Here is a 56,484-nt window from a genome sequence, read left to right as displayed (position 1 = left end):
GTTCCGGGCGAATCTGACGATAAGTAAGGTTGCTCCCGAGCTTCGACGCCCGGCCTTGGCCGGGCGTTTTCGTTTGCGGTCGAGGAGCCGGCAGGCACCCGCGAACGATGTGAAGAAGTCCCGGCGTGACCAAGTTGTAGCAAATGGCCATTATTTGGCAGTAGGCTAGTCGGGATTCAGAAGGAGTATTGATGAGTAAAGTGAATGTGCTGGTCGTGGATGACGCCCCGTTTATCCGTGACCTGGTCCGCAAGTGCCTGCGCAATGCCTTCCCGGGCATGGCCATCGACGACGCCATCAATGGTCGCAAGGCCGTGGCCATGCTGGGCAAGGAAGCCTTCGACCTGGTCCTGTGTGACTGGGAAATGCCGGAAATGTCCGGCCTGGAATTGCTCACCTGGTGCCGTCAGCAGCCAGCGCTGAAGAACCTGCAGTTCATCATGGTGACCAGCCGTGGCGACAAGGAAAACGTCATTCAGGCGATCCAGGCGGGCGTTTCCGACTTTGTTGGCAAGCCGTTCACCAATGAACAACTGCTGACCAAGGTGAAAAAAGCGCTGACCAAGATCGGTAAGCTCGACAGCCTGATGGCCATCGGCCAGGCGCGGGCCAACCCGGCATTCGCCAACGATTCTTTGAGTGCCCTGACAGGTGGCAAGCCAGAGGCAGCCAAGGTGACGGCCCCCCCATCGGCGCCAGTGGCTGCCAAGCCATTGGTCACTGCACCTACGCCTCCAGCCCCCGCGCCGACGGGGCGGGGCCAAGGCCAGTTGCGCCTGGCCAGCGGCATGCAACCGTGCGTGATCAAGGCGCTGAGCCTGAAAGAGGCGCTGTTGGTGGTACGCCGCAACGAAGCGCTGCCGCAGGTGCTGGAGGGCGCCGTGCTGGACCTGGAGCAGGGCGAGAACGCCGAAGTCGCCCGCCTGAACGGCTACCTGCACGCCGTTGCCGCATTGGAGCCCAAGCCCGACAGCGACTGGCTGCAGTTGACCTTCAAGTTTGTTGACCAGGACGCCCAGAAGCTTGATTACCTGTCGCGCCTGATTGCCCGCGGCACCGCGCAGAAACACTTCACACCCGGCGCCTGAGCCCGGCAATTCATGCGGCGAAGCTGAAATCCTGGGGCTGCTGCCGCAGCCCTATCGCGACACAAGGCCGCTCCAAAAGCCCGCGCAGCCCTGAGCCATCCGACCAACTGCAATACCTGCCTCAAAACGCGCTGCTAGGCTTCGACAGATCATAACTGTCAAAAAGCCACTATCATGCCCGCCCGCCTGCTGCTGTTCTGTGCATTGCTCATGGCCTCGGCGTCGAGCCTGGGTGTGACGCTCTATAAAATCACCGACGATTTCGGTGTCGTGTCCTATACCGACCGGCCAGGCCCTGGCGCCAAACCCTTGGTGCTGCGCGAGCCCATGGTCGAAACGCTCGAAGGCCAAGTGCTGCTGAACGCGAAAACCTTCGACGGCGGCGTGAGCTTTTCGGCACGCAACGAGCTGCATGTGCCGGTAGAGGTCGAATTACGCCTGGACAACCTGGTGAACGCCCAAGGCGGCGATGCCCCGCGTATCGTGCGCCGGCTGCTGCCGCCGCGCACCACGCAAATGCTCAGCGTGCTCAGGGGGCGCCCCGGGCTGCTGCTGAACTACCGCTCGACCCTGCTCCAGGCCATGGGGGACCCTGGCAAGCGGCCTCAGGGCTTCCGGTATGCGTTCCCCTGGGTCGGCGGGCCGTTCCGCGTCACCCAAGGCCCCAACGGCCGTGTCAGCCATTTTGGGCCCAAAGGGCGCTACGCCATGGATTTCGCCATGCCTGAAGGCACTACCATCATCGCGGCGCGGGAAGGCGTGGTGGTGAAGACGCAGAACAGCCAGAGCGGGCGCGAGCCCAACCCCTCGGGCAACTTTGTCAGGATCCTGCACCCGGACGGCACCATGGGCGTTTATCTGCACCTGATGCGTGGTTCGGTGGTGGTGGCGGAGGGGCAGCGGGTACGCCAGGGGCAGATGCTGGCCAAGTCGGGCAATACTGGCAACAGCACAGGCCCGCACCTGCATTTTGTGGTGCAGCGCAATGTGGGGTTGGCGCTGGAGTCGATACCTTACCGGTTCGACCGGCCGATCAGCGGGTTGCCCGACTTTACTGCGGGTAACCCTTGAGATTTTTGGGGCCGCTTTGCGGCCCTTTCGCGGCACAAGGCCGCTCCTACAGGATTACGCGAACCCCTGTAGGAGCGGCCTTGTGCCGCGATGGGCTGCGCAGCAGCCCCGTACTCCTCAATCGAGCTTGAGCACCTTGGCCAGCACGATCTTGGGCCCTTTCATCTTCTTGATGATGATGCGCAGCCCTTCGACCTCCAGCACTTCCTCTTCTTCCGGTACGCGCTTGAGCGTCTCGTAGATCAGCCCCGCCAAGGTTTCCGCCTCGATGTGATCGAGGTCGATGCCCAGCAGGCGCTCCACCTTGAACAGCGGGGTGTCACCGCGTACCAGCAGCTTGCCTGGCTGGTACGCAAGGATGCCGCGCTCGGTCTTGCGGTGTTCGTCCTGGATATCGCCCACCAGCACTTCCAGCACGTCTTCCATGGTCAGGTAGCCGATTACCTTGCCGTCGGCTTCCTCCACCAGCACGAAGTGCGCGCCGCCCTTGCGGAACTGCTCCAGCAGTTGCGACAGCGGCATGTGCCGCGATACGCGCTCCAGCGGCCGGGCAAGGTCGTCCAGGTCGATGGTCTCGGGCAAGTGCTCCAGTTCGGCAAGCTCCAGCAGCAGGTCCTTGATGTGCAGCAGCCCGGTGAACTCTTCACGCTCGGCGTCATACACCGGGTAGCGGCTGAATTTGTGGCGACGTATCAAAGCCAGGATCTGCTTCAGCGGTGCATTGGCATCGATGCTGACCATGTCTTCACGCGAGTTGGCCCAGTCGACCACTTCCAGCTCGCCCATTTCCACGGCCGAGGCGAGCACACGCATGCCTTGGTCGCTCGGGTCCTGGCCACGGCTGGAGTGCAGGATCAGCTTCAGCTCTTCACGGCTGTAGTGGTGTTCGTGGTGCGGGCCCGGTTCGCCCTGGCCGGCAATGCGCAGGATGGTGTTGGCGCTGGCATTGAGCAGGTAGATGGCCGGGTACATCGCCCAGTAGAACAGGTACAGCGGCACGGCCGTCCACAGCGACAGCAGCTCGGGCTTGCGGATGGCCCAGGATTTGGGCGCCAGCTCACCGACCACAATGTGCAGGTAGGAAATGACAAAGAATGCGACGAAGAACGACACGCCCTTGATCAGTTCGGGCGAGTCGACACCGAAGTACGCGAGCAGCGGCTCGAGCAAGTGGGCAAAGGCCGGTTCGCCGACCCAGCCCAGGCCCAGGGAGGCGAGGGTGATGCCCAGCTGGCACGCTGACAGGTAGGCGTCGAGCTGGTTGTGGACCTTGCGCAGGATATTGCCGCGCCAGCCATGCTGTTCGGCGATGGACTCCACGCGCGTGGCGCGCAGCTTGACCATGGCGAACTCGGCGGCAACGAAGAAGCCGTTGAGCAGCACCAGCAGCAAGGCAAAGATGATCATGCCGAAATCGGCGAATAACGAGGTGAGGCTGATACCAGGGGAAGGGTCCATGATGGAGTTTTTACGGGGTCCGTCTTGAGATTGGGAGAAAAAAAGTGCCAGCTCTTGCTGGCACAGGGGATCCAATGTAGCGGCTGGGGCCGTAAAAGCAAAGGGTGGCTGGCTTATTGCGGTCCGTGTGGAAGCGGGCCTGCCCGCGAAGGGCTGCGCAGCCGCGCCGATCTCAAGCCTTTTCGTTGACCAGTTGTGCCGGCGCAAAGTGACAGGTAAAGGTGCTGCCGTGGCCCGGCACGCTGCTGATGTCCAGTTTGCCGCGGTGGCGCATCAGCACATGCTTGACGATCGCCAGCCCCAGCCCTGTGCCACCGGTATTCGATGCACGGCTGGAGTCCACCCGGTAGAAGCGTTCGGTCAGGCGGGGCAAATGCTTGGCGTCGATGCCCACCCCCGAGTCCTGCACCGACAAGTGGGCACCCTGGGCATCGGCCCACCAGCGGATGCGGATGTTGCCCTCGTCCTGGGTGTACTTGACCGCGTTGAACACCAGGTTGGAAAAGGCACTGCGCAGCTCTGACTCGCTGCCCTTCAGCTTCACACCGGGCGCGGCTTCGAGGGTGATGCGCTGGTTACGTGGCCCAGACAGGGCCTGAGCGTCGTTCTTGATCGCGGCGAGCAGGGCTTCGACCGCCACCGGCTGGTTGTCCGACGGGTAATCGGTGGCTTCCAGCTTGGCCAGCAGCAACAGGTCGTTGAGCAGCGTCTGCATGCGCGAGCCTTGCTGGCTCATCTGCTGCAGGGCGCGGCCCCAGCGCGGGTTCACATCCTCTACGTTGTCCAGCAGGGTTTCCAGATACCCCGTGATCACCGTCAGTGGCGTGCGCAATTCGTGCGACACGTTGGCGACGAAGTCCTTGCGCATCTGTTCCAGCTGGTGAATGCGCGTGACATCGCGCACCAGCATCAGGTGTTCGTTGTTGCCGTAGCGGGTGATGTGCAACTGCAGGCGCATCCGGTCGTTGATGGGCGAGGGTATTTCCAGCGGTTCGAGGTAGTTCTCCGTCTCGAAGTACTCCTTGAAGCGCGGATGGCGCACCAGGTTGGTTACCTGCTGGCCACCGTCCTGCGGGGTCTTGAACCCCAGCAGGGTTTCGGCGGCACGGTTCCACCACTCCAGGTTGCCGTCGCTGTCGAGCATGATCACCGCGTCGCGCAGCGCGGCGGTGGACTCCTGCACCCGGTCGATCACTGCCTGCAGGCGGCCACGCACGCGCTGGTCGCGGCGCTGCAGGTGGTAGATGCTGTCGAACACCTCGCCCCATAGGCCGTAACCATCGGGCGGTGCTTCATCGGGTTGGTGGTTGCGCAGCCAGTCGTGCAGGCGCAGCAGCTGCTTGAGGGTCCAGCCCAGGTAAAGCGCCAGGCCAATGGCCAGGCTCCAGCCATAGTAGCCGCTGACCAGCCCGCCAATCAGGCAGACGGTAATCAGCAACAACAGATGGCGAATCAGGGTCGCGTGCCAGTTCTGGTTCAATTGACGGTCCTTGTACAACGACGTGCAGCTTGGCGCTTTTGAACTCGATCAGCTCTTGGTCGAGAAGCGGTAGCCAGTGCCCCGCACGGTTTGTACCAGATTTTCGTAGGCCTCACCCAGCGCCTTGCGCAGACGACGGATGTGTACGTCGACGGTGCGTTCTTCGACATAGACGTTGCCGCCCCACACCTGGTCCAGCAGCTGGCCACGGGTGTAGGCGCGCTCCTGGTGGGTCATGAAGAACTGCAGCAGGCGGTATTCGGTGGGGCCCATCTCGGCGGGCTTGCCGTCGATGGTGACGCGGTGGCTGATCGGGTCGAGCAGCAGGCCGCCGACTTCGATCGGTGCTTCGCTGTCGCTCGGGCCGGTGCGACGCAGCACGGCTTTCAGGCGCGCTACCAGTTCGCGCGGCGAGAACGGCTTGGTGATGTAGTCGTCAGCGCCCACTTCAAGGCCCTGGATCTTGTTGTCCTCTTCACCCTTGGCGGTAAGCATGATGATCGGGATGTCGCCGGTCAGCTCATCGCGCTTGAGGCGGCGGGCCAGCTCGATGCCAGAGGTGCCGGGCAACATCCAGTCGAGCAGGATCAGGTCCGGTTTGCGGTCGACGATGATCGCGTGGGCCTGTTGGGAGTTTTCCGCTTCCAGGCAGTCATAGCCGGCCATTTCCAGGGCAACGGCGATCATCTCGCGAATGGGTGCTTCGTCGTCGACGATCAGAATGTTCCTGCCAACCATGCTCAAAACCTCTCCTGGATTCGGTGTCTTGGCCCGCATTAGATAACGGAATTATTGCAGCTGTGTGACAGGGTGTTGGCCGTTATGGCGACATTGCGTGACTGAACTAGGCTTGAAAGGGCCGCTGCGGCGGCAACCCGAACCTAATTCCCCCAGAAACAATGGTGAATCCAATGACACGACAAACGCTGAGCTGGATGGCCCTTTTCACTGCGCTGGCGCTCCCGGGGGTGGCGTCGGCCCACCATGCCATGGAGAAGGACGGCATGTGGGTCGATCATGCCGGCATGACGCTGTACACCTTTGACAAGGATGCGGGCGGCAAGTCGATGTGCAATGACGCGTGCGCCAAAAACTGGCCACCGTTGCTGGTCAAGAAAGAAGACGAAGCACCGAAGGACAAATGGACCCACGTAACGCGTGACGATGGTGCAATGCAGTGGGCCTACGACGGCAAGCCGCTGTATACCTTCATCAAGGACACGAAGGCCGGTGACAAGACCGGTGATGGCGTGAAAGACGTCTGGCATATCGCCAAGCCTTGATATTGCCGGGGCCGCTGTGCGGCCCATGGCCGGCAAGCCAGCTCCCCCGGTTTTTGTGCAGCCTCGCAGGCAGCGCTGTACCTGTGGGGGCTGGCTTGCCGGCGATAGGGCCATCAGCCTTGACGCAGTGTGTAGTCCAGCACTACCCCGATGAACACCAGCAACCCCGCCCAGTGGTTGTGCAAAAACGCTTTGAAGCACGACTCGCGGTCCAGCTTGCGCGTCGACCAGTACTCCCACGCAAAGCACGCCGCCGCACCCAGCAACCCCAGGTGGAACCAGCCCCCCAGTTCGAAGCGGCTACCCGCAAGCAACAGGCAACCTAGCGACAGCATCTGCAAGGTGAGGATGATCGCCCGGTCGGCTTCGCCGAACAGGATCGCGGTCGACTTTACGCCAATCTTCAGGTCGTCATCGCGGTCGACCATGGCGTAATAGGTGTCGTAACCCACCGTCCACAGCAGGTTGGCGATGTACAGCAGCCAGGCGCTGGCCGGCAACTCGCTCCCTGCGGCGGTGAAGGCCATGGGAATGCCCCAGGAATACGCCGCGCCCAGCACCACCTGCGGGTAATAGGTGTAGCGCTTCATGAATGGGTAGCAGGACGCCAGCGCCACCGCGCCAAACGACAGCCACACCGTGCGGCTGTTGGTGCATAGCACCAGCAGGAAGCTTACCCCGACCAGGATCGCAAACAGGGCCAGCGCCTCGCGCGGCTTGACCCGGCCGCTGGCCAGCGGCCGGTCGGCGGTGCGTTTGACGTGGCCGTCCACCTTGCGGTCGGCAAAGTCGTTGATGCAGCAGCCCGCGGCCCGCATCAGCACTACGCCAAGGCCGAAGATCAGCACGTTGGCCAGGGTGGGAGCACCGTTGCCGGCAATCCACACCGCCGACAGGGTCGGCCACAGCAGCAGGTAGATACCGATCGGCCGGTCCATGCGGCTGAGCTGGACGAAGTCCCAGGCCCGTGGGTGCAGGCGGTTCAGTGACTTCAGCAGTTGCATGTACATCAGCGGTTTTCCTCCCTGGCCGCTTGCCACAAGGCCGGCAGGAACACTTCTGCCACCAGCAGGTCCAGGCCGTCTCGTTCAAAGCGCGAGCGGCGCCCCCAAAGTGCTGCATGGGCGGCGTCGGCCGGCAGCCACGCCTGTGGGTAGCTGCACACTTCGATCGGGTGGCGGATGAACGCCTGGTCGCAGAACAGCAGCTCGCCCAGCGAGCGGCTGCCGAGGGTTTCCAGGTCCAGCCCGCCGCGCTCCAGGGCGCTGCGGCTGGCGACACTGCGGGCGAACACCCAAGGCTGGCCATGGCCGCGCAGGTACACCTCGCGCACCCAGCCTTCGGCGCCGGCGGCAATGCCCAGCGCTTGGCATTCATCGTCGCGCAGCGGTTGCCAGCCCTCGAACAGCGGGGTGACGGAGAAGTGATCAAAGGACAGGTGGGTCAGGCGGCGGGTCAGCGAACCCTCGTCGAACAACCAGTCAAGGGTAGGCTGGTCGAAGTCGGTCGCCAGCTGTGAATACGGCAGCCACGCGACAGCGGCTGCTTGCGGGGATTCGTACGACACGTCGGTCTGCTTGTTACAACCAATGAGGCGGCGAGCTTAGCATGATTGCCCCGACTGCTTGCATAATGGCTGAAGCAGGGCCAAAGACCCGCCAGATAAAGCCTGAGTTCTAACGAGGAAAAAGACCTGATGAAAAAGTGGCAATGTATTGTCTGTGGCCTGGTCTACGACGAAGCCGAAGGCTGGCCCGACGACGGCATCGCCCCCGGCACCCGTTGGGAAGATGTGCCTGAAGACTGGCTGTGCCCCGACTGTGGCGTGGGCAAAAGCGACTTTGAAATGATCTCCATCGGCTAATCGAGGAAAGCACGACATGACGTCCCCTGTGGTAATCATCGGCACCGGCCTGGCGGGCTACAACCTGGCCCGTGAATTTCGCAAGCTCGATGCGCAGACGCCGCTGCTGCTGATCACCGCCGACGATGGTCGCTCCTACTCCAAGCCCATGCTCTCCATGGGCTTTGCCAAGCAGAAAGACGCCGACGGCCTGTGCATGGCCGAGCCGGGTGCCATGGCCGAGCAACTGAATGCCGAGGTTCGTACCCATACCCGCATCAGCGGCATCGACCCAGGCCACAAGCGCCTGTGGATCGGCGAAGAGGCTGTGGAGTACCGCGACCTGGTGCTGGCCTGGGGGGCGCAGACCGTGCAGGTGCCGATAGAAGGCGATGGCAGCCATCTGGTGTTCCCGATCAACGACCTGGAAGACTACGCACGCTTCCGTACCGCCGCCGTCGGCAAACAACGTGTGCTGATCCTCGGTGCCGGCCTGATCGGCTGCGAATTCGCCAACGACATGAGCTTAGGGGGCTTCCAGGTCGACGTGGTGGCGCCGTGCGAACAGATCATGCCGACCCTGCTGCACCCGGCCGCTGCGGCGGCGGTGCAGGGCGGGCTCGAAGGCCTGGGTGTACGCTTCCACCTGGGGCCCGTGCTGACCCGCTTGCACCAGGTGGACCACGGCCTGGAAGCGCACCTGTCGGATGGCAGCGTGATTGCCTGCGACCTGGTCGTTTCGGCCATTGGCTTGCGCCCCCGCATTGACCTGGCCGCCGCGGCAGGCTTGCAGACCCATCGTGGCGTCAGCGTAGACCGCGAATTACGTACATCCCACGCCAACATCTTCGCCCTTGGCGATTGTGCCGAGGTCGATGGCATCAACCTGCTCTACGTGATGCCGCTGATGAGCTGTGCCCGGGCGCTGGCGCAAACCCTGGCCGGCAAGCCGACAGCGGTGGCCTACGGGCCGATGCCTATCACCGTCAAGACCCCGGCCTGCCCTTTGGTGGTATCGCCGCCGCCCTTGGGGCACGATGGTACTTGGCAGGTGGAGGGGCAGGGCAGTGACCTCAAGGTGCTCTGCCACGGGGCTGACGGCGAATTGCTGGGTTATGCCCTGACCGGGACAGCCGTCATGGACAAGCTGGCACTGAATCGCCAGTTGCCACCGGTAATGGCGTAAATAGAGGGCGTTCTGTCGGATTTATCCTGTTGTTGCCTGCACAATGGCCGGCCTGATACTGGCGCGGCCCCTGAGCACGTGCCATTCTCACTTCCGTCTGCCGCAGATTAGAGCCTGCGGTGCCTTGAGCGCTGCTCCCAAAGGCAGCACGGCATAACAACAAGAATTCCGTCAAAGAGGCTTCACTATGCGCAAACCAGAACTCGCCGCCGTCATCGCCGATAAGGCTGATCTGACCAAGGAAAAGGCCAATCAGGTGTTGAACGCGATTCTCGACAGCATCACCGGTGCCCTGGACAAGGACACGGTGACCCTGGTCGGTTTCGGCACCTTCGAAAAACGTCATCGCGGCGCGCGTACCGGCAAAAACCCGCAAACCGGTGAGCCGGTCAAGATCAAAGCCAGTAACACCGTGGCCTTCAAGCCAGGCAAGAACCTCAAGGACAGCGTCAATCCACCGGCCGCGCCAGCCAAGGCCGCCAAGAAAAAGTAAGCTTGCGCTGACGAATCGTTGATCCCGAACGGGCGCCTTCATGGCGCCCGTTGTGCTTTACACGCAGTAACTGCTGTGAACTTGCATAAAATGGTCGTTAAGAGGATAAAGTGCGAAACTTAGTCACTTTTCAATCGAGGCGTGTCGATGAAGTTCCGCTTTCTTCTCTGGGCCATGGGGCTTTTGATGGCCAGGGCCAGCCGTAACAACCCGGCATTCCAGCAGCAGCTCAAGGGCAAGGACCTGGTGTTCCAGATGCAGACCTTGGACGGCAAGGTTGCCCGGCACTTCGTCGTCAACAACGAGCGCATCAGCAGCAAGGGCGGCGCACATCCGCAGCCGGCATTCGCCATCGCCTTCAAGGACGCTGCCTACGGCTACGCCACGATGCAGGCAGGCAACAAGCAGTTGGCGTTCATGCAGGGGATTCAGGACAAGAACATCCAGATCAAGGGCAACCCGGCGCTGGTGATGTGGTTCCAAGGCTTGATGAAATACCTGAAACCGAAGAAGAAAGGCTGAAATTGCCGGGGCCGCAAAGCGGCCCTCGCGATATCAGTGCGGTGCTTGAAACTGCGAAGCCAGCTCGCGCAGCAGGTTCTCGGCCTCGAGTACCTTGTTCACCACATCCTCGGCCTTGTCCCGGGTAATCCCCAGGCGCTCCAGCAACTCGTCAGGAATCTCTTCCTGCGGCCCGGAGCCAATCCCTCGTGTACGCAACAGGCGGGTCGCCAGGCACACCAGGTTGGGGAACGCCGAATACTCGCCGTCGTACGCCGGGTCGTGCTGGAAGCGCAGCGCGGTCGACAGCTCTTCGGGCATGTCCCACAGCTTCATCAGCCAGGCACCGATCTGTTCGCGGCTGATGCCTAGCAGGTGCTGTTCCACATAGGTGTGGTTCAGGTGCGGGTTCACCTCCAGGTGGCGGCAAATCAGCGAGAAGTGCGGCGGGAACACGTGCGCCAGCAGCAGGTAACCGAAGTTGTGCAGCAGCCCGGCCAGGTAGGTCAGCCCGGCTTCGGGACGTTCTGCCCGAGGCATGGCGCGGGTCAGGCCTTCGATGATCGCGGCAGTGTAGATCGACTGCTGCCAGTAGGGTGTGGCCTGTTGCGGCTGGTCTTTTGGCAGGCTCAAGGTCTTGCCCAGGGCCAGGCCCAAGGCCAGGTTGATCACCAGGTCGAAACCCAGCACGCGCACGATGGCGTCTTCCACCGAGCGGATCTTGCCCGGCGAAGCGTAGTAGGGCGACGCCGCCCAGCTGACTACCTGCGCCGCCAGCGCCGGGTCGGTTTCGACCACGCCGGTGATGTCATCGATGCTCGCGTTGGGGTCTACCCGCAGCTTGATGATCTTCTGCGCGGTATCGGCCAGCGGCGGAATCTCGATGGTTTCTTCCAGACGCTTCTGGATGCGTCGGGCGGTGAACGCCTGAACGGCATTGGTGATTTCCAGGGTGTCGTCATGGGGGCGGTCGAGGTTGGGGCTGATGGCCTCGACCTCCTGGCCGAAGCTGCTGGCGCTGGCCTTGGCCAGCATGCGCTTGAAGTGGGCGTGCTCAATCTCTAGCAGCAGGCCGACTTCGCCAGACTGGATGTACACAGTCTCGGCGTCGAGCAGGCTCTTTTCGTACTGGCACGGTGAGCTGGTCAGCGCAGGAATGGCGGGCAGGGCCTTCAGCTGGTGCTTGTCGAGCATTTGCTTGAGGCGCGGCACCGACACGGCGGTGAGCTTGCGCCCGGTCAGCTCGGCCAGGCGGTTGAGGTCCAGCAGTTGGCTCTGCGGGAACAGCACCATGAGTGCGCCGACCTCGTCGTCGAGAAGCACCGCCTGCACCCGGGAGGCCGCAGGCAGGTGCGGGTGTTCGACCACCTCACGGTAGACGACGCCGACCTTGTCGAGCAGCAGCCTGATAACAGAGGGGGCGTGTGGGGTTGCGGTGTCCAGGGCAACTTCAGTCATGGTCCGTATCCACTGATTCTTTTAAACGCGAAGTATAACCAGCCTGCGAGCAAATCTGGATCCATTCTGGGACTAGCGTCACACTTGGCCATATTGCTGGCCATGGCGCAGCCAGCGGTCGAGCAGCGGGCTGACATGGTCCGGCCAGCGGGCCACCAGGGCCTGGGCGGCATCGCGCACAGCCGGTAACAGGTCGGCATCGCGCATCAGGTCGGCGACCTTGAATTGCAGCAGGCCGGTTTGGCGTGTACCCAGCATTTCGCCGGGGCCACGCAGTTCGAGGTCTTTCTCGGCAATGATGAAGCCGTCGTTGGTCTCGCGCATGATCCCTAAGCGTTCGCGGCCAATCTGCGACAGTGGCGGGTGGTACAACAGCACGCAATGGCTGACGGCACTGCCCCGGCCAACCCGGCCGCGCAGCTGGTGCAACTGGGCCAGGCCCAGACGTTCTGGGTTTTCGATGATCATCAGGCTGGCGTTGGGGACGTCCACGCCGACTTCGATGACCGTGGTCGCGACCAGCAGCTGCAATTCGCCGGCCTTGAACTGGGCCATGATTTCGGCTTTTTCCGCAGGCTTCATGCGGCCGTGGATCAGGCCCACACGCAATTCGCCCAAGGCGCTGCCGAGTTCTTCATAGGTGCTTTCGGCGGCCTGGCAGGTCAGCTCTTCGGATTCTTCGATCAGGGTGCACACCCAGTAGGCCTGACGCCCCTCGGCGCAGGCGGCGCGAACCCGTTCGACCACCTCAAAGCGGCGGCTGTCGGCTACCAGCACGGTGTTTACCGGCGTGCGTCCAGGGGGTAATTCGTCGAGCACCGAGGTGTCCAGGTCGGCGTAGGCGCTCATGGCCAAGGTGCGCGGAATAGGGGTGGCGGTCATGATCAGCTGGTGCGGGCACAATTCGCCTGCCACGCCTTTCTTGCGCAGGGCCAGGCGTTGCTGCACGCCAAAACGGTGCTGCTCGTCGATGATCGCCAGGGCCAGATGCTTGAACTTCACTTCTTCCTGGAACAGCGCGTGGGTGCCGACCACCATGGGCGCACCGTTGGCGATCTGCTCCAGGGCGCTGGCCCGGGCCTTGCCTTTGAGCTTGCCGGCCAGCCAGGCCACTTCGATGCCCAGCGGTTCGAGCCAGCGCTTGAAGGTGATGAAGTGCTGTTCGGCGAGGATCTCGGTGGGCGCCATCAGTGCCACCTGATAGCCCGCTTCCAGCCCTTGCAGTGCTGCCAGGGCGGCAACCACGGTCTTGCCGGCACCGACATCGCCCTGTACCAGGCGCATCATTGGCTCGTGCTGGCTGAGGTCGTAGGCAATTTCGTTGGCCACGCGCTGCTGTGCGCCGGTAGGCTGAAAGCCCAGGTTTGCCAGGTACTGCGCCTGCAGGCGCGTGGCCTTGGGCAGCACCGGCGCCCGCAGGCTGCGCAGGCTCTCGCGCAGGCGTTGCTGCGACAACTGGTGGGTCAGCAGCTCTTCAAAGGCCAGGCGGTGCTGGGCCCAGTGCTGGCCTTCGGCAAGTTCATCAAGGTCGGCGTCGGCCGGCGGGTTGTGCAGGTAACGGATGGCATCGTCCAGCGGCGCCAATTGGTAGTCCCGGGCCAGCTCGTCAGGCAGCCAGTCGGGCAGGCTGCGCGGGCCAAGCAGGCCCAGGCTCTGCTGGCACAACAGGCGCAGGCGTTGCTGGGTGAGGCCTTCGGTGGACGGGTAGATCGGCGTCAGGGTCTGTTCCACCGGTGGCGGCGGCTCGTCACCATTCAGTGCGCGGTACTCCGGGTGGTAGATTTCCAGGCCCGAGGCACCGGGGCGGGCTTCGCCGTAGCAGCGCAGGTGGGTGCCACGTTTCAGGCCTTCCTTCTGCGCGTTGCTGAAGTGGTAGAAGCGCAGGCTCAGCACGCCGGTGCCGTCACCCAGGCGCACCACCAGGCTGCGTCGCTTGCCCATGGTCACGTCGGCGCCGCTGACCACGCCCTCGATCACGGCATCCTGCCCTGGGCGCAATTGGCCGATCGGCACCACACGGGTGCGGTCCTGGTAGCGCAGGGGCAGGTGGAACAGCACATCCTGCAGGTTCTCCAGGCCGACCTTGGCGAGTTTTTCCGCCATGGCCTCGCCAACGCCCTTGAGTACCGTGACCGGGACCTTCGACAGCTCACTCATGACTCAGGCCGTTTGTTCCGCAGGGGCTTTGGCGACCGAGCACAGGCGGATCGAGTCGGCGAGGATCTCGATGGCCTTTGGCCGCGGGAAGCTGGCGCGCCAGGCGATGGCCACGGTACGGAACGGTGCCGGTGCCGTCAGTGGGCGAACTTCGATGACCCCAGGTGCATAGTGGTGGCTGTGCACCGCCGACAGCGGCAGGATCGACACGCCAAGGCCCGACGCCACCATGTGGCGGATGGTTTCCAGCGAGCTGGACTCGACGGTGGTGTGCCTGGCGCCTTCGCCCCCCTTGTTCAGGGTAGGGCAGGCTTCCAGTACCTGGTCGCGGAAGCAGTGGCCCTCACCAAGCAACAGCAGGCTCTTGTCGTTGAGCATGGCGGTGTCGATGGTCTTTTTCGCCGTCCATGGGTGGTCGGCGGGCATCAGGGCGCAGAACGGCTCATCGTACAGCGGCAGGGTCAGCACATCGGCTTCGTTGAACGGCAGGGCGATGATCACCGCGTCCAGCTCGCCGTTACGCAGCTTTTCACGCAGTACGTGGGTGAAGTTTTCTTCGATGTACAGCGGCATCTGCGGCGCTACGCGATGCAGTTGCGGAATCAGGTGCGGGAACAGGTACGGGCCGACGGTATAGATGGCACCGACCTTGAGCGGGGCAGTCAGCTGGTTCTTGCCGGCCTGGGCCAGCTCGCGGATGCCCTGGGCCTGCTCCAGTACCTTCTGTGCCTGGGCGACAATGCTCTCGCCGACGGGGGTCAGGCGTACCGCGCTTTTGCTGCGCTCGAAGATCAGAACGCCAAGCTCATCCTCGAGCTTCTTCACACCGACCGACAGGGTCGGCTGGCTCACATGGCAGCGTTCGGCGGCATGGCCGAAATGCTGTTCCTGGGCGAGTGTGACGATGTAGCGTAATTCTGTGAGGGTCATAACGTGCGTCCATGAAGTTGCGGGCCCAGCATAGCGGCTGCAATCGATAGACGCACGTTATCAGACTTGCCGATTTGTGACAGAAGCAAAAGTCTTAGCGGCGGTCCAGCGAGTAGACGAACGGTGCCACGACTTCGATCGTGCCATTGTTCAGCAACTCGGGTGGCGGCTTGGGTACCGTGCCGGCCCGACGGATCATTTCAAGGGTTGCCCGGTCCAGTGCGGCACTGCCCGACCCACCTGCCATGGAGTACGACACGACCTTGCCTTCGGCGTCGACCACGAAGCGCAGGCGGTTGATGCCTTGCAAGCCGCGACGGCGCGCGTCTTCCGGGTAGCGCTTGTACTTGGCCAGGTGGCGCAGCAGGTCGCTCTGCCAGGTTGGCAAGGCGTTGCTGTTGGACGCAATGCTCGGCGCCGGTGCCGCGGACTTCTGCGGTGGCGTATTGCTGGGCGGTGCGTCTACCGTTTGCTCGGTAGGTGGCGCTTCCTTAGGCGGCTCAGGCTTTTTCTCGGGCTTCGGCGGCTGGGGCTTGGCCTTCGGCTTGGGCGGCTTGGGGATGGCGATCTTGGGCTTGGGTGCTTCCGCCAGCTTGGGCAACGGCGGTTCTTCGACCGGTGCCGGTGGCTGCGGAGCCGCTTTCGGTGGTGGTGGTGGCGCAGGCTCCGGTAACGGTGCCAGCTCCACCATCATCGCTGCCGGGGGCAGCTCGATGGCCTGAGGCACCGACCAGTTGAGCGTCAGCAGCACGGCGACCACGTGCACGCCCAGCACGATCGCCAGGCTGCCACCGTAGCGCGCCATGTTTGAGCGCGTTTTCGTCATTTCTTGGCTGCCGTCTCGAGACCTACCAGACCGACCTTGAGGTAGCCGGCCGCCCGCATGTTGTTCATCACTTCCATCAGGTCGCCGTAATCCACGCCTTTGTCAGCCTGGAAGAAGATGGTGGTTTCCTTGTCACCCTTGGTCTTGGCGTCGAGCATCGGGCCAAGCTGGTCGGGCGCCGCAACCTGATCGTCGCCGACGTACAGCTTCTGGTCGGCCTTGACGCTGACGAACACCGGTTTCTCGGGCCTGGGCGCCGGCTTGGCGGTTGAAGCCGGCAGGTCGACCTTGATGTCGACCGTGGCCAAGGGGGCAGCGACCATGAAGATGATCAGCAGCACCAACATCACGTCGATGAACGGCGTAACGTTGATTTCGTGGTTTTCGGCGAGGTCGTCGCCACCTTCGTTGAGATGCAGGCCCATGGCTTACCCCACTTTCACCATGTGCGGGGCGGCGCGCTCGCTGCCCTGGTGGTCCAGGTCACGGCTGACCAGCAGCAGTACCTGAGCGGAGGCGTCGGACACCTGGGCCTTGTAGCCAGCGATGGAGCGGGCGAAGACGTTGTAGATGACCACAGCCGGGATTGCAGCGACCAGGCCCAGGGCGGTGGCCAGCAGGGCTTCGGCGATACCTGGGGCAACCACCGCCAGGTTGGTGGTCTGGGTCTTGGCGATGCCGATGAAGCTGTTCATGATGCCCCACACGGTACCGAACAGACCGACGAAAGGCGCGGTGGAGCCGATGGTGGCGAGCACGCCGGTGCCGCTGCTCATGGTGCGGCCGCTGGCGTGCACCAGGCGCTCCAGACGGAAGCTGACGCGTTCCTTGATACCTTCTTTTTCGCGGGCGTTGGCCGACAGGCGCATCTCTTCGAGGGCATCGTGGACCAGGGTATGGGCCAGGGTACCTTCCTTGTTGGAGACTTCGCTCGCGTCTTTCAGGGTGGTGGATTTCTTCAGCTGGGCGATTTCGCCACGCAGGCGACGTTTGGCGCCCATCAGCTCGAAGCCTTTGGCGATCCAGATGGTCCAGGTAATGATGGAGGCGATGGCCAGGCCGATCATGACGATCTTGACCACGATATCGGCGTTTTTGTACATGCCCCATGGGGACAGGTCGTGGGCCATGCCCAGCGAGGTGTCTTCAACCAGGGCCTCAACGTTCGGGTCTACCGCAGCCGGTGAAGCAGCAGCGTTGGCAGCAGGAGCCTGCGCATCGGCAGCCGGGGCAGCAGCAGGTGCGGCCGGGGCAGTGGCAGCAGCAGGCGCGGCGGCGTTGGCGGTTGGCTCATCGGCCATGGCCACCGGGGCCAGCACCAGGCTGAGTGTCAGCGCGGCGATGGCGCGCCAGGCGCGCGACGGGGTTGGCGAAGCGGAAGGTTGAATACGTGTCATGCTGGCCGGACCTGATGAAGAAATAAAGTGAGCGTTCTCCAAGGCCTCGAGGTAGGCCGAGAACAAATTGGCGGCCATTATTGCAAGTAATTCTTGTTAACAAAAGTAATCTTGTTGCTTTTTTCGCCTATGGTCTAGCCATCCATCGTGTAGCGTGGGTGGGCTGATCAATTGGTCTAGGGAGTTCAGAGATGTCAGACCTTTCCGTGATGGTGGTGGGTTGTGGTGATGTAGGTGGGCGTCTGGCCCTGCAAATGCTGGGTAAAGGCTGGCAGGTAAGCGGCTTGCGCCGCGCTGTCGGGCAGCTGCCTGCGGGCGTTCAACCGGTTGCCGCGGACCTGGCCGAACCGTCGATCCCGCAAGCCTGGCCACAGGGCACGCTGGATTATCTGGTGTACTGCGTGGCGGCCAGCCAGCACGACGAGGCCGGTTACCAGGCGGCTTATGTGGATGGCTTGCGCCATGTGCTGGCCTGGCTGGCCGAGCGAGGCCAGCGCCCCCGTCGCCTGTTGTTCGTCTCCAGCAGCAGCGTGTATGCGCAGAAGGACGGCGAGTGGGTCGAGGAAGGCGCAGCCACAGAGCCCGAAGGTTATTCCGGGCGTGTGATGCTGGAGGCTGAACGGCTGGCGCTGGCCAGTGGTATCCCGGCGAGCGTGGTGCGCCTGACCGGCATCTATGGCCCAGGCCGCGAGTGGCTGTTGAGCCAGGTGCGCCAGGGTTACCGTGTGGCCGAAGAGCCGCCGCTGTATGGCAACCGCATTCATGCCGAAGATGCCGCCAGCCTGTTGGCGTTTCTGCTGCAGGCCGATGCGGATGGCAAGGTGCTGGACGACTACTACATTGGCGTTGATGACGACCCGGCGCCCCTGGCCGACGTGGTGGCCTGGCTGCGGGCATACATGGGGGTTACCGAGTGGTCCGATGAGCAGCGGGTACGGCGTACTGGCAGCAAGCGCTGCAGCAACGCCCGGGCCCGGGCGCTGGGCTGGGCACCGGAGTACCCAAGCTACAAGGAAGGGTATGCAGCCATCCTGAAAGGAGGGCGTTGAATTTACCGGCCTCTTCGCGGGTAAACCCGCTCCCACAGGGGTATCACAAGGCCTGAAGACAGTGATTACCCGCTAAGAGGCCAGTGCATTCAGTGCAAATGCAGCAGGATTCAGTTCTGCTCCAGCACCCACTGGCGCTTGCCCGCCGCCAGCTCCGGCATTTCATCCGGTTGCGCACGGTTCACTGCCTGGAAAATCTCCAGCTTGTCGCCAGTTCGCTTGATGATGAACGGTGCACCACGCTGGTTACGCTCCAGCCACAGGCTGTCATTGCTGCCGCCCATGGTCGCGCAGTCACCTGCCAGGCACAGGGCAAAACGGTCCGGCCCCGGCAGGCCGGTGACGTTGCCGGTGTCGCTGAAGCGCACGCTGGCACCTTTGCCCTCACCTTCGACCACCTTCCAGTTGCCGCCCAGGTAGGCCTGGTACAGCGCTTTCTCGAAGCTGCTGCCCAGCGGCGCATTGGCAGTTGCCGGCGCCTTGGCACGCACGAAGGTCTGCTTGGCGCCACGCTGGTCGACGGCTTGCAGCTCGTCACCGTCGAGCGACAGCTGCTCGGTCTGGCCGCCCTCGAAGCTGGCCTGCCATTGCTTTTCGTTGCTGCTCAGCTGGCCGTCAGCGGCCTCGAAGCCATTGCTGTAGCTGGCCTGCTGGCTGGCAACGTCGAGCTTCCATTCGAACACGGGGCCGTGTTCATTCAGCGCTTGGCGCAGGCTGCCGCCCTTGACCGCTGCAGTGATGGCCTCCTGGTTGATCCAGGTGCCGTTGAAATCTTCGGGTTTGTGGCTGGCGCAGCCGCCCAGTAGCAGGGCTGCCAGCGCGATGGGCAGTGCTTGACGCATGACGGGGTAACCTTGCAAAAGGAGGAGTGACGGGCAGGGCGCCCGTCACCGGGGCATCACTCGATGACCAGGATGGCGTCCATTTCGACCTGGGCACCTTTCGGCAGCGCGGCAACGCCGATGGCGGCACGGGCCGGGTAGGGTTGCTCGAAGTAGCGGCCCATCACCTCGTTGACCTTGGCGAAGTGGCTCAGGTCGGTGAGGAAGATGTTCAGCTTGACGATGTCCTTGAACGAACCGCCAGCGGCTTCAGCCACGGACTTGAGGTTCTCGAATACCTGCACGGTCTGGGCTTCAAAGCCTTCGACCAGTTCCATGGTCTTCGGGTCCAGCGGGATCTGGCCCGACATGTACACCGTGTTGCCGGCCTTGATCGCCTGCGAGTAGGTGCCGATGGCGGCAGGGGCCTTGTCGCTCGTGATGACGGTCTTGCTCATGATGACTCCTTGCGGTTGGCGGACTACGTACGCATGCGGGTGATGCGGACCACGCCGGTCAGGGTACGCAGCTTCTTGATCACACGCGCCAGGTGCACACGGTCGTGCACGCTGACCACCAGTTGGACCACGCTGATGCGGCCATCGCGTTCGTCCATGCTGATCTTCTCGATGTTGCCGTCGGCGGCGTTGACGCTGCTGGCCAGCAGGGCAATAAGGCCGCGCTGGTGCTCCAGTTCGACACGCAGTTCGACATTGAACTCACCGGTGATGTCCTTGGCCCAGGAAAGCTGCACGCATTTTTCCGGGTTGTGGCGGATTTCACTGATGTTGCGGCAATTTTCCAGGTGCACGACCATGCCCTTGCCGGCCGACAGGTGGCCGACGATCGGGTCGCCAGGGATTGGCGTGCAGCATTTGGCGTAGCTCAGCACCAGGCCTTCGGTGCCACGGATCGCCAACGGGCCTTCCGGCGCAGGCAACTGCTCGCCGTCAGCCGACAGCAGGCGGCGTGCGACCACGTAGGCCATGCGGTTGCCCAGGCCGATGTCTTCGAGCAGGTCTTCGATCAGTTCCAGGCGGTACTCGGCGAGAATCGCCTGGATGCGCTCCTGGGGGATTTTATCCAGGCTGCTGTCAAAGCCGGTGAGTACCTTGTTCAGCAGGCGTTCGCCCAGGCTGATGGACTCGGAGCGGCGCTGTTGCTTCAGGGCGTGACGGATGTGCGTACGCGCCTTGCCGGTCACCACGAAGTTGAGCCAGGCCGGGTTCGGCCGAGCGCCGGGGGCGCTGACGATTTCCACCGTCGAGCCGCTTTGCAGCGGTTCGGACAGCGGCGCCAGGCGGCGGTTGATGCGGCAGGCGATGCAGCTGTTGCCGACGTCGGTGTGTACCGCGTAGGCGAAGTCCACCGCCGTGGAGCCTTTGGGCAGCTCCATGATGCGGCCTTTGGGCGTGAACACGTAGACCTCGTCCGGGAACAGGTCGATCTTCACGCTCTCGATGAATTCCAGTGAGTTGCCGGCACGTTGCTGCAACTCGAGGATACCCTTGACCCACTGCCGCGCGCGGGCATGGCTGCCCTTGGGCTGCTCGTCGTCGTTGGACTTGTACAGCCAGTGCGCGGCGATGCCGTTGTTGGCCATCTCTTCCATTTCGCGGGTGCGGATCTGGATTTCGATGGGCACGCCGTGCATGCCGAACAACGTGGTGTGCAACGACTGGTAGCCGTTGGCCTTGGGGATCGCGATGTAATCCTTGAAGCGACCAGGCAGCGGCTTGTACAGGTTATGCACGGCGCCGAGCACGCGGTAGCAGGTGTCGACCTTGTCGACGATGATGCGGAAGGCATACACGTCCATGATCTCGTTGAAGGCACGGCGCTTGCCGCGCATCTTCTTGTAGATGCCATAGAGGTGTTTCTGCCGGCCGCTGACCTCGCCTTCGATGCCGTCGGCAGCCAGGCAGTTGGCCAGCGAGTGTTCGATCTTGGCGACGATCTCTTTACGGTTGCCGCGTGCGCTTTTCACCGCCCGGTGAATCAGCGACGAGCGCATTGGGTGCATGGCCTTGAAACCCAGGTCCTCGAACTCCACGCGCACGGTGTGCATCCCCAGGCGATTGGCGATAGGGGCGTAGATTTCGAGGGTTTCCTTGGCAATGCGCCGGCGTTTTTCGCCGGACAGCACTTCCAGGGTGCGCATGTTGTGCAGGCGGTCGGCCAGCTTGACCAGAATCACGCGAATGTCGCGGGCCATGGCCATGGCCATTTTCTGGAAGTTTTCGGCCTGCGCCTCGGCCTTGGTCTCGAAGTTCATCTGGGTCAGCTTGCTGACCCCATCGACCAGTTCGGCCACCGTCTCGCCAAACTGCTGGCTGAGGGCTTCCTTGGCGATACCGGTGTCTTCGATCACGTCGTGCAGCATGGCCGCCATCAGGCTTTGATGGTCCATGTGCATGTCGGCGAGGATGCTGGCCACGGCCAGCGGGTGTGTCACGTAGGGCTCGCCGCTGCGGCGGCGCTGCCCATCGTGGGCCTGTTCGGCGTAGAAATAGGCGCGCCGGACCAGGTTGACCTGTTCGGGGCCAAGGTAGGTCGACAGCCGTTCGGCCAAGGCTTCTATACCCGGCATGGGTTGACCTCCTGCGGAGGAAGAGGGCCTTGCGCCGTGCGACGTCGACCTGGCATCAATCAGACAGCCTCGTTGTTCTCGTCCTCGAAGGCGGCGAAGACCGGATCCTCGGTGACGATCTCTTCAGCGGCGATGAACTCGTTGGTGACGATGCCTTCGGCGATTTCACGCAGGGCAACAACGGTCGGCTTGTCGTTTTCCCACGCTACGCGTGGTTCTTTGCCGCCGGTCGCCAGCTGGCGAGCGCGCTTGGTCGAGAGCATGACCAGCTCGAAGCGGTTATCCACGTGTTCCAGGCAGTCTTCAACAGTTACGCGGGCCATGGTCTTCCTCAGTAGCAAATGCGGTGGGCGTGCAGCCCAGTAATGGGCAGGCGGACTCGATAGTATAAAAATTCACCAGCCAATAGGGAAGCGCTGTTTTGCCGGGCGGTCACCTTGAAGCACTGTGTTTGCTTCTTCGCGGGTAAACCTGCTTCCACAGGCACCGCCTACCCTGTGGGAGCAGGTTTTGCCGCGAAAGTGCCGGACCAGACAGCCGCAATACTTGAGCCCGACGATAACCTCAGAGCATCGCGCCACGCAACCGCGGCGTCAGCTCTTCGAACAAGGTCTGCACCGAGCGCAGCGCCCGGCAATCCGGCCGGGTCAGTAGCCAAAGCTGAGTGTCGCAACCCGGTAGCGGTCCGCTCAGCGCTTCAACGCCGGGCAGGGCGTGCACCATGTAATCCGGCAGCGCCGCCACGCCCAGGCCGGCGGTTACCAGCTGGGCGATGGTCGACATCCCGCTGCACTGGTAGCGCGGGCTCAACCCAGGGTGCTGCTGGTTGCGCCAGACCACCGTGGGGTGGTCCTGCATCGAGTCGTCGGGGGCGATCCATGGCACGCTGACGGCCGATTCTGCCAGGCGCTCGCGCCACTGCGGCTGGCCGCAAACCACATAGGATGTTGACCCCAGGTTGCGACCTACCAGGTGCTCCGGTGGTGTATTGGTCAGGCGCAGGGCAATGTCGGCGTCACGCCGGCTGAGGTTGGCGAAGGTATTCGAGGTGCCCATCTCCAGCGACAGGGCCGGGTAGTTGGGCATGAACTCGGCCAGCGCCGGCAGCAGCAGGCTATGCATCACCGCCTCGGTGCAGGTCACCCGCACCGTGCCGCTGACCACCTGCTCGCCACTGGTCATGGCAATGCGTGCCGCCTCCAGCGCCTGCTCGGCGCGCTCGGCCTGCTCGGCCAGTGCCTGCGCGGTGTCGGTCGGCAGGTAGCCCTTGCGGCTCTTGACGAACAAGGCGGTGCCCAGCGCCGACTCCAGCCGGCGGATCGAGCGGAACACCGTCGAAACGTCGACTTTGAGGAGCTCGGCGGCCTTGGCCAGCGAGCGGCCACGCTCCAGTGCCAGGACCAGGGAGAGGTCGGCGTGGGTGATCTGATATTGCATTGGTGCACGCTCTGCTTGCCGAATTGCCAATGTCTGTTGCGTCGGGGCCATTTTATAGTGAAACCGCCCCCCGGAATCAATGCGTCCGGTCGGGTAACCAATCCCCACGATGGGAAAGTGAAAAAAACAACAGCTGCAACCATCGTCGCCCGTGAGGCGCCAGCCGTATCCCCACATCGCCGCAGCACATCAAAGGATGTACACCATGACGTCGGTAACCCCGTGCGCCAGTTCTTCCAGCGAGATGAATGACTTCCTCCAGGCCCATCCGGACACACAGTACGTCGACCTGCTGATCTCCGACATGAATGGCGTGGTACGTGGCAAGCGCATCGAGCGGGCCAGCCTGCACAAGGTGTACGAGAAAGGCATCAACCTGCCGGCTTCGCTGTTCGCCCTGGACATCAACGGTTCCACGGTCGAAAGCACCGGCCTTGGCCTGGACATTGGCGATGCCGACCGCATCTGCTTCCCGATCCCCGGCACACTGTCGGACGAGCCATGGCAGAAACGCCCCACCGCCCAGCTGCTGATGACCATGCACGAGATCGAAGGCGCGCCGTTCTTTGCCGACCCGCGTGAAGTGCTGCGTCAGGTGGTGAGCAAGTTCGACGACCTGGGCCTTACGATTTGTGCTGCGTTCGAGCTGGAGTTCTACCTGATTGATCAGGACAACCTCAACGGCCGCCCGCAGCCGCCGCGCTCGCCCATTTCCGGCAAGCGTCCGCAGTCGACCCAGGTGTACCTGATCGACGACCTCGACGAATACGCCGACTGCCTGCAGGACATGCTCGAAGCGGCCAAGGAGCAGGGCCTGCCTGCCGATGCCATCGTCAAGGAAAGCGCCCCGGCGCAGTTCGAGGTCAACCTGCACCACGTGGCTGACCCGCTGAAGGCCTGCGACTACGCGATCCTGCTCAAGCGGCTGATCAAGAACGTGGCCTACGACCATGAAATGGACACCACCTTCATGGCCAAGCCCTACCCGGGCCAGGCAGGCAACGGCCTGCACGTGCATATTTCGTTGCTGGACAAGAAAACCGGCAAGAACATCTTCTCAAGCGATGACCCGCTGCAAAGCGACACGTTGCGCCACGCCATTGGTGGTGTGCTGGAGACGATGCCGGCATCGATGGCCTTCCTCTGCCCGAACATCAACTCCTACCGCCGCTTCGGTGCGCAGTTCTATGTGCCCAATGCGCCGAGCTGGGGCCTGGACAACCGCACCGTGGCCGTGCGCGTACCTACCGACAGCAGCGACAACGTGCGCCTGGAACACCGCGTGGCCGGCGCCGACGCCAACCCGTACCTGATGCTTGCGGCAGTCCTTGCCGGCGTGCACCACGGCCTGACCAACAAGGTCGAGCCGGATGCGCCGATCGAAGGCAACTCCTACGAGCAACTGGAACAGAGCCTGCCGAACAACCTGCGTGATGCCCTGCGCGCGCTGGACGACAGCGAAGTCCTCAACCAATACATCAGCCCGGACTACATCGATATCTTCGTGGCCTGCAAGGAAAGCGAACTGGCCGAGTTCGAAGTGTCGATCTCCGACCTTGAGTACAACTGGTACCTGCACACGGTGTAAGCCCATGAGCGCAAATGCGGTCCCCCTGATCGGTGTCAGCGCCTGCCGCCAGCAGGTGGGGAAGAACTCGTCGCATACAGTAGGCGACAAGTATGTCGAGGCGGCCGGCTTTGCCGGTTTGCCGCTGATCTTGCCGGCCCGTGACGGCGGCAGTGACACGCAGGCGCTGCTGGCCCGTCTGCACGGCATTGTTTTTACCGGCTCGCCTTCAAATATCGAACCGCATCATTACAATGGCGCCCCTAGCGCGGCGGGTACCCGGCACGATCTGGCGCGCGATCGCCTGACCCTGCCGCTGCTGCAGGCGGCAATTGCCGCTGGTGTGCCGGTGTTCTGCATCTGCCGTGGTTATCAGGAACTGAATGTGGCGTTGGGTGGCAGCCTGCACCAGCGCGTGCAGGAATTGCCCGGTTACCTTGACCACCGCGAACCTGAGGACGCACCCCTGGAGGTGCAATACGGCGCTCGTCACCTTGTCGGCATCGAGCCAGGCGGGTTGTTCGAGGGCCTGGGGCTGGCTGAGCAGTTCGAGGTCAACTCGCTGCACAGTCAAGGTATCGAACGCCTGGCGCCCGGCCTGCGTGTCGAGGCGCGGGCCCCGGATGGCCTGATCGAAGCGGTGTCCATGCCCGCAGCGCCGGGCTTTGTGCTCGGCGTGCAGTGGCACCCGGAATGGCGCTTCACCGAAAACCCGGTTTCGCTGCGCCTGTTTCAGGCGTTTCGCGAGGCCTGCATTGCCTACGCAGCACGGGAGGGCGCACGGCAGGAAACAGTCTGACGTCAGCCGAAGGTCTCGGATGACCGGTCCCCGGCAGCAAGCTTTCAATGAGTGAAAGCAGGCCTTGTGCGCAAGGCCTGCGAAAACAATTCCAAAATTTACGGCAAATACTCATGAGCAATTATACAGAAGCCGGCCGCCCACCCGATGTGACGGCCGACGCAGGCAACACCCAGCGCGGCAAGGGCTTGGCCAAAGGCCGCTTGGGCCTGCTGGCCAGCGTGGTGCTGGGCATTTCCACCATCGCCCCGGTCTACACCCTGACGGGCGCCCTCGGCCCGACCGTGCGCGAGGTGGGTGCCCACCTGCCAGCGGTGTTCATCGTCGGCTTCCTGCCGATGCTGCTGGTGGCCCTGGGCTACCGCGAGCTGAACTCGGCAGAGCCGGACAGCGGTACTTCGTTTACCTGGTCGGCGCGTGCCTTTGGCCCGATGATCGGGTGGATCGGCGGCTGGGGGCTGGTGGTCGCCACCACCATCGTGCTGTCGAACCTGGCGGGTGTAGCCGTCGACTTCTTCTACCTGTTCCTTGGCCAGATCACCGGCAAGCATGAGCTGGCAGCATTGGCCGACAATCTGTTGATCAACATCAGCACCTGTTGCGTGTTCATCGGCCTGGCCGTGTGGATCTGCTGTCGTGGCATCGCCACCACCATGACCGTGCAGTACGGCCTGGTGGCCCTGCAGTTGCTGGTGCTGATCGGCTTTGCCTTCGCCGCCTTCGGCGGCACCACTGCGCCGCCACCGCTGGCGTTCGATTTCGCCTGGTTCAACCCGTTCGGTGTCGAGTCGTTCTCGGCCTTTGCTGCCGGGCTGTCGCTGTCTATCTTCATTTTCTGGGGCTGGGACACGTGCCTGACCGTCAGCGAAGAGTCGGTGGGCAGCGAAGAGGTGCCGGGCAAGGCTGCCACCTGGACCGTTATGTTGATCCTCGGGCTGTACCTGTTCACCGCTATCGCCACTCTGCAGTTTGCCGGTATCAGCGAAACCGGGCTGGGCCTTAACAACCCACGCATCCAGGAGAACGTCTTCGCCCACCTGGCCGGCCCGGTCATGGGGCCGCTGGCGATCCTGATGTCCATCGCCGTGCTGGCCAGCACCGCGGCGTCGCTGCAGTCCACCTTCGTGGCGCCGGCGCGGACTCTGTTGGCCATGGGTTACTACGGTGCGGTACCGCAGAAGTTTGCCAGCGTCTGCCCGCGTTCGCAGACCCCACGCTACGCCACCATTTGCGCTGGCCTGGCAGCAGGCCTGTTCTACGTGACCATGCGTACCCTGAGCGAGAACGTGCTGGCGGATACCATCACCGCGTTGGGCATGATGATCTGCTTCTACTATTCCCTGACCGCGTTCGCCTGCGTCTGGTATTTCCGCGACAGCCTGTTTGACAGCCTGCGCCACTTCATCATGCGCGGCCTGTGCCCGTTGACAGGTGGGGTGATCTTGTCGGTGATTTTCGCGCGCACCGCCATCGACAGCGCCTCGCCGGACTTCGGCAGTGGCTCGCATGTGGGCGGGCTGGGGCTGGTGTTCGTGATTGCCGCGATCATCTCGGTGCTCGGCATCGGGCTGATGATGCTGTCGCGCATGCGCGCGCCGGCTTACTTCCTGGGGGCTACCCTGCGTCAGCAGGCTACCCTGCCGCTGCAGGAATGACTGGAAGGGGCTGCTCTGCAGCCCATTCGCGGGACAAGCCCGCTCCCACAAATACTGCGCCGACATTGAAGGCAGCGGTTGTCCTGTGGGAGCGGGCTTGTCCCGCGAATGGGCCGCAAAGCGGCCCCATCGTTTTCAGCCAACCAACTGTTTCAGCAAGGCCCCGTGGCGCTGCTGCTGTTTCTTCAGCACCAGGCGATTAGAACGGAACACCGACTTCAAATCTTCCAGCGCGACGTCGAAATCATCGTTGATGATCACGTAGTCATACTCGTCGTAGTGCACCATCTCGCTCACCGCTTCCTTCATGCGCCCAGCGATGATCTCTTCGCTGTCCTGCCCACGGCCGTCCAGGCGCTGACGAAGGGCTTCCTGGCTTGGCGGCAGGATGAACACCGACAATGCCTGCGGCATCAACTTGCGCACCTGCTGGGCGCCTTGCCAGTCGATTTCCAGGATCAGGTCATAGCCCTGGTCCAGGGTGTGCTGCAGTGCACTGCGCGAGGTGCCATAGAAGTTGCCGAACACTTCTGCATGCTCCAGGAAGTCGCCTTGCTGGATCAGCGCCTTGAACTCCTCATGGACAACGAAGTGGTAGTTCACTCCGTGCTCCTCGCCCGGGCGCATGGCGCGAGTGGTGTGCGAGACCGAGACGCGGATTTGCTGGTCGTCCTTGGTCAGGGCCGTTACCAGGCTGGTCTTGCCGGCGCCCGAAGGGGCCGAAACGATGTAGAGGGTGCCGCTGCTGTGGTTCATGGTCGGGGTGGCCTTACTCGATGTTCTGTACTTGTTCACGCATCTGTTCGATCAATACCTTCAGGTTGACCGCCGCTTGCGTACTGCGTGGGTCGAAGGCCTTGGAGCCGAGGGTGTTGGCTTCGCGGTTGAGTTCCTGCATCAGGAAGTCCAGGCGCCGGCCGGCGGCGCCGCCACCCTTGAGCACCCGACGCACTTCGGTGACGTGGGTGCTGAGGCGGTCGAGCTCCTCGGCCACGTCGCTCTTCTGGGCCAGCAGCACCATCTCCTGCTCCAGGCGCTGCGGGTCGAGTTCGGCCTGCATGTCGCCGAAACGGTCGAGAATCTTCTGCCGCTGCGCCGCCAGCATCTGCGGCACCAGGGCGCGCAGGGTGGTGACTTCGCTGGTCATGTTGTCCAGGCGCTCGTTGATCAGCCGGGCCAGTTCCTGGCCTTCGCGCTGGCGGCCAGCCTTGAGTTCGGCCAGGGCTTCGTCGAACAGTGCCATGGCCTCGGCGTTCAGCGCCTGTGGGTCGCTGGTGTCTGCCACCAGCACGCCTGGCCACGACAGCACTTCCAGCGGGTTCAGCGGTGCCGGCTGCTTGATCAGGCCGGCCACTTCCTCGGCGGCGGCGACAAGCTGTGCGGCGCGCTCGCGGTCTACCTTCAGCGGCTTGCCGTTGCTGTCTTCATTGAGGCGCAGGGTGCATTCCACCTTGCCCCGTGAAAGGCCCTGGCGCAGGCCTTCGCGCACGGCGCCTTCGAGGTCGCGCAGGGCCTCGGGCAAGCGCAGGTGGGGTTCCAGGTAACGGTGGTTGACCGAGCGCAGCTCCCAGATCAGGGTGCCTTGGCTGCCGGCGCGCTCGACACGAGCAAAAGCGGTCATGCTGTGCACCATGGGGAGTACCTCGCGTAGATGTATGAACGGTGGGAGCCTCTCGGCTGCAAGGCGCAGGATTGTAGCGCAGTGGGGCCTCGGCGCCCAATCCACCCATGTTACAGAGGGGTGGCCACGGCAGTCGGAAAAGGCGACGGGCTGTGTCGGGCGCGACAATAGGCATGTCTTCCCCGCGCTGCGGGCTCTATAATGCTCGGCAGATTCAAAGTCCCAGTACAGGTATCCCAGATGAAACGTCCAAGTGGTCGCGCCGCCGATCAGCTCCGCTCGATCCGCATCACCCGCAACTACACCAAGCACGCCGAAGGGTCGGTACTGGTCGAGTTCGGTGACACCAAGGTCATTTGCACGGTCAGCGTGGAAAACGGTGTGCCGCGCTTCCTCAAAGGCCAGGGCCAAGGCTGGCTCACCGCAGAGTACGGCATGCTGCCGCGTTCCACCGGCGAGCGTAACCAGCGCGAAGCCAGCCGTGGCAAGCAGGGTGGCCGCACCCTGGAAATCCAGCGCCTGATCGGCCGTTCGCTGCGCGCTGCGCTGGACATGAGCAAGCTGGGTGACATCACCCTGTATGTCGACTGCGACGTGATCCAGGCCGATGGCGGCACCCGTACCGCGTCCATCACCGGTGCCATGGTCGCCCTGTGCGACGCCCTGGCGGTAATCAAGAAGCGCGGTGGCCTTAAGGGCGGCAACCCGCTCAAGCACATGATTGCTGCCGTGTCGGTAGGCATGTACCAGGGCCAAGCCGTGCTCGACCTGGATTACCCGGAAGACTCCGCTGCCGAAACTGACCTGAACGTGGTGATGACCAGCGCCGGTGGCTTCATCGAAGTGCAGGGCACCGCTGAAGGCGCGCCGTTCCAGCCGGAAGACTTCAACGCCATGCTGGCGCTGGCCCAGAAGGGCATGAACGATATCTTCGAGCTGCAGCAGGCGGCTCTGGCTGACTGACTGTTTGGGGCCGCTGCGCGGCCCATTCGCGGGACAAGCCCGCTCCCACAAGATTTGTACAGCTTTCCAGCCATGCATGAATCCTGTGGGAGCGGGCTTGCCCCGCAAATGGGCTGCGCAGCAGCCCTAGCACGCTGCCACAAGATTTGTACAGCTTCCAGCCATACCTGAATCCTGTGGGAGCGGGCTTGTCCCGCGAATGGGCTGCGCAGCAGCCCTGGCACTCAGATGGTCAACGTCCAGTCATAATCCACGATAAGCGGCGCATGCTGGGAGAAGCGCGGCTGACGCGGCAGGCGGGCGTTGCGCACGAAGCGGCGCAGGCCCGGCGTGAGGATCTGGTAGTCGAACCGATAGCCCAGGTTGAGCATCTCGGCCTGCTCGTTGTCTGGCCACCAGCTGTACTGGTCACCTTCACGGCTGACTTCACGCAGGGCATCGACGTAACCCATCTCGCCGGTGATCGCATCCATCCAGGCGCGTTCCGGCGCCAGGAAGCCCGGCGACTGCTGGCTGTCACGCCAGTTTTTGATGTCGAGCTTCTGCTGCGCCACGTAGAACGAGCCGCAATAGATGTATTCGCGACGCTTGCGACGCTGTTTGTCCAGGTACTTGGCGAAGTCGTCCATCAACTTGAACTTCTGGTTCAAGTCTTCGTCGCCGTTCATGCCCGAAGGCAGCAGCAGGCTGGCAATACTGACTTTGTCGAAATCTGCTTGCAGGTAACGCCCGTAGCGGTCCGCTGTCTCGAAGCCCAGGCCGGTGATGACTGCCTTGGGCTGCATGCGCGAGTAAAGGGCCACACCACCTTGGGCAGGCACCTCCGCGTCGCAGGCATAAAGGAAATAGCCATCGAGCTGGAAAGCTGGGTCATCGAGTTCAAAGGCCGAGGCGCGGGTATCCTGAAGGCAGATGACGTCGGCATTCTGGGCTTGTAGCCAGCTGAGCAAACCACGCTCGGCCGCAGCCTGAATGCCATTAACGTTCACACTGATGATCCGCATAAATGGCCCCAAAAATCTCGTGCGTGTATGATACCCGAGCTCAACCCATTTAGCTAAATCCGTGGTGTCCGGGACTATTCATGCAGCCGTATCAGCGCGACTTTATCCGTTTTGCCATCGATCGCGGGGTACTGCGTTTCGGTGAATTCACCCTGAAATCGGGGCGTACCAGCCCGTATTTCTTCAATGCCGGCCTGTTCAACACCGGTTCTGCATTGGCCGAGCTGGGGCGGTGCTATGCCGCAGCCATCGTCGACAGCAAGATCCCGTTCGATGTGCTGTTCGGCCCGGCCTACAAGGGTATCCCTTTGGCGGCGACCACCGCCGTGGCCCTTGCCGATCAGCATCAGCTCGATGTGCCATGGTGCTTCAACCGCAAGGAAGCCAAGGACCACGGCGAAGGCGGCAGCCTGGTTGGTGCGCCGCTGGCCGGTGATGTGCTGATCATCGACGACGTGATCACCGCCGGTACCGCCATCCGCGAGGTCATGCAGATCATCAACGCCCAGCAGGCCAAGGCCGCTGGCGTGCTGATCGCGCTGAACCGCGAAGAGCGTGGCAATGGCGAACTGTCGGCGATCCAGGAAGTGGAACGCGACTTCGGTATCCCGGTGGTCAGCATCGTTTCGCTGACCCAGGTGCTAGAGTTCCTGGCCGATGACCCGCAGCTCAAGCAGCATCTGCCGGCTGTCGAGGCTTACCGGGCGCAGTACGGGATCTGATCCTGGCCTGGAAATGAAAAAGGCGACCTTCACATGAAGGTCGCCTTTTTTGTGTCACCTGTTCCGGCCCTTTCGCGGGTGAACCCGCTCCCACAGGATCTCCACAGCCCTCAAAGGCGGTGCTATCCCTTGTGGGAGCGGGTTTACCCGCGAAGAGGCCGGTGCAGGCTAGCCAATCACTCAGCGCGGCTTGCGGTTGGTAATGAGGGTACCCACGCCGCTGTCGGTGAAGATTTCCAGCAGCACCGCGTTCGGTACGCGGCCGTCGATGATGTGCGAGCTGTTCACGCCACCCTGCACCGCATCCAGCGCGCACTTGATCTTCGGCAGCATGCCGCCGTAGATGGTGCCGTCGGCGATCAGTTCGTTGACCTGCTCGGTGGTCAGGCCGGTCAGTACCTGGCCCTGTTTGTCCATCAGGCCGGCGATGTTGGTCAGCAGCATCAGCTTCTCGGCCTTCAGCGCCTCGGCTACCTTGCCAGCCACCAGGTCGGCGTTGATGTTGTACGACTCACCGTTGGCGCCCACGCCGATCGGCGCGATCACCGGGATGAAGTCACCCTTCACCAGCATGTTCAGCAGGTCGGTGTTCACGCTTACCACTTCGCCCACGTGGCCGATGTCGATGATTTCCGGGGTGGTCATCTCGGGCGTCTGGCGGCTGACGGTCAGCTTGCGGGCGCGGATCAGTTCCGCGTCCTTGCCGGTCAGGCCGATGGCGCTGCCGCCGTGGCGGTTGATCAGGTTGACGATGTCCTTGTTGACCTGGCCACCCAGCACCATCTCCACCACGTCCATGGTCGCCGAGTCGGTGACGCGCATGCCGTCGATGAAGTGGCTTTCGATCGACAGGCGCTTGAGCAGGTCGCCGATCTGCGGGCCACCACCGTGGACCACCACCGGGTTGATGCCCACAGCCTTCATCAGCACGATGTCACGGGCGAAGCCTGTTTTCAGCTCCTCGCTTTCCATCGCGTTGCCGCCGTACTTGATCACCAGGGTCTTGCCGACAAAGCGGCGGATGTAAGGCAGTGCTTCGGACAAAACCTCGGCTACATGGGAAGCGGCATCGCGATCGAGGGTCATGCAGGGCTCCTGTAAGGAACAGATAGTCGGTCAGAACGGCAGTTGCAGCTCAGGCTCAACCCGCAGCAACTGGGTACGGAATACATCCTTGATACGTTGCAATTCGGCGTCGCTGTCGGCCTCGAAGCGCAGCACCAGCACCGGGGTGGTGTTGGAGGCGCGGACCAGGCCCCAGCCGTGGGTATAGTCAACCCGCACACCATCGATGGTGGTCAGGCTGGCTTCGCCCCAATCGGCGTCGCGTTGCAGTGCATCAATGATGCTGAATTTACCCTCGTCGGTCACATCAATATTGATTTCCGGCGTGGAAATATCGTTAGGGAAGGCGGCAAACAGGTTTTCGGCGCTCTGTCCGGCCTTGCTGAGGATCTCCAGCAGGCGCGCGGCGCTGTAGATGCCGTCGTCAAAACCGTACCAGCGTTCCTTGATGAAGATGTGACCGCTCATTTCGCCGGCCAGCAGCGAGCCGGTCTGTTTCATCTTCTTCTTGATCAACGAATGGCCGGTCTTCCACATCAGTGCGCGGCCGCCAAGCTGTTCGATCAGCGGGGTCAGGCGACGGGTGCATTTGACGTCGAAGATGATTTCGGCGCCGGGGTTGCGCGCCAGCACGTCCTGGGCAAACAGCATCAGCAGGCGGTCCGGGTAGACGATGCTGCCGGTGTTGGTCACCACGCCGACGCGGTCGCCGTCACCGTCGAAGGCCAGGCCGATGTCGGCGCCGGTTTCCTTGACCTTGGCGATCAGGTCTTCGAGGTTTTCCGGCTTGCCCGGGTCCGGGTGGTGGTTGGGGAAGTTGCCGTCGACCTCGCAGAACAACGGGATCACTTCGCAGCCCAGGGCTTCGATCAGCTGCGGTGCGACCACGCCGGCGGCGCCGTTGCCACAGTCCACCACCACTTTGAGCTTCCTGGCCAGCTTCACGTCGCTGACGATTTGCTGGAAATAGCGGTCCAGGATCTCAACCTTTTCCACGCGGCCTTCGGCCAGGGTCAGGTCGTTGGTTTTCAGGCGGGTCAGCAGGGCCTGGATCTGTTCGTTGGCCAGGGTGTCGCCGGCGATGACGATCTTGAAACCGTTGTAGTCCGACGGGTTGTGGCTGCCGGTCAGCATCACGCCCGACTTGCCGGCCAGCACATTGGCCGCGTAGTACAGCGCCGGGGTGGGCACCAGGCCGATGTCGCTGACCTGGCACCCGGCATCGACCAGGCCTTTGATCAGCTGTTCGACCAGCATCGGGCCCGACAGGCGGCCATCGCGGCCTACCGAAACCTGCGGTTCGCCCTGGGCCAGGCTTTGCGCGCCGATGGCGCGGCCGATCCAGTAGGCGGTTTCGGCGTGAAGGGTTTTGCCGACCACGCCACGAATGTCATAGGCGCGGAAAATGCTGTCTGGTAGCGCGGCGGGGACCAGGTGGGCCATGTCGTTCATCTCTGGTAGCTCCAATAATCAAAGGTCTGGGCAGGCGCAAACTGACGCTTGGACGGTGCTTTCGCCAGAGAGTTCGCCATCCTTGGCCTGAACGGTCATCTGCCGGCTCAGTGGCTGCCGGAGTGACCAAAGCCACCAGCGCCACGCTGGCTTTCATCGAACGCTTCGACGATGTCGAAATGGGCCTGCACCACCGGCACCAACACCAGCTGGGCGATACGTTCGCCAACGGCGATGGTGAACGGCGTGTTGCCACGGTTCCAGCACGACACCATCAGCTCGCCCTGGTAGTCCGAGTCGATCAGGCCGACCAGGTTGCCCAGCACGATGCCGTGCTTATGGCCCAGGCCCGAGCGCGGCAGGATTACCGCGGCCAGCCCCGGGTCGCCAATGTAGATCGACAGGCCGGTAGGAATCAGCAGGGTCTGGCCTGGCTCGAGGACGGTGTCCTCCTTGAGCAGGGCGCGCAGGTCCAGGCCGGCGGAGCCGGGGGTGGCGTAGGTCGGCAGCGGGAATTCGCTGCCCAGGCGTGGGTCGAGAATCTTGGCTTGAAGAGCGTGCATGTAACTTATTGAACCTGGTTGAGCCGATCGGCGATGAAGGCGACCAGTTGCCGGGCGATCTTGCCTTTGCTGGTCTGCGCGAAGAGGGTCTGGTGCTGCTGGCGGTCGATCACGGTCAAGGCGTTTTCTTCGCTGTTGAAGCCGATGCTGGGGTTGGCCACATCATTGGCGACGATCAGGTCGAGGTTCTTGTCCTTGAGCTTGCGCGTGGCGTAATCGAGCAGGTGTTCGGTTTCGGCGGCGAAGCCGACGCTGAACGGGCGGTCGCTGCGGCCAGCAATGGTGGCAAGGATATCGGGATTGCGCACCATCTGCAGCAGCATGCCGTCGCCGGTCGTAGGATCTTTCTTCAGCTTTTGCGTGGCAACGACTTCCGGGCGGTAGTCCGCGACCGCGGCCGAGGCGATGAACAGGTCACACGGCATGGCCGCTTCACAGGCCGCAAGCATGTCCCGCGCGCTGACCACGTCGATGCGGCTGACCCGGTCGGGCGTTGGCAGGTGCACAGGGCCCGTGACGAGGGTGACCCGAGCCCCGGCTTCGGCGGCTGCTTCGGCCAGGGCGAAGCCCATCTTGCCGGAGCTATGATTGGTGATGTAGCGCACCGGGTCGATGTTTTCCTGGGTCGGGCCGGCGGTGATCAGCACGTGCTTGCCGGTCAGTGCCTGGCGCTTGAAGCTTTCTGCGGCGCACCAGGCCAGGTCGGTGGCTTCGAGCATGCGGCCCAGGCCCACGTCGCCACAGGCCTGGCTGCCGGACGCCGGGCCGAACACCTGGATGCCACGGCTCTTGAGCAGTTCGAGGTTGGCCTGGGTAGCCGGGTCGCGCCACATCGCCTGGTTCATGGCCGGGGCGACGGCGACGGTGGCGTCGGTGGCCAGCACCAAGGTGGTCAGCAGGTCGTCGGCCATGCCTTGGGCCATGCGCGCCATGAGGTCGGCCGTGGCCGGGGCGATCAGTACCAGGTCGGCCCACTTGGCCAGTTCGATATGGCCCATTGCCGCTTCGGCGGCAGGGTCGAGCAGGTCCATGTGCACCGGGTGGCCCGACAGCGCCTGCAGGGTCAGCGGGGTGATGAACTCGGCACCACCACGGGTCATGACGACGCGCACCTGCGCGCCGTGCTCCAGGAGACGGCGAATCAGCTCGGCGCTTTTGTAGGCGGCAATGCCGCCACCCACGCCGAGAACGATGCGCTTGCGATACAGCCGCTGCATAGGCTTGCCTTTTTCCAGTGAGAGCGGGCGGCGACGTTTGAGATTGCCTGCGGCAGTACGTCGCATGTACGAGGCGAAATAGATTAACACAGGGTCGAAATGGGCCGCAGCAAGGGCAGGGGGCGGGGATGAATATCAGGGAATGGCCGGCTGAAGAAAGGCCGCGGGAGAAGTTGCTGCAGCGTGGGGCTGGCAGCCTGACCGACACGGAGTTGCTAGCTGTATTTCTCGGTTCAGGTGTGCGCGGGCGTAATGTGGTGGAGCTGTCGCGAGGCCTGCTGGTGAAGTTCGGGAGCTTGCGCCGGTTGTTGGAGGCCGACCGCGAGGCCTTCGTCGGCGAGCTTGGGCTGGGCCCGGTGAGGTACAGCCAGTTGCAGGCGCTGCTGGAAATAGGGCGCAGACACCTGGCGACATCGATTGAGCGGGAATCTGCCATGGACAGCCCGGAAACGGTGCGGCGCTATTTGAAAGCGATGCTGCGACATGAGGCCAGTGAGGTGTTCGGGTGCCTGTTTCTGGATACCAAGCACAGGCCGCTGGCGTTTGAAATCCTGTTCAGGGGCACGATAGATCGGGCGAGTGTCTACCCGCGGGAGGTGGTGCGGCGGGCGTTGCTGCATAACGCGGCGGCTTTGATCCTCCGCGGTTATGGTGTCAACTCTAGTGTTTCACTCGGCTGAAGTGCCCGAGATAGAAGCATTCCTTGATGCTTATTCAGATTTTGATGTTCCATATTCAGTGTTGCAGAGCAAATTTGATTTTAGGCCCAGGCGGGCCACCACAGCAGTCAGCTTCACCAACAATTGTGATGCTAGGTCCCGGATGACTGGGGCTCAGGCTGTTGCTTGCGGTTCACAGAAAAGCTGGGAATTCCTACCCATCTTCCCGAAAAAGCTGAACATTACGGCAAAATCTGATGGAACCTACTCCACGTGGCCAAGGGATCCTACATCGCTGATGGCATTTTGACCTTCTCCACTCATTGTGTACCGCTGGATAAAAAGGCGAGAATGCGCGCGCAATGGAAGGCATGATGCGCGCAGGTCGGCGCTCTCGTGGCAGGATGTCACCGGCTTCATGCCTCCACAGCCAAGGCTCGCACGAGCCTTTAAGCTTAATGCCAATTTGTGGAGAGTGATGTGCTGAGTGACGACGACCAAAAGCTAGCCAAGATCCTTTTTGGCCTTCTGAAAAATGCGACTAGCCAAGCCGTCGTCAAGGAATTCCTCCGGACGAAGGGCATCCCCGTTTCTGCGCAAAACTGGGACGATCTCTATGAGAAGCGGATCGAGCCTGCCCTCAAGGATAAAAAACTTGCCCTGAAAGACCTCCGTGATCTACTGCAGCAGGTGGAGGAGTTTGGCAAGCAGCACTCGTTCCTTTTCCAGTGCACTGAAGAGCGGGCAATCGGCCTGCTGTCTCCTACGCGCATCGCTTCAATCGCAGCAGCTGAGGGCCTTTCGGGGCTGTTTACTCACCCGCTGGATCTTGAGATGCCCGACGAGGCCACAATCGTCGACATCCGCCTGTACCGTCCGGACCCGCAGAAGACACCGGTTTCGCTTACGATCAAAGTCGTCGAAAGCCGTGACATCAATCGTCTCAGCGCTGTGGAGACGGATCCAGCAACTGGCGAACTGATTCGACGCTATGCGACCACAAAAAAACGTGCGGTGAATATTGTTCACCTGGACCACACTGGTTTATTGGAGTTTCGTATTGCCTCTCAAGATAATCAGGCAAAGAAATATTCCGAGCTCTTGTGGGTGTTGAAAAACAAAGTAAGGAAATTTCTACCGGACGATGGGTTCGCTGAAGTTTCGCTTAGCCCCGCTAAGAATAAGATTCTGCGCGAGCGCGATAACCTCTCCCAAGAAATCAGATATAGCAATTCAACGGCTCGAAATGAATTCGGGGCCCAAATGCAGATTACCTCCGCATCGGTTGATGAAAACCTTTCATCGGATGAGGGTTCGATGTCTGCGTTGGATCGCTTCTTGGAGCGTGATGGCGAAGTGACGGGAGCCAATATTTACGTTAAACTACCAGACAGTGATCCTCCCCGTGAACTGAGGCTTTTGATTTCGGGTGAGAGAAACGAGTTTGCGGTGACCGTAGCGTGCTCCGCCGGAGAATACGAATATGTTCGCGGAAAAGTTATCGCCTTTAATACTTAACCATCCAGACGAGGCTGAAGGCCTCCGAAGATTGGCTAGTTTTATCCAGGGCTATGAATCCCAGGGTGGCGAAGCTTTGCCTAGAATTCGGCTAAACCCGAATCGCATGTTCGATATTATGCAAGCCGGTACTTCCGCGCACCTTGCAATCTTGATTAATATCTTGGTAACGGGCCGGATTATCAAGAGATTCCTTATTGTTAGGTGCCCCAGCGGCGAAGGTCTCTCATTCCAATCTTACGGCGATATCCCAGAGATTGTTCGTGATCCTGGGATGGATACCGAATTTGAAGTACTTGCCGCCAACGTGGAACCAACCTATAGATTGGTGCTCGATTGAAGCCTGTTGATATTGTTACCCTTGTTCGATCGACTTGGGAAAATACGATTGAGACCAAACGACTGGCCCAGCTGCAGGCAATTAGGGCAACTCTGGATGCCGAGCATCTGGAGCTGTTTGACTCGTTAGTCGATATGCAGATTTCTAATGTCAAAGATGATGCTCAGGCCATCACGCTCATGCTTGTCCATGGTATTCAAACTGATGGTTCCTGGCACGAGCTGGTAAAAGCAGCCTTCCGAGATGTTGCTCATGTCAGAGTCAAAGGTCTTGGCTACCATTGTGTGACCGCGCTGCAGCTTGCGTGTCCGTTTCGATCTACGCCAATCAATAAGATCGCAAATGACTTCCGAGACGCACGGCTTATGGAACCGACTGCTCGCATTATGGTCATTGCCCACAGCTTCGGCACCTATATCATTAGTCGGATCCTCGCCAAATACACTGACATCAACATTGAGAGAATTGTTCTCTGCGGCTCCATAATAAAAGGCAATTATGCCTGGGAGAAGCATGCTCGGCACATGGCTGCAGGCAACATCGTCAACGATGTCGGGACGCGAGATTTTTACCCCGTCCTAGCTACCTTTTCGACTATAGGCTACGGCGGGACTGGTCGAAACGGATTTAAAAATACACGTGTAGCTGACCGTTACTTTGATTACGGCCATAGCGATTTTTTTGAGCCCGACAAGGACCATATCGTCAAATATTGGAAGCCTTATATTCTAGATGGGACCATCGTCGAGTCTGAGTGGGATAGCATAAAGCCGAAGACCCATCTGGGAATCATGCTGGCTTGTCACCCTTGGATCGGCAGACCTGCCTTCTATGCAACCGTTGGGTTAATTACAGCTGCCGTAGCGGGTTTGGCTTGGTGGCTACTCACCTGATCTTCCACTGCTCTGTTTCAGGGTCCCTTACCAAATGCTGCTCTGAGACGACATCCAAGCCTACGGACCTAAAAATACTGAGCATTAGCGTCATAGAATAGTAATAGAGTCGCTGGTGTCGTCCCTTGTCTGAGGCCACAAACACCCCGTCAATCCGTCCATCCTCACTAGTCGCGAATTCGAATACGTACGAGTGGATTACCTGGTTCGCGACAAAAGTCATATCCCGCAGTTCTTTGTAAACTTTAGTAGTTTCGTAGTTTTCCATTATGTTGTGCCGATTGAAGTAGTCTACTGTCTTGCCACTGGTGATCGGGTAGTACGGTAGATGGAGCTTAATTTTCTTCGTTGATTCAGAGATTTTGTAGGTCTCGATTAGCTTGCGTACCGTATAAAAACTGACAAAAATTTCACGTTCTGCTTTCGCATAAATGCGCCCTTCAGAACACTCTTTTACACGAGCCTTCTCAAGCCAACGAGCTGAACGAAGAAGTGACTTCCTCCAATCATCAGACTCGTAAATCATCAGGATTCTCCTTGACTGAGAAATAAATAAAGCGTCAGTCTATTACTGCTGCATCAATACAATATTATCACCTCGGCTAGCATAGGACGCAATAGGTCAATGACCCAGGCTCTAAAGCAATATATCGCGAAAAGCATTAACTCAGTTATAATGATGGCCCCGCTTAAACGGGAGGTGATACGCCTCATCATATGCTGCTCTATAGCAATTATCCTGAATGCCATCCTATTCTTTGGTGTAGAAAACGACGGTACCATCAAGCCATGGGCAGAGATACCACTGAAACTGTTCGCCTCAACAACTTTATTTGCCTTTATGGTGAAGATTTTCCTTCCGCTTTTCGGTTGGACCATATTGAAGGCAGTGTTATTGAGCGCCAATAATGCCTTTAGTGGGGTGCTAAGCTTTCTAGGGAATCAATTTACAGGTGCTTTGTATTGTTCGGCCTTTATCCTGGCTTCTCTTACACTTAAGCAGTATGTAATTTCAGGGTTTATGGATCCTCAATTGGCTCTGATGGCGCCTACTGTTCTCTTTGCGGGCTTCTTGTACTTCTATATTTTTCAGTGCGCTATTCAAAAAACAATGACGCCTGCTCTGTGTGCTCCGCCTCTCCCGCGCTCTAGCAGGGTGCCGTGACTACCTGTTCTTGTAGGGGCAGGTTCGAATAGCAAGAGTCACTTGATGGCGTGATTTGATCTCTATCCTGGTGCCATAGCATGGCGCCAAAATTCCGCCGGCATAAAAATCTCCTGCCTGACACAATCAGAATAATAAATGCTACGAAAGTAGGCTGCGTACTGAGCGATTATGGAAAACTTCGCTGGAATCTATTCGTCATTACGTGATAAAAATTATTCTGTGCCCCGGTAAAGTGGCACAAAAATATAGAGCAACAGTTCAAGGGAATAGATATGGCTCAGTATAAGCACGGCAATTTTCTGCACAAAAGTGATCATTCGGAGTACGATAAAAAGTATTCGCCTGGTACCGAAGCGCCAAATCCAGGCATTTACCGATGCGTCTCCTGCGGGGATGAGATCGGTATTGCCAAAGGGCATGTTCTTCCTCCACAGAACCATCACCAGCATGCACCTGGCGCGGGCAAGATTGAGTGGCAGTTAGTGGTTTTTGCACAGCAGCGGAAATAAGGTTTTTGGGCTCAGTAGAGCTCTGCAACGTGGGTTCTACTGAGCACTCAATAAAAGGACGGAATCCGTATTGACTATTCAAACCACTATGAGGAGGGTGATCGTGAGCGTGCCTGGTTACGCATATATTCGGATATTAGATTGCCGAAATTGATGTCGGCCTCTTCAACAAAAATATTGACGTGGCAGTAAAACTCTTCAGGACCCCTGAGATAATTGAAAATTCTTGATCTGACGACGCCACAAACCCCCGCTTTGACGGCCGTAGAGGGTAGGTTGACTACATCGCCAACACATGGGATAAGAGCTAAGCCATGCTCACTGTTAAAGACAATATCAGCTGAGCGGTCATCAGGCCTGACAAACTCTTGATCCTCCGAGACCTGCTGATAATCAATGCTATACCTCATGCACAGCCTACCTCATTTGCGGGGTAAGGAATCAGCGCCGCGGGTCGTAAATAGTAAAATCCAGTTCAGTAGGCACGTTTGCGACGGAATTAGTTAGCCGATCTCGATACTATATAGTTTGGCAATTAACGCTTTTCAAGTACATACCCTACGCCTCTAAGTGTGTGTATCAGCTTGGTTTCGAAGGGGTCATCTATCTTGGCTCTGAGTCTTCGAATCGACACCTCTACAACGTTCGTGTCGCAATCAAAATTCATATCCCAAACCTGAGAGATAATCTGCGTACGGCTCAGTACCACCCCGGTGTTACGCATCAAGTAGTGCAGCAACGCGAATTCTTTGGTGGTCAAATCAATACGCTGACCGTCCCTGAATGCCCTGTGCCGGCTTTGATCAAGTTCCAGATCGGCCACGCGAATGACCTCCACAGATGCGGGGTGATCTGACCTGCGCATCAAGGCGCGAACCCGGGCTAGCAGCTCTGGGAACTCAAATGGTTTGATCAGATAGTCATCTGCGCCGTTCTCCAGCCCCCGGACCTTATCCGCCAATCGGCTTCTCGCCGTCAGCATCATGATGCGGGACGGGCAGTTTTTACGGCGCAACAACTCAAGGACCTGCCAACCGTCCATCTCTGGTAGGTTTATATCGAGGATAATCAGCTCGTACTCATGCTGCTTGGCCAAGAATAATCCATCTGATCCGGTGTGGACGCAATCTACGACATAGCCACACTCCGTCAGACCTTGACGCACATACTCCGCAGTTTTTACTTCATCCTCAATTACCAGAATTCGCATGGGATTTTGTCTCGATATCACTGAGCAATTAACCGCGCACGCGCGCCGGCATTATTGAAAGGGATGGTAAATCAAAATGAGCGTGCCGGGGCTCAAATGACGGATTTGTAATTTCTAGGTAATACAGTTGATAGTCTGGCGGTATATCTTGTCGCGGTTTGGGTTTGACAGTTGCGGGCCCTCTCTCCAGCAGGTGATTTGACCTTATGAAGTATTGGGTTATTTTCTTTTTTGTGCTGGCTTCGTTCCGCTCAGATGACGGCGAGGTCGCTCACATCGAGGAAGCTGGTCATTGGTGTAGTCATGAACTTCACCGGCATGCAATGCGTACAATCGAACGCTTGCTTGAATTTTAGGTAAAAAAAAGGCGCCCAATGGGCGCCAAATATCCACCTTTTACCAAAGGAGCACTTAAGCCACTCAAGGTGAATTCGTAATGCTCGTTTTACTAATAGGACCAGTTAATGAATAACTGGTCCAGTTAGCGAATTACAGAATCGAAAGCGGGTACTCAATGATCACACGGGTTTCATCCAGATCCGATTCGAATGCAGTGGCACGTGTGGTTGCCTGGCGCAACCGGAAGGACAGATCTTTTGCTGGACCGGTTTGGACAACGTATTTGACTTCGACGTCACGCTCCCAACGCTTCTGATTGTCGAGCGGGTTGCCGTTGTCATCAGTGCGCATGTAGAACTGGTTAGCGTTCGAGTAATCCGCGCCCGAGCCTCTGGCGTAGCGGGTCATGAACGTCAGGCCTGGAATGCCGTAGCTGGTGAAGTTCAGGTCATAGCGCAGCATCCAGGAACGCTCTTTCGGCGAGTTGAAGTCGCTGTACTGGATGGAGTTGTCGACGAAAATCGAGTCCGACTGACGCAGGTAGTCAAAATCGTCGTCGCCGTTGTTGCGCTGGTGCGACAGGGCTAGGGTATGGGCACCGTAACGCACGCCGACCTTGGCACTCCAGATGTTGTTGTCGAATTCACCCAGGCGCTTCTTACCTTCATCTACGGCTTTGTAGTAGTTGAAGCCACCGATCAGCGCCAGATCGTCGCTCAGCGGGTAAACCACGCTGGTGCCGGCGTAGTACTGATTCCAGACGTCTTTCAGCTGGCTGGCGTAGACGCTCACAGTCCAGTTGTCGTTGATCGAGTAGTCACCGCCACCGTAACCGATCCATGGCGAGTTGACCGGGCCGCCGTAGAACGTCACGAAGTTGTCGTTCAGGTTGCTTGAGAGCGGCTGGCTCATCGCATGCAGACGACCACCCTGCAGGGTGAGGCCTTGGATGCTGGTGTTCTCAACGGTCACGCCGCGGAAGCTTTCTGGCAGCAGGCGAGAGTCGCCGGATGCAACGACCGGAGTCGATGGGAAAACATCACCTACTTTCACGATGGTATCGAACAAGCGGACTTTGGCTGCGCCGCCGACCTTGGTGTATTCGTCGCGAGCTTCGCCCTTGTTATCAACGGGTAGCACGTCGAAGGAGCTACGGCCGCCGTTGCGCCCATCACCGGTGTCGAGCTTGAGGCCGATCATGGCGAAGGCATCAACGCCAAAGCCAACTGTTCCCTGGGTAAACCCAGAGTTGAATTTGCTGATGATCGCGTGCGCCCAGGCTTCGGAGTAGCCGTTGGTGTTGCCCTTGCCACTGTTATAAGTGGGGGCAGTGCTGTCGCGGTTATCACGGTTGAAGTAGAAGTTACGGTTCAGCACTGTAAGGCTGCTGCCTTCAATGAAGCCTTCTGGCTTGTCTTCTGCCTGTGCCGAAATAGCATAGCTTCCAGACAGCGCAGAAACTGCCGCCAAATACAGTGGTACTTTGATTTTCATCCGATGCTCCTTTGATTCACGGCAGTTTTTATTATGTTTACCGGCGCGGGTGTCGTTAATTGTTCTGACCAGGCGGCGCGCCTAGCGTAGCGCGAGCTCATATTTGCAGGCCGAAGATAACGGGGGGGTGATAGGAAAATTACAATTTCGTCATCTACCTGTTGTTCGGGCCTTCGCACCGCGTGTTTGCCATCTCCGTTGCTTGTAACGAAATCATCGTGTCGGGTTTGGTTTCCCAGTATTTTCGGGCATTACAGGACATTCTTACGGAATTGTAATTTTCTAGCCACCCCTCTGATAGCTACAGGTTATTAGAGTGACATCACCTAATCAAGTGGGGCTTGGCAGCTGTTTCGGCGTTCTCGCCAAGCTTTATCGAAGTTTGTGCACGAGGACCATCAAAGTGCCCCGGTATAACCGCAATGTCTTATCCAAGACCTCCGTCTCGCCCTGGAAGATCGCTGCACTCTGTGCAGTCATCTCTGGATTGATGGCACCTGCAGCTCTTGCCCAAAGCATCAGCTTGCCCCAGGCGCTTTCGACGGCCATGGATGCCAACCCTGACCTGGCCGCGGCCCGGCAAGAGATTGGCATCGCTGATGGTGCTCGCAAGCAGGCCGGGCTTATCCCCAACCCCACTATTTCGTACGACGTGGAAGACACCCGTCGTAACACCAGCACGACGACCGTGTCGCTTAGCCAAACCCTGGAGCTGGGTGGTAAGCGGGGAGCTCGTGTTGACGTCGCCACTTACGGGCAGACCGCCGCACAGCTGGAGTTGGACCGTCGCGTGAACGGTCTGCGGGCAGACGTCGTACAGGCCTTCTACGCCGCATTGCGGGCCCAGACAGGCCTTGACCTGGCCAAGCAATCTCTCGAACTGACTGAGCGCGGTCTCCGCATCGTCGATGGTCGTGTTCGCGCAGGTAAATCGTCTCCAGTAGAGGCCACCCGCGCCCAAGTACAACTGGCCGAAGCAAAGCTGCAAGTTCGACGTGCCGAAACCGAAAAGACGACCGCTTACCAGCAACTCGCTCAAATTACCGGGAGCTCGGTCACCGTCTTTGATCGACTCGAATCGCCAACCCTCTCCCCGGGACTGCCACCGCGGACTGAAGAGCTGCTGGCGAAGCTCGATCAGACCGCAGAAATGCGCCAGGCCGTGGTACAGATCGACAAGAGCGATGCCTCGCTCGGTTCAGAGAAAGCTCAGCGTATCCCGAACCTTACCGTCAGCGTAGGTAGCCAGTACGACCGCTCTGTGCGCGAGCGTGTCAACACTGTGGGCGTCTCTATGCCTTTGCCGCTGTTTGATCGCAACCAGGGCAACATTCTTTCCGCTTCTCGTCGTGCAGATCAGGCCCGAGACCAGCGCAATGCTGTGGAGCTGCGGCTGCGCACCGAAACCCAAACCGCGTTGAACCAGTGGTCCACCGCCATGCAGGAGGTCGAGTCCTACGACAAGACCATTCTGCCGTCAGCCCAACAAGCCGTAGATACCGCAACCCGCGGCTTCGAGATGGGCAAATTCGGTTTCATCGAAGTGCTGGATGCCCAGCGCACCTTGATCGTCGCTCGTGGCCAATATCTCGAATCGTTGGCAGCGGCGACCAATGCGCGTGCGCAGGTGGAAAGGGTTTATGGCGAAGTCGGCTCAACTGCCGGCGCTCGCTGAACGGGCCAAACATTTTCTTCGGCACACAGCCTTGAACAAGCCGGTGCCTACGATCAGCAGGAGTAGCAATGGATAACAAACGCAAGATCGCCCTCGCGGTAGCCGCTGTGGCAGCCCTCGGATTTGGCAGCCTTGCCTGGAACAACAGTTCTGGACAGCAGGCCGCTAGTACCGCCGAGCATGGCGCTAACGATGGCCATGGCGACGAAAAGAAAGCCGCATCTGCCGCCAAAGAGGAGGGTGATGAGGGCCATGGTGAAGAAGGCCACAGCGAAGAGGGCGGTGAAGAAGAGGGCAAGCTGACGCTTAGCGCTGAGCAGATCAAGGCTGCCGGCGTTGCCCTGGAAGCTGCAGCGCCGCGTGACTTGGGTACAGTCGTGAGCTTCCCGGGCGAAATTCGCTTCGATGAAGACCGGACCGCCCACGTGGTTCCTCGTGTTCCTGGCGTTGTAGAGACTGTCCAAGCCGACCTGGGTGAGACGGTCAAAAAGGGTCAGGTCCTCGCTGTAATCGCGAGCCAGCAGATCTCTGACCTGCGCAGCGAACAACAGGCCGCACAGCGTCGCGTCGAACTGGCGCGAGTGACCTTCGAGCGTGAGAAGCAGCTGTGGCAGGACAAGATTTCCGCGGAGCAAGACTACCTCCAAGCACGCCAAGCGCTGCAAGAAGCGGAGATCTCCTTGGCCAACGCCAAGCAGAAGGTCGGTGCGATCGGTGCTTCGGTTAACTCCGTTGGCGGTAATCGTTACGAACTCCGAGCTCCTTTCGACGCCGTGGTGGTGGAGAAACACCTGACCGTTGGCGAAGTCGTCAGCGAGGCGACCAACGCCTTCATCCTTTCTGACCTGAATCAGGTCTGGGCAACCTTCGCCGTCCCGCCTACAGATCTGGGCAAGGTCACGACTGGTCGTGCGGTGAAAGTCTCTTCGCCTGACATGAATGTCGAGGTCGAAGGGAAGGTGGGTTATGTCGGGAGCCTGCTGGGCGAGCAAAACCGCGCAGCCACTGTCCGCGTCACCTTGACCAACCCCAACGGTGCCTGGCGTCCAGGCCTGTTCGTGAACATTGCGGTCACTTCCCAGACTGATCGAGTTGCCGTAGCGGTCCCTGAGCACGCAGTCCAGACCGTTGAAGACAAACCCTCGGTATTCGTACGCACCCCAGATGGGTTTGACACCCGCCCGGTAAAACTGGGTCGTCGCGACAATGGGTACGTGGAAGTCATCGACGGTATTGAAGCCGGCGCCCAGGTAGCAACCAGTGGCAGCTTCACACTCAAGTCCGAGCTCGGCAAAGCTTCTGCCGAACACGGTCACTGATGCGAACTGACAGGATGATTTCTCATGTTTGAACGTATCATCAGATTCGCCATCGAGCAGCGCATCGTAGTAATGATCGCTGTTCTGATCATGGCGGGTATCGGTATCTACAGCTATCAAAAGCTGCCCATCGATGCGGTACCCGATATCACCAACGTCCAGGTGCAGATCAACACTGCAGCGCCTGGTTATTCGCCTTTGGAAACCGAACAACGGATCACGTTTCCAGTTGAAACGGCCATGGCCGGTCTCCCGGGCCTTCAGCAGACCCGTTCCCTGTCTCGCTCTGGCTTGTCTCAGGTCACCGTGATCTTCAAGGATGGCACTGACATCTTCTTTGCCCGCCAGTTGATCAACGAGCGGCTGCAGGTTGCGAAGGAACAGCTGCCAGAAGGCGTAGAGGCCGTTATGGGCCCGGTATCTACCGGCCTCGGCGAGATCTTCCTGTGGACCGTTGAAGCCGAAGATGGCGCGGTCAAAGAGGACGGTACGCCTTACACCCCGACCGACCTGCGCGTGATCCAAGACTGGATCATCAAGCCTCAGCTGCGCAACGTCCCGGGTGTAGCCGAGATCAATACCATCGGCGGCTATGCCAAGCAGTTCCTGGTTGCGCCAGATCCTAAGCGCCTGGCTACCTACAAGCTTACCCTCAATGACCTGGTCGCAGCGTTGGAAAGTAACAATGCCAACGTCGGCGCCGGCTACATCGAACGTAATGGTGAGCAGTTGCTCATCCGTGCGCCCGGCCAGGTAGGCAACATCGAAGACATCGCCAACATCGTGATCACCAGCGTGGATGGTGCACCGATTCGCATCAGCAGCGTTGCTGACGTCAGCATCGGTAAAGAACTCCGCACAGGTGCTGCTACTGAGAACGGCCGCGAAGTCGTGCTCGGTACCGTGTTCATGCTGATTGGTGAAAACAGCCGTACTGTGTCTCAAGCTGTCGCCGCCAAACTGGCGGACATCAACCGCACCCTGCCAAAGGGCGTGGTGGCTGTGACCGTTTACGACCGTACCAACCTGGTTGAAAAAGCCATCGCGACGGTGAAGAAGAACCTGGTAGAAGGCGCGATCTTGGTAATCGCGATTCTGTTCCTGTTCCTCGGCAACATCCGTGCAGCCCTGATCACCGCGATGGTGATTCCGCTGTCCATGCTTTTCACCTTCACAGGCATGTTCAACAACAAGGTCAGTGCCAACTTAATGAGTTTGGGGGCACTCGACTTCGGCATCATCGTCGACGGTGCCGTGGTTATTGTAGAAAACGCGATCCGTCGACTGGCTCATGCGCAGCATAAGCATGGCCGCATGCTCACCAAAACCGAACGCTTCCACGAGGTCTTTGCCGCGGCGCGAGAAGCTCGCCGGCCGCTGATCTTCGGTCAGCTGATCATCATGGTGGTGTACCTGCCGATCTTCGCCCTCACCGGCGTCGAAGGCAAAATGTTCCACCCTATGGCGTTCACCGTTGTGATGGCTCTGCTGGGCGCAATGATCCTGTCCGTTACCTTTGTTCCTGCAGCTATTGCCATGTTCGTCACTGGCAAGGTGAAGGAAGAGGAAGGCGTGGTCATGCGCACAGCTCGACTGCGCTATGAGCCGGTTCTGCAATGGGTGCTGGGACATCGGAACATCGCTTTCTCGGCCGCAGTAGCCTTGGTCGTGCTCAGTGGTGTGCTGGCAAGTCGTATGGGTAGCGAGTTCATCCCAAGCCTCAGTGAGGGTGACTTTGCGATGCAGGCCATGCGTGTGCCTGGAACGAGCCTCACTCAGTCCGTCGAGATGCAGCAGCGTCTGGAGAAAGCGGTAATAGCGCAGGTGCCTGAAGTCGAGCGGATGTTCGCACGCTCGGGTACCGCGGAAATTGCATCTGACCCGATGCCACCGAACGCCTCCGACGCCTACATCATGCTCAAGCCTCAGGATCAGTGGCCTAACCCCAAGAAGCCTCGCGATGAGCTGATTGCTGAGGTGCAGAAGGCCGCAGCGGGTGTTCCAGGAAGCAACTACGAGTTGTCGCAGCCAATCCAACTGCGTTTCAACGAGCTGATTTCGGGCGTGCGTAGTGATGTCGCTGTGAAGGTCTTCGGCGATGACATGGACGTGCTCAACAACACCGCCAACAAGATCGCGGCAGCGCTCAAAGCGGTACCGGGCTCGTCGGAAGTGAAAGTTGAGCAGACATCCGGCCTGCCGGTGCTGACAATCAACATCGACCGCGAGAAAGCAGCACGCTACGGCCTGAACATCGCGGATGTTCAGAACTCGATCGCTATCGCCGTGGGTGGTCGCCAGGCCGGCACGCTGTATGAGGGCGACCGTCGGTTCGACATGGTAGTGCGCCTGCCTGAGACCGTTCGCACCGACGTAGCGGGGATGTCCAGTTTGCTGATTCCGGTGCCTGCCAATGCGGCTCAGGGTGCCAACCAGATCGGTTTCATCCCGCTGTCGCAGGTCGCTAATCTGGACCTGCAACTGGGCCCGAACCAAATCAGCCGCGAGAACGGCAAGCGTCTGGTAATCGTCAGTGCCAACGTTCGAGGCCGTGACCTGGGATCCTTCGTTGAGGAGGCGACCGCTTCGCTGGATCAGAAGGTGCAAATCCCTGCGGGCTACTGGACGACTTGGGGTGGCCAGTTCGAGCAGCTGCAGTCGGCTGCCAAACGGCTGCAGATCGTTGTTCCAGTCGCCTTGCTGCTGGTCATGACCTTGTTGTTCCTGATGTTCAACAACCTGAAGGACGGCATGCTGGTCTTCACCGGTATTCCATTCGCACTCACCGGTGGTGTTGTGGCGTTGTGGTTGCGGGACATCCCACTGTCGATCTCGGCAGGTGTCGGCTTCATTGCACTGTCCGGCGTTGCAGTACTGAACGGCCTGGTGATGATTGCCTTCATCCGCGGGCTAAGGGAGGAAGGGCGAACGCTCAGGCAGGCAGTCGATGAAGGTGCATTAACCCGTCTGCGACCTGTTCTGATGACTGCCTTGGTAGCTTCCCTGGGCTTCATCCCGATGGCTTTGGCCACCGGTACCGGTGCAGAAGTTCAGCGGCCACTGGCGACTGTGGTGATTGGCGGGATCCTGTCCTCCACCGCATTGACCTTGTTGGTACTGCCTGCCCTGTATTACTGGGCACACCGCAAGGATGAAGACGGCGACGAGGCCGAAGTGGTTAGCTAACAGGCTCCGCTAAAGAGAAGCCCACAACACGTGTTGTGGGCTTTTTTGTTTAAAGTGAAGTAGATGCACTTACCTTTCAAAATTGTAAGTTTCTCGTCATGCCGGTGATGCCTATGCATTGCTAAGGTTACGCCCGAGAAGTTTTGAAATTGAGAGGGTTTTATGAAAAAGCTAATTATCGCTGCTGCACTTGTTGTTTTCTCGGTGGCTTCGCAGGCCAACACTTTTTCCGAGAGCAAGCAGCTGCAATACACCAAGGAGCACCAGACCGCAGTGGCCAAGTACGCGGAGAAAAATGGCAAGCCAATGCCAGAGATTCAGGATTACAAATATGGCATGAAGATAGACGTTGCTAAGTTCGTACGTCAGTCGCAGGACCCACGTACCTGCCAGGTCTACCCACGGTTGATGACCTTCGAGGACTCCCAGGGCACGCTCAAGACTGTTCGTTACTCGATGTATTCGCAATGCATCAACAACAAGTAGTAAACGATTTGAACAGAACAATTAGAGAATTCATAAATGCCAGGCAGTGCCTGGCATTTTTTATTACGCCCGATGCCCCATGGTTTTGACATGTTAACGCCTGGGCCGGGGCAAACCGTGCAATAGGTCTTAGCTAACCAACCGCGACGGCTCCCAACTGCAGAGGGCAATTGGAAGCCTTGACCCCAGAAGGGACGAGTTATGAAGAGTTTGCTTGAACGCCCTGATGACCAAGCTGGGCATGAAGGTCATAGCCATGAGCATGGCGGCATTTTTGGCATGAACACGGAGCTGTTTTTCGCGCTGATCTGTGGTGCTCTCCTGGGTGCCGGAGCCCTCGCAGGAAAACTTGGGCTGATTGATCGACTTCCCCTTATTCTGTACGTGTCGGCCTATGTGTTCGGTGGATGGTTCACCACCAAGGAAGCGATCAGCAACATCCGCCAGAAACGCTTCGAGATCGATTCGCTGATGCTTCTCGCCGCAGCCGGTGCCGCGAGCATTGGCGCCTGGGCGGAGGGGGCTCTGCTGCTGTTCCTGTTCAGTCTGGGGCATTCCCTTGAAAGCTACGCGATGGGGCGGGCCAAGAAAGCGATTGAGGCACTGTCCAAGCTCGCACCAGCCACCGCGATCGTACGCAGAGCAAATGGCACGTTGGAAATGCCTGTGGAGCTGCTGGTTCCCGGTGACGTTGTCATCGTGCGCCCCAATGACCGCCTACCGGCCGATGGTTTTGTTGTAGTGGGCTCCTCAAGTATCAACCAGGCGCCAGTAACCGGTGAGAGCGTCCCCGTGGACAAGCAACCTGTCCCTGATGCCGAACTCGCACGCAGCAAGCCAGATGCAGTGGATGCAGCCTCGAAAGTCTTCGCCGGTACCATCAATGGCGAAACGCTCATCGAGGTTGAGGTAACACGGCGCTCTACGGAAAGTACCCTGGCGCGGGTCATCAAGATGGTCAGTGAAGCCGAAGTCAGGAAGTCACCGACCCAGCGATTCACGGACCGCTTCCAACGCATATTCGTCCCGTTGGTTTTGCTGCTGGTAGTCGGGCTGCTATTTGCCGGCATTTTCCTTGATGAGCCGTTCCGTGACTCGTTCTACCGGGCGATGGCCGTACTGGTTGCAGCCAGCCCCTGCGCGCTGGCGATCGCAACACCAAGCGCCATTCTATCTGGCATCGCCAGGGCAGCCCGAGGTGGCGTGCTGATCAAGGGCGGTGCACCGCTTGAAGAGCTCGGCTCCTTGAATGCCATGGCATTCGACAAGACCGGTACCCTGACCGAAGGGCGCCCACGCATCACCGATGTAATACCGGTAGGCGGCACGCAGATCGAGGATCTACTAAACGTCGCCATCGCTGTGGAGTCGATGAGCGACCATCCGCTGGCTGCGGCAATTGTGCGTGACGGTGAAGAGATGATTGGCACACGGCGCCGATTGCAAGCCAAGAACATGAGCAACATGATTGGCCGCGGCGTACGTGCCGAGCTTGATGGGCAGTTCGTCTGGATTGGCAAGGTCGAGATGTTCGGTACCAATGGTATTCCCGCACTGAGCAAGGCAGCCTTGGAGGCTGCGGAGCGTCTGCGTCAGTCGGGCCGCACAACCATGGTGGTACGTCGCGCTGACAAGGATCTGGGCGCTATCGGGCTATTGGACACACCCCGAGAGGGTGCCAAAGAGGCACTCCAGAAACTCAGAGAGATGGGCATCGACCGCATGGTCATGATTTCTGGGGACCACAACCGCGTTGCAGAGGCGGTAGCCAAACAAGTTGGCTTAGATGAGGCGTGGGGAGACCTAATGCCGGAAGACAAGGTCAAGGCCATCAAGAACCTGCGCCTCAGCGCCAGGGTGGCCATGGTGGGTGACGGCGTGAATGATGCCCCTGCCATGGCCAATTCGAGCGTTGGCATCGCAATGGGGGCTGCCGGATCTGATGTCGCCCTGGAAACGGCTGATATCGCGCTTATGGCTGACGACATCAGGCAACTCCCATTTGCGGTGGGGCTGAGCCGTCACACGCGATCGATCATCCGCCAGAACCTGTTCGTCAGCTTGGGGATTGTGGCCATCTTGGTTCCGTCTACCATCATGGGCTTGAGCATTGGTGCCGCCGTTGCGATCCATGAGGGCTCCACACTGCTGGTCGTCTTCAACGCCTTGCGGTTGTTGGCCTACCGCAGAAGCTCCTGATCCCTGAGCTTCAATCATGAAGCTAAGCAGGGAAATGACTTGAAGTAGAAGTACGGGTCGTGCGCGATCAGCGCACGACCCGTACTTTTCTCACTCGTCGATCCCGATGCGCTTGAGGCTTTCAAGGGCCTTCCCACACTCAGGTGAGCCGTGCCTTAAGCCGCAGGCCAACGCAGCTTTGAGACTCATGACACCGGCTACGAAACCGACTTGATTGCCGACCCCTTGTCCGTTCGCAAATCCCTGATCATACGCAATCTCCACAAGTGCATTGATCGCCGCCAGGGTGTCTTGTTTGTTGGTACTGTTCTGCATATCTACTCCGCGAGCATTCAGCTCATATCGCTCGGTTAGATGGCGGCGCCTTCAGGTTTGGGGTGAGCGAATCCCGCTCCCATAGCCAATCCCTAACGGGGGGCATAGCCCGCCACCGTAAGGAAAATCAGCTATTGAGAGCAGGTGACTCGTTTTGGTCACGCGTGCTGCTCGCCTCACCGCATTGGCACTGAGTGGGTACATCCGGATAGCCGCTGTGTTTCTCGACGAACAGCGTTTGGCAGGTGGTGCACCCATAAATCCGCGGCAGAGACTTCAGACCACCTGGCAGCACATCGCTCAAGGGCTCGTTATGCCAAGGAGCCCCGTCAAGGATCTTGGAGCGCAGGATGTTTCCCAGCCGCCAGGTGTTACTTTGTGCGCGCCAGAACCACATCGGCGCCGAAAGTGAATACTGGATGAAGGTCTCTTCCGGCTGTTTGGAGAGCATCGGAAATTTAGGGCGGGTCGATCCGGAATCGATGATAGTGAACCCCATGCCCATCTCAGCGCTCGGATGGGTCTGTTCACCGAAATAGCGGTCGTGACTCGCCGAAGCCGTAGCTTGATGATCAGTCGGCGGAAATACCCACAGATAGCACTCGCTTCGAGTCACCATTTCGACGAGCTGGCTCTGTCCCCGTATAGGGAAATCTGCAGCCAGTGCGAAGCGATCTTTCCACGTGATTTTCGGAGGCGGTGCCATACCCGCCGCAATGGCCAGCGTCGCCGTTTTCGGGACGAATCGATCGCCGAGCTCGTTCAGATCCAGATTCTTGCAAAGGGCTTTGAATGCCTTTTTACGAGTCTTCGAGGTGAAGGAGGGGTCGAGGAGCAGGCGAACCTGGTTCACGCCTATCCCTGCAGCTCGTAGTACTTCGATGACTTCTTCAGCCACGCCGACTGCTTGAAGATCGGTCAATCCCAAGCACTTTTTCGCCCGCTCAATCGTCTCGTAGAGGTTGTACTGCCTGTCGCTGTCACGGCATACCTGGATTGGCAGATTGTCTTGGGAGTCAACTTCTGGGGAGACGGAGCCAATGGCAGCGTGGAGCAACTGGTGAATGTGCTGGTGAGCGTACGGGCGACCGGAAGCCGAGAATGAGGCGTGCAGCTGAGCAGCGAGAGGTTGAAGCAGCTTTTTGGCAGACATGACTATCCCCTAATGAGCGACGTTGGGGTAGCTGCGCTTGTAGGGCCGTTAGACGCGAAGCTGGACGTCGAATCAGGTTCAATCATGAGTAGGAGTCAGGTTTGGTTTGCTTGCACGGCCACCATGCAAAACCCGACGCGGCAATCACACCAGATTCGCCGAGTTTTGGCAAGAGAGGTCATCAGGTGAGCGAGAGCAGGTAGGAGGAGGACGCTCCAAGCTCGATCACGTCAGAAACAGGGAAGCCGGAAGCACATTGAGCGCTTCCGGCTTTCTCACGTCAGACTGATGAGAGGGATCAGAAGACGTATTGCAGGCGGGTCACGATTGCATTGCCGCTGTCGTCGCCCACGGTGTTCTCGTTATTGTCAGTACGCACGTTGATGTAGTTGGCACTGAGTTTCACTGCCTCGTTGACATACCAGTTCACACCCACAGTGTGGCTCTTGGCCTTGCGCTCGTTCGATTGATCCGCTGCGGTGACCAGGTTGCCGTCTTCGACCTTGATATCGTCAAAGCGGTAGAAAACTTCCCAGGCCCCCAGTTCCTTGTTCTCTGGTTTGATAGTGTCGAACTTGGCACCGTCGAGCTTGTAGATACGCGGCTCGCCGGTCAGGGTGTAAGCCATCTGGGCGTAGTAACCAGAGGCCTTCATGTCGCTGTTGGCCTGGTCAGCTTTCAGCTTGCGGCGAAGGTATTCCGCTTGCACCGAGAACGGGCCGGTGGCCCAGGCACCTTCGAGACCCCAGACCGAATCGTCCTTCCACAGGCCATCTTGTGCGGCGGCACCGCCAAACAGCATGCGGTTGCCGTTGGTGCCGGCATCGCCGCCGCCATTGGTATCTACACCGCGAACGCCAAGACGCGAACGAATCCGGGTATCGACCGCACTGTTTTTGAGGTCGCGGTAAGCGTACTGAGCACCGACGTGCAGGACGTTGCCATCACTGTGCAGCGGTGCGAACACGGCACGTGCGTTGTAGCGCTTGGTGCTGTCGCCATCCGAGTTGTTGTTGGTTTCGCTGAAAACGCTACCGGAGACATAAGCCATGTCAGCGATGGTGCTGGTGGCTTGAACACCCATGCCGGCGTTGTCGTTGATCCAGTCCGCCAGGTCGTACGAGAGGTTCCGCTCCATGGCAGTGGTCCACTTCGAACTGGTGGCTTTCTCAAGACCGAAGTCGGTGTAGAAACGACCGAATCGCAGTTGGACGGGCTTGAAACCGGTGTAGGTCAGGCTGGCCTCGTCGAAGTAACCGTCGGAGTCGTTGCCCGTGTTGCGGGAAAGGTCGTAGTTGAGCTGATACTTCCAGTCGCGGTACAGAACGCCGCCGAGCTCAAGGTAGGCGCGACGGAAGTAGCCGGCGTCAGCGGTATCGCCATTCTTGGTGAAGACACCATCGAAACGGCCGTAGTCGGCCTGAACGCGACCGCCCAGTTTGAAACTGAATTCCTTGTCAGAAGTCGATACTTCAAGACCGCCCTTGGTCTTCAGAACGATGTCAGCTCCGTCAGTGGTTACTGTTCCGGAGAATGCTTGCGAGGAAAATGTGCCTATTATTGCGGCAGCCAACAGCTTTTCCCGCATGTTCGAAGAACGGATCATTGCTTGCCTCTCGTATGTTAAGTGCTTAGCTACCGACGTTGTATTTCGCCCTTCGTCGGCCTAAATTTATCTTGCAGATGGGAGCAGGCCACGGTTGTCACCTGCTGTAACAAGATGCCTTTGTTCTAAGCACTCTGACTAGATTGCAAGCGAATATGACAGTTGTGTTTCTGTAGTGTTAACAGGAGAGTTTGAAACCTAACAAAACTGTTACCGAACAAGCCAGTCCTTCTTATCAAAGAAGCTCTTCTTGATCAATCTACGGATTTCCAGAACGTGCGGGTTGCGGGCAAGCTTGGTTTTGATAACAAGATAGACATCTTTCTCCTCCAGATCGTCCAAAAAACCCGGCATCGGCAGAATATTCCTCTCCATCTTTCGACTATAGTCGGGCAGCACACCGATACACGCGCCTCCTACGACAAGGCCACGGGATAAGTTATAGTTCTTTACCCGAGTGGTACCGCCCTGATGCTCAGCCATTATCGATGCCCACTTTCGTGAGCCCGCCAAAATCTCTTCATCCCAAGGGATAACGAGCATGAAGTTGTGCAAATCCAGGCTCTGCACTGGAAGGGTGACGCTTCTTGAGTAGCGGCTGGAAATGAACAGCGAGTGCCCAATCCGGCCAAGCCGTTCAAAGTAAGGGATCCATCATCCCCACATTCCAACCGTCCACCTGATTCCCGATGCTGTGCTCCCGATTTCTTTCTGGAGCC

Annotated in this window: 52 protein-coding genes and 2 pseudogenes (1 of these 54 only partly in view); 24 read left to right on the top strand and 30 right to left on the bottom strand. The window is 59.9% G+C overall.

The window, feature by feature from the left end:
* From phoU to AC07XM_RS10005, 3 genes are all read left to right on the top strand, one after another.
* Positions 1-27, top strand: partial view of a phosphate signaling complex protein PhoU gene (gene phoU, locus AC07XM_RS10015; protein WP_016489846.1) — the final stretch only. The gene continues 744 nt to the left of window position 1, outside the view; 27 of the gene's 771 nt are visible here — the last part of the coding sequence; the start codon falls outside the window, past its left edge; the stop codon is at positions 25-27.
* A gap of 164 nt (positions 28-191) precedes the next feature.
* Positions 192-1,088: a response regulator gene (locus tag AC07XM_RS10010; RefSeq protein ID WP_102688999.1), complete on the top strand. Its 897-nt coding sequence runs from the start codon at positions 192-194 to the stop codon at positions 1,086-1,088.
* Between the two features lie 174 nt (positions 1,089-1,262).
* Positions 1,263-2,159, top strand: a complete 897-nt coding sequence (locus AC07XM_RS10005; RefSeq protein WP_016489844.1) for a peptidoglycan DD-metalloendopeptidase family protein — start codon at positions 1,263-1,265, stop codon at positions 2,157-2,159.
* A gap of 117 nt (positions 2,160-2,276) precedes the next feature.
* Here AC07XM_RS10005 and AC07XM_RS10000 read toward each other — a convergent pair whose 3' ends face one another.
* The 3 genes from AC07XM_RS10000 to phoB all read right to left on the bottom strand — a co-directional run bounded on the left by AC07XM_RS10000 (position 2,277) and on the right by phoB (position 5,835).
* Entirely contained in the window at positions 2,277-3,617 is a 1,341-nt protein-coding gene (locus AC07XM_RS10000; RefSeq protein ID WP_016489843.1) for a hemolysin family protein, read from the bottom strand.
* Positions 3,618-3,789: 172 nt separating this feature from the next.
* A complete protein-coding gene (gene phoR / locus AC07XM_RS09995; protein ID WP_023046971.1) occupies positions 3,790-5,097 on the bottom strand; it encodes a phosphate regulon sensor histidine kinase PhoR in 1,308 nt (435 codons plus the stop codon).
* A 48-nt stretch (positions 5,098-5,145) separates the two neighbouring features.
* Entirely contained in the window at positions 5,146-5,835 is a 690-nt protein-coding gene (gene phoB, locus AC07XM_RS09990; protein WP_003253341.1) for a phosphate regulon transcriptional regulator PhoB, read from the bottom strand.
* Between the two features lie 173 nt (positions 5,836-6,008).
* Here phoB and AC07XM_RS09985 point away from each other — a divergent pair, with 173 nt between their 5' ends.
* Entirely contained in the window at positions 6,009-6,380 is a 372-nt protein-coding gene (locus AC07XM_RS09985) for a COG4315 family predicted lipoprotein (RefSeq protein ID WP_016489841.1), read from the top strand.
* A 113-nt stretch (positions 6,381-6,493) separates the two neighbouring features.
* On the opposite strand, the gene ubiA is transcribed toward AC07XM_RS09985, so the two are convergent.
* Positions 6,494-7,390, bottom strand: a complete 897-nt coding sequence (ubiA, locus tag AC07XM_RS09980; protein ID WP_016489840.1) for a 4-hydroxybenzoate octaprenyltransferase — start codon at positions 7,388-7,390, stop codon at positions 6,494-6,496.
* Entirely contained in the window at positions 7,390-7,947 is a 558-nt protein-coding gene (locus AC07XM_RS09975) for a chorismate--pyruvate lyase family protein (protein WP_016489839.1), read from the bottom strand. The genes ubiA and AC07XM_RS09975 overlap by 1 nt, the downstream gene beginning before the upstream one ends.
* Before the next feature lie 129 nt (positions 7,948-8,076).
* Between AC07XM_RS09975 and AC07XM_RS09970 the strand changes: the two genes are divergently transcribed.
* The 4 genes from AC07XM_RS09970 (at position 8,077) to AC07XM_RS09955 (ending at position 10,424) form a co-directional block, all read left to right on the top strand.
* On the top strand, positions 8,077-8,244 hold the full coding sequence (locus AC07XM_RS09970; protein WP_016489838.1) for a rubredoxin: 168 nt from the start codon (positions 8,077-8,079) through the stop codon (positions 8,242-8,244).
* Positions 8,245-8,260: 16 nt separating this feature from the next.
* Entirely contained in the window at positions 8,261-9,409 is a 1,149-nt protein-coding gene (locus tag AC07XM_RS09965) for an NAD(P)/FAD-dependent oxidoreductase (protein WP_102689000.1), read from the top strand.
* 187 nt (positions 9,410-9,596) lie between these two features.
* Positions 9,597-9,902 (top strand): HU family DNA-binding protein, encoded by a 306-nt coding sequence (locus tag AC07XM_RS09960; RefSeq protein WP_016502242.1) that lies wholly within the window; start codon positions 9,597-9,599, stop codon positions 9,900-9,902.
* Between the two features lie 147 nt (positions 9,903-10,049).
* Positions 10,050-10,424, top strand: a complete 375-nt coding sequence (locus AC07XM_RS09955; RefSeq protein WP_016502241.1) for an SCP2 sterol-binding domain-containing protein — start codon at positions 10,050-10,052, stop codon at positions 10,422-10,424.
* Between the two features lie 33 nt (positions 10,425-10,457).
* Here the strand turns inward: AC07XM_RS09955 and AC07XM_RS09950 are convergent, their stop codons facing one another.
* The 6 genes from AC07XM_RS09950 to exbB all read right to left on the bottom strand — a co-directional run bounded on the left by AC07XM_RS09950 (position 10,458) and on the right by exbB (position 17,171).
* Positions 10,458-11,861 (bottom strand): aminoacyl-tRNA deacylase and HDOD domain-containing protein, encoded by a 1,404-nt coding sequence (locus AC07XM_RS09950; protein ID WP_096426912.1) that lies wholly within the window; start codon positions 11,859-11,861, stop codon positions 10,458-10,460.
* 78 nt (positions 11,862-11,939) lie between these two features.
* Positions 11,940-14,018 carry an ATP-dependent DNA helicase RecG gene (gene recG / locus AC07XM_RS09945; protein WP_016489833.1) on the bottom strand — a complete coding sequence of 693 codons (2,079 nt, stop codon included), beginning with the start codon at positions 14,016-14,018 and terminating at the stop codon, positions 11,940-11,942.
* Positions 14,019-14,021: 3 nt separating this feature from the next.
* Positions 14,022-14,948, bottom strand: a complete 927-nt coding sequence (locus AC07XM_RS09940) for a hydrogen peroxide-inducible genes activator (RefSeq protein ID WP_016489832.1) — start codon at positions 14,946-14,948, stop codon at positions 14,022-14,024.
* 94 nt (positions 14,949-15,042) lie between these two features.
* A complete protein-coding gene (locus tag AC07XM_RS09935; RefSeq protein ID WP_016489831.1) occupies positions 15,043-15,774 on the bottom strand; it encodes an energy transducer TonB in 732 nt (243 codons plus the stop codon).
* The gene (gene exbD, locus AC07XM_RS09930; RefSeq protein ID WP_003253367.1) at positions 15,771-16,199 is read right to left on the bottom strand and encodes a TonB system transport protein ExbD; all 429 of its coding nucleotides are present in this window, start codon (positions 16,197-16,199) and stop codon (positions 15,771-15,773) included. The genes AC07XM_RS09935 and exbD overlap by 4 nt, the downstream gene beginning before the upstream one ends.
* A 3-nt stretch (positions 16,200-16,202) precedes the next feature.
* Positions 16,203-17,171 (bottom strand): tonB-system energizer ExbB, encoded by a 969-nt coding sequence (gene exbB, locus AC07XM_RS09925; protein WP_024717847.1) that lies wholly within the window; start codon positions 17,169-17,171, stop codon positions 16,203-16,205.
* A gap of 191 nt (positions 17,172-17,362) precedes the next feature.
* Here exbB and AC07XM_RS09920 point away from each other — a divergent pair, with 191 nt between their 5' ends.
* Positions 17,363-18,220 carry an SDR family oxidoreductase gene (locus AC07XM_RS09920; RefSeq protein ID WP_095116240.1) on the top strand — a complete coding sequence of 286 codons (858 nt, stop codon included), beginning with the start codon at positions 17,363-17,365 and terminating at the stop codon, positions 18,218-18,220.
* 110 nt (positions 18,221-18,330) lie between these two features.
* On the opposite strand, the gene AC07XM_RS09915 is transcribed toward AC07XM_RS09920, so the two are convergent.
* The 5 genes from AC07XM_RS09915 to AC07XM_RS09895 all read right to left on the bottom strand — a co-directional run bounded on the left by AC07XM_RS09915 (position 18,331) and on the right by AC07XM_RS09895 (position 23,068).
* Positions 18,331-19,062, bottom strand: coding sequence for a hypothetical protein (locus AC07XM_RS09915; RefSeq protein WP_016489828.1), 732 nt, complete (start codon positions 19,060-19,062; stop codon positions 18,331-18,333).
* Positions 19,063-19,118: 56 nt separating this feature from the next.
* A complete protein-coding gene (locus AC07XM_RS09910) occupies positions 19,119-19,499 on the bottom strand; it encodes a RidA family protein (RefSeq protein WP_016489827.1) in 381 nt (126 codons plus the stop codon).
* A 23-nt stretch (positions 19,500-19,522) separates the two neighbouring features.
* Complete coding sequence (spoT, locus tag AC07XM_RS09905; protein ID WP_016489826.1) at positions 19,523-21,631, bottom strand: bifunctional GTP diphosphokinase/guanosine-3',5'-bis pyrophosphate 3'-pyrophosphohydrolase; 2,109 nt, start codon at positions 21,629-21,631, stop codon at positions 19,523-19,525.
* A gap of 59 nt (positions 21,632-21,690) precedes the next feature.
* Positions 21,691-21,954, bottom strand: coding sequence for a DNA-directed RNA polymerase subunit omega (gene rpoZ / locus AC07XM_RS09900; RefSeq protein ID WP_003253383.1), 264 nt, complete (start codon positions 21,952-21,954; stop codon positions 21,691-21,693).
* Between the two features lie 241 nt (positions 21,955-22,195).
* Positions 22,196-23,068 carry a LysR family transcriptional regulator gene (locus AC07XM_RS09895; protein ID WP_016489825.1) on the bottom strand — a complete coding sequence of 291 codons (873 nt, stop codon included), beginning with the start codon at positions 23,066-23,068 and terminating at the stop codon, positions 22,196-22,198.
* A gap of 205 nt (positions 23,069-23,273) precedes the next feature.
* Here AC07XM_RS09895 and AC07XM_RS09890 point away from each other — a divergent pair, with 205 nt between their 5' ends.
* From AC07XM_RS09890 to AC07XM_RS09880, 3 genes are all read left to right on the top strand, one after another.
* Positions 23,274-24,656, top strand: coding sequence for a glutamine synthetase family protein (locus tag AC07XM_RS09890; protein ID WP_016489824.1), 1,383 nt, complete (start codon positions 23,274-23,276; stop codon positions 24,654-24,656).
* A 4-nt stretch (positions 24,657-24,660) separates the two neighbouring features.
* Positions 24,661-25,434 (top strand): gamma-glutamyl-gamma-aminobutyrate hydrolase family protein, encoded by a 774-nt coding sequence (locus AC07XM_RS09885; protein ID WP_102689001.1) that lies wholly within the window; start codon positions 24,661-24,663, stop codon positions 25,432-25,434.
* Between the two features lie 113 nt (positions 25,435-25,547).
* Positions 25,548-27,089, top strand: a complete 1,542-nt coding sequence (locus tag AC07XM_RS09880; RefSeq protein WP_102689002.1) for an APC family permease — start codon at positions 25,548-25,550, stop codon at positions 27,087-27,089.
* A 135-nt stretch (positions 27,090-27,224) separates the two neighbouring features.
* On the opposite strand, the gene gmk is transcribed toward AC07XM_RS09880, so the two are convergent.
* Complete coding sequence (gene gmk / locus AC07XM_RS09875) at positions 27,225-27,845, bottom strand: guanylate kinase (RefSeq protein WP_016489821.1); 621 nt, start codon at positions 27,843-27,845, stop codon at positions 27,225-27,227.
* 13 nt (positions 27,846-27,858) lie between these two features.
* The gene (locus AC07XM_RS09870) at positions 27,859-28,722 is read right to left on the bottom strand and encodes a YicC/YloC family endoribonuclease (protein WP_016489820.1); all 864 of its coding nucleotides are present in this window, start codon (positions 28,720-28,722) and stop codon (positions 27,859-27,861) included.
* A gap of 228 nt (positions 28,723-28,950) precedes the next feature.
* On the opposite strand from AC07XM_RS09870, the gene rph reads away from it, so the two are divergent.
* Positions 28,951-29,673, top strand: coding sequence for a ribonuclease PH (rph, locus tag AC07XM_RS09865; RefSeq protein WP_095116236.1), 723 nt, complete (start codon positions 28,951-28,953; stop codon positions 29,671-29,673).
* A 224-nt stretch (positions 29,674-29,897) separates the two neighbouring features.
* Here rph and crc read toward each other — a convergent pair whose 3' ends face one another.
* Positions 29,898-30,677 carry a catabolite repression control protein Crc gene (crc, locus tag AC07XM_RS09860; protein ID WP_003253401.1) on the bottom strand — a complete coding sequence of 260 codons (780 nt, stop codon included), beginning with the start codon at positions 30,675-30,677 and terminating at the stop codon, positions 29,898-29,900.
* Positions 30,678-30,757: 80 nt separating this feature from the next.
* Between crc and pyrE the strand changes: the two genes are divergently transcribed.
* Positions 30,758-31,399: an orotate phosphoribosyltransferase gene (pyrE, locus tag AC07XM_RS09855; RefSeq protein ID WP_003253405.1), complete on the top strand. Its 642-nt coding sequence runs from the start codon at positions 30,758-30,760 to the stop codon at positions 31,397-31,399.
* A gap of 180 nt (positions 31,400-31,579) precedes the next feature.
* On the opposite strand, the gene argB is transcribed toward pyrE, so the two are convergent.
* The 4 genes and pseudogenes from argB to coaBC all read right to left on the bottom strand — a co-directional run bounded on the left by argB (position 31,580) and on the right by coaBC (position 35,696).
* Entirely contained in the window at positions 31,580-32,485 is a 906-nt protein-coding gene (argB, locus tag AC07XM_RS09850; protein ID WP_004575216.1) for an acetylglutamate kinase, read from the bottom strand.
* Positions 32,486-32,515: 30 nt separating this feature from the next.
* Positions 32,516-33,883 (bottom strand): annotated as a pseudogene (locus AC07XM_RS09845) (phosphomannomutase/phosphoglucomutase); the annotation flags it as partial.
* A gap of 140 nt (positions 33,884-34,023) precedes the next feature.
* Positions 34,024-34,479 (bottom strand): dUTP diphosphatase, encoded by a 456-nt coding sequence (gene dut / locus AC07XM_RS09840; protein WP_016712700.1) that lies wholly within the window; start codon positions 34,477-34,479, stop codon positions 34,024-34,026.
* A gap of 5 nt (positions 34,480-34,484) precedes the next feature.
* Complete coding sequence (coaBC, locus tag AC07XM_RS09835) at positions 34,485-35,696, bottom strand: bifunctional phosphopantothenoylcysteine decarboxylase/phosphopantothenate--cysteine ligase CoaBC (RefSeq protein WP_016489816.1); 1,212 nt, start codon at positions 35,694-35,696, stop codon at positions 34,485-34,487.
* Between the two features lie 128 nt (positions 35,697-35,824).
* Here coaBC and AC07XM_RS09830 point away from each other — a divergent pair.
* The 3 genes and pseudogenes from AC07XM_RS09830 to AC07XM_RS09820 all read left to right on the top strand — a co-directional run.
* Positions 35,825-36,337: pseudogene (locus tag AC07XM_RS09830) on the top strand (JAB domain-containing protein); the annotation flags it as partial.
* Between the two features lie 498 nt (positions 36,338-36,835).
* Entirely contained in the window at positions 36,836-37,873 is a 1,038-nt protein-coding gene (locus AC07XM_RS09825; protein WP_003253411.1) for a hypothetical protein, read from the top strand.
* Between the two features lie 336 nt (positions 37,874-38,209).
* A complete protein-coding gene (locus tag AC07XM_RS09820) occupies positions 38,210-39,106 on the top strand; it encodes an alpha/beta fold hydrolase (protein WP_014754857.1) in 897 nt (298 codons plus the stop codon).
* Here AC07XM_RS09820 and AC07XM_RS09815 read toward each other — a convergent pair.
* Positions 39,099-39,632 (bottom strand): hypothetical protein, encoded by a 534-nt coding sequence (locus tag AC07XM_RS09815; protein WP_009682000.1) that lies wholly within the window; start codon positions 39,630-39,632, stop codon positions 39,099-39,101. The two genes, AC07XM_RS09820 and AC07XM_RS09815, sit on opposite strands and share 8 nt — an antisense overlap.
* A gap of 99 nt (positions 39,633-39,731) precedes the next feature.
* On the opposite strand from AC07XM_RS09815, the gene AC07XM_RS09810 reads away from it, so the two are divergent.
* Positions 39,732-40,271: a hypothetical protein gene (locus AC07XM_RS09810; protein ID WP_003253418.1), complete on the top strand. Its 540-nt coding sequence runs from the start codon at positions 39,732-39,734 to the stop codon at positions 40,269-40,271.
* Between the two features lie 275 nt (positions 40,272-40,546).
* Positions 40,547-40,783 carry a hypothetical protein gene (locus tag AC07XM_RS09805; RefSeq protein ID WP_074059229.1) on the top strand — a complete coding sequence of 79 codons (237 nt, stop codon included), beginning with the start codon at positions 40,547-40,549 and terminating at the stop codon, positions 40,781-40,783.
* Positions 40,784-41,318: 535 nt separating this feature from the next.
* Here the strand turns inward: AC07XM_RS09805 and AC07XM_RS09800 are convergent.
* Positions 41,319-41,993: a heavy metal response regulator transcription factor gene (locus tag AC07XM_RS09800; RefSeq protein ID WP_003253420.1), complete on the bottom strand. Its 675-nt coding sequence runs from the start codon at positions 41,991-41,993 to the stop codon at positions 41,319-41,321.
* Positions 41,994-42,482: 489 nt separating this feature from the next.
* On the bottom strand, positions 42,483-43,826 hold the full coding sequence (locus AC07XM_RS09795) for an OprD family porin (RefSeq protein WP_019818113.1): 1,344 nt from the start codon (positions 43,824-43,826) through the stop codon (positions 42,483-42,485).
* Positions 43,827-44,229: 403 nt separating this feature from the next.
* On the opposite strand from AC07XM_RS09795, the gene AC07XM_RS09790 reads away from it, so the two are divergent.
* From AC07XM_RS09790 to AC07XM_RS09770, 5 genes are all read left to right on the top strand, one after another.
* On the top strand, positions 44,230-45,501 hold the full coding sequence (locus AC07XM_RS09790; RefSeq protein ID WP_016712696.1) for a TolC family protein: 1,272 nt from the start codon (positions 44,230-44,232) through the stop codon (positions 45,499-45,501).
* Between the two features lie 68 nt (positions 45,502-45,569).
* Positions 45,570-46,820 (top strand): efflux RND transporter periplasmic adaptor subunit, encoded by a 1,251-nt coding sequence (locus AC07XM_RS09785; protein WP_003253426.1) that lies wholly within the window; start codon positions 45,570-45,572, stop codon positions 46,818-46,820.
* A 24-nt stretch (positions 46,821-46,844) separates the two neighbouring features.
* Positions 46,845-50,006 (top strand): CusA/CzcA family heavy metal efflux RND transporter, encoded by a 3,162-nt coding sequence (locus AC07XM_RS09780; protein WP_003253428.1) that lies wholly within the window; start codon positions 46,845-46,847, stop codon positions 50,004-50,006.
* A 162-nt stretch (positions 50,007-50,168) separates the two neighbouring features.
* Positions 50,169-50,492 (top strand): DUF2790 domain-containing protein, encoded by a 324-nt coding sequence (locus AC07XM_RS09775; protein ID WP_003253432.1) that lies wholly within the window; start codon positions 50,169-50,171, stop codon positions 50,490-50,492.
* A 201-nt stretch (positions 50,493-50,693) separates the two neighbouring features.
* Positions 50,694-52,691 carry a heavy metal translocating P-type ATPase gene (locus AC07XM_RS09770; protein ID WP_046786872.1) on the top strand — a complete coding sequence of 666 codons (1,998 nt, stop codon included), beginning with the start codon at positions 50,694-50,696 and terminating at the stop codon, positions 52,689-52,691.
* A gap of 90 nt (positions 52,692-52,781) precedes the next feature.
* Here the strand turns inward: AC07XM_RS09770 and AC07XM_RS09765 are convergent, their stop codons facing one another.
* The 4 genes from AC07XM_RS09765 to AC07XM_RS09750 form a co-directional block, all read right to left on the bottom strand.
* Positions 52,782-53,006, bottom strand: a complete 225-nt coding sequence (locus AC07XM_RS09765) for a hypothetical protein (protein WP_003253436.1) — start codon at positions 53,004-53,006, stop codon at positions 52,782-52,784.
* A 127-nt stretch (positions 53,007-53,133) separates the two neighbouring features.
* On the bottom strand, positions 53,134-54,159 hold the full coding sequence (locus AC07XM_RS09760) for a hypothetical protein (protein ID WP_003253439.1): 1,026 nt from the start codon (positions 54,157-54,159) through the stop codon (positions 53,134-53,136).
* 298 nt (positions 54,160-54,457) lie between these two features.
* Positions 54,458-55,765: an OprO/OprP family phosphate-selective porin gene (locus AC07XM_RS09755; protein WP_003253440.1), complete on the bottom strand. Its 1,308-nt coding sequence runs from the start codon at positions 55,763-55,765 to the stop codon at positions 54,458-54,460.
* 210 nt (positions 55,766-55,975) lie between these two features.
* The gene (locus AC07XM_RS09750) at positions 55,976-56,308 is read right to left on the bottom strand and encodes a hypothetical protein (RefSeq protein ID WP_172455921.1); all 333 of its coding nucleotides are present in this window, start codon (positions 56,306-56,308) and stop codon (positions 55,976-55,978) included.
* Positions 56,309-56,484 lie beyond the last annotated feature (176 nt).

This window comes from Pseudomonas sp. GW460-LB5 (genome assembly GCF_059423245.1).
The sequence above is the reverse complement of the archived record's forward strand: the minus strand, read 5'-3'. Positions and strand labels throughout refer to the sequence as shown.

Bases quoted from the DNA above. Each gene is read 5' to 3' on its own strand.
- AC07XM_RS10010 (WP_102688999.1), top strand. From the start codon at position 192: ATGAGTAAAGTGAATGTGCTGGTCGTGGATGACGCCCCGTTTATCCGT.
- AC07XM_RS10005 (WP_016489844.1), top strand. From the start codon at position 1,263: ATGCCCGCCCGCCTGCTGCTGTTCTGTGCATTGCTCATGGCCTCGGCG.
- AC07XM_RS10000 (WP_016489843.1), bottom strand. From the start codon at position 3,617: ATGGACCCTTCCCCTGGTATCAGCCTCACCTCGTTATTCGCCGATTTC.
- phoB (WP_003253341.1), bottom strand. From the start codon at position 5,835: ATGGTTGGCAGGAACATTCTGATCGTCGACGACGAAGCACCCATTCGC.
- AC07XM_RS09985 (WP_016489841.1), top strand. From the start codon at position 6,009: ATGACACGACAAACGCTGAGCTGGATGGCCCTTTTCACTGCGCTGGCG.
- ubiA (WP_016489840.1), bottom strand. From the start codon at position 7,390: ATGTACATGCAACTGCTGAAGTCACTGAACCGCCTGCACCCACGGGCC.
- AC07XM_RS09970 (WP_016489838.1), top strand. From the start codon at position 8,077: ATGAAAAAGTGGCAATGTATTGTCTGTGGCCTGGTCTACGACGAAGCC.
- AC07XM_RS09965 (WP_102689000.1), top strand. From the start codon at position 8,261: ATGACGTCCCCTGTGGTAATCATCGGCACCGGCCTGGCGGGCTACAAC.
- AC07XM_RS09960 (WP_016502242.1), top strand. From the start codon at position 9,597: ATGCGCAAACCAGAACTCGCCGCCGTCATCGCCGATAAGGCTGATCTG.
- AC07XM_RS09955 (WP_016502241.1), top strand. From the start codon at position 10,050: ATGAAGTTCCGCTTTCTTCTCTGGGCCATGGGGCTTTTGATGGCCAGG.
- AC07XM_RS09950 (WP_096426912.1), bottom strand. From the start codon at position 11,861: ATGACTGAAGTTGCCCTGGACACCGCAACCCCACACGCCCCCTCTGTT.
- recG (WP_016489833.1), bottom strand. From the start codon at position 14,018: ATGAGTGAGCTGTCGAAGGTCCCGGTCACGGTACTCAAGGGCGTTGGC.
- AC07XM_RS09940 (WP_016489832.1), bottom strand. From the start codon at position 14,948: ATGACCCTCACAGAATTACGCTACATCGTCACACTCGCCCAGGAACAG.
- AC07XM_RS09935 (WP_016489831.1), bottom strand. From the start codon at position 15,774: ATGACGAAAACGCGCTCAAACATGGCGCGCTACGGTGGCAGCCTGGCG.
- exbD (WP_003253367.1), bottom strand. From the start codon at position 16,199: ATGGGCCTGCATCTCAACGAAGGTGGCGACGACCTCGCCGAAAACCAC.
- exbB (WP_024717847.1), bottom strand. From the start codon at position 17,171: ATGACACGTATTCAACCTTCCGCTTCGCCAACCCCGTCGCGCGCCTGG.
- AC07XM_RS09920 (WP_095116240.1), top strand. From the start codon at position 17,363: ATGTCAGACCTTTCCGTGATGGTGGTGGGTTGTGGTGATGTAGGTGGG.
- AC07XM_RS09915 (WP_016489828.1), bottom strand. From the start codon at position 19,062: ATGCGTCAAGCACTGCCCATCGCGCTGGCAGCCCTGCTACTGGGCGGC.
- AC07XM_RS09910 (WP_016489827.1), bottom strand. From the start codon at position 19,499: ATGAGCAAGACCGTCATCACGAGCGACAAGGCCCCTGCCGCCATCGGC.
- spoT (WP_016489826.1), bottom strand. From the start codon at position 21,631: ATGCCGGGTATAGAAGCCTTGGCCGAACGGCTGTCGACCTACCTTGGC.
- rpoZ (WP_003253383.1), bottom strand. From the start codon at position 21,954: ATGGCCCGCGTAACTGTTGAAGACTGCCTGGAACACGTGGATAACCGC.
- AC07XM_RS09895 (WP_016489825.1), bottom strand. From the start codon at position 23,068: ATGCAATATCAGATCACCCACGCCGACCTCTCCCTGGTCCTGGCACTG.
- AC07XM_RS09890 (WP_016489824.1), top strand. From the start codon at position 23,274: ATGACGTCGGTAACCCCGTGCGCCAGTTCTTCCAGCGAGATGAATGAC.
- AC07XM_RS09885 (WP_102689001.1), top strand. From the start codon at position 24,661: ATGAGCGCAAATGCGGTCCCCCTGATCGGTGTCAGCGCCTGCCGCCAG.
- AC07XM_RS09880 (WP_102689002.1), top strand. From the start codon at position 25,548: ATGAGCAATTATACAGAAGCCGGCCGCCCACCCGATGTGACGGCCGAC.
- gmk (WP_016489821.1), bottom strand. From the start codon at position 27,845: ATGAACCACAGCAGCGGCACCCTCTACATCGTTTCGGCCCCTTCGGGC.
- AC07XM_RS09870 (WP_016489820.1), bottom strand. From the start codon at position 28,722: ATGGTGCACAGCATGACCGCTTTTGCTCGTGTCGAGCGCGCCGGCAGC.
- rph (WP_095116236.1), top strand. From the start codon at position 28,951: ATGAAACGTCCAAGTGGTCGCGCCGCCGATCAGCTCCGCTCGATCCGC.
- crc (WP_003253401.1), bottom strand. From the start codon at position 30,677: ATGCGGATCATCAGTGTGAACGTTAATGGCATTCAGGCTGCGGCCGAG.
- pyrE (WP_003253405.1), top strand. From the start codon at position 30,758: ATGCAGCCGTATCAGCGCGACTTTATCCGTTTTGCCATCGATCGCGGG.
- argB (WP_004575216.1), bottom strand. From the start codon at position 32,485: ATGACCCTCGATCGCGATGCCGCTTCCCATGTAGCCGAGGTTTTGTCC.
- dut (WP_016712700.1), bottom strand. From the start codon at position 34,479: ATGCACGCTCTTCAAGCCAAGATTCTCGACCCACGCCTGGGCAGCGAA.
- coaBC (WP_016489816.1), bottom strand. From the start codon at position 35,696: ATGCAGCGGCTGTATCGCAAGCGCATCGTTCTCGGCGTGGGTGGCGGC.
- AC07XM_RS09815 (WP_009682000.1), bottom strand. From the start codon at position 39,632: ATGATTTACGAGTCTGATGATTGGAGGAAGTCACTTCTTCGTTCAGCT.
- AC07XM_RS09810 (WP_003253418.1), top strand. From the start codon at position 39,732: ATGACCCAGGCTCTAAAGCAATATATCGCGAAAAGCATTAACTCAGTT.
- AC07XM_RS09805 (WP_074059229.1), top strand. From the start codon at position 40,547: ATGGCTCAGTATAAGCACGGCAATTTTCTGCACAAAAGTGATCATTCG.
- AC07XM_RS09800 (WP_003253420.1), bottom strand. From the start codon at position 41,993: ATGCGAATTCTGGTAATTGAGGATGAAGTAAAAACTGCGGAGTATGTG.
- AC07XM_RS09795 (WP_019818113.1), bottom strand. From the start codon at position 43,826: ATGAAAATCAAAGTACCACTGTATTTGGCGGCAGTTTCTGCGCTGTCT.
- AC07XM_RS09785 (WP_003253426.1), top strand. From the start codon at position 45,570: ATGGATAACAAACGCAAGATCGCCCTCGCGGTAGCCGCTGTGGCAGCC.
- AC07XM_RS09780 (WP_003253428.1), top strand. From the start codon at position 46,845: ATGTTTGAACGTATCATCAGATTCGCCATCGAGCAGCGCATCGTAGTA.
- AC07XM_RS09775 (WP_003253432.1), top strand. From the start codon at position 50,169: ATGAAAAAGCTAATTATCGCTGCTGCACTTGTTGTTTTCTCGGTGGCT.
- AC07XM_RS09770 (WP_046786872.1), top strand. From the start codon at position 50,694: ATGAAGAGTTTGCTTGAACGCCCTGATGACCAAGCTGGGCATGAAGGT.
- AC07XM_RS09765 (WP_003253436.1), bottom strand. From the start codon at position 53,006: ATGCAGAACAGTACCAACAAACAAGACACCCTGGCGGCGATCAATGCA.
- AC07XM_RS09760 (WP_003253439.1), bottom strand. From the start codon at position 54,159: ATGTCTGCCAAAAAGCTGCTTCAACCTCTCGCTGCTCAGCTGCACGCC.
- AC07XM_RS09755 (WP_003253440.1), bottom strand. From the start codon at position 55,765: ATGATCCGTTCTTCGAACATGCGGGAAAAGCTGTTGGCTGCCGCAATA.
- AC07XM_RS09750 (WP_172455921.1), bottom strand. From the start codon at position 56,308: ATGCTCGTTATCCCTTGGGATGAAGAGATTTTGGCGGGCTCACGAAAG.